This is a genomic window from Peptoniphilus sp., from assembly GCF_034090345.1.
In the GTDB taxonomy this organism is placed as follows: Bacteria; Bacillota; Clostridia; order Tissierellales; family Peptoniphilaceae; genus Peptoniphilus.
The window spans coordinates 1-41,043 of sequence record NZ_JAXDSS010000007.1 but is presented as its reverse complement, the minus strand read 5'-3'; the positions used below and the strand labels follow the sequence as shown (position 1 = coordinate 41,043).

Here is a 41,043-nt window from a genome sequence, read left to right as displayed (position 1 = left end):
TAAATCTAAATCACTTTCAGCCAAATCACCTTTATAAGTTAAATAACAATCGACTTGCAAAGATTTAGCTGTGAGTTTATCATTGGTAGGGAATTTTTCAGAATACTGCTCTATTATACTTTGGTCAATGGGCTTTATTGTGTAGACAGCTTTAAAATTTTCATTTTCTCCCTCGAATGTATAATAAGGTTCATAGTCATTTCTAATATTGTACTCAGAATATGATAAATATTCGGGAGACTTTCTAAGTGCAGCTACTGTTTCTTTATTATCTTTTTTTTCAGCACAAGCTGTCAAAAATAGCAATAGCATTAAAACAATTAGTATTTTTTTCATACATACCTCCAAAAAGGCTCTGTATTAAATCTATTAAAAGATAAAACAGAGCCTTGAACATAATTTAATTTACCTTTAAGTCTATGTCAAAATTAAATTCCGGCATTGTCTTAGATTGAGCGTTTATTTTTATAACGGATGATTCATTTACTTTAGAAGAAAATGATTCGGGTATTAACATATCTTTTGAGATAGCTTCTTTGCCGGTTAGAATTTTAACTAGAGTTTCTTTAGATAATTCACTAGTAGAAGCTTCAAATACATCAGTAAGAGAAGTTTTAAATGAAACATCTGTTATATCGGGGAGTTCTCCCAATGAATCTCCAGTATATGTAAGATATATATTTACTTTATATACAGGATTTTGTTCCATGATTTTTTGAAGTTCATCAGAGTTTGTACCGGCGTGTTCATCAGCTAAAGATTTTAAATATTCTTCGGTTACAGGAGTTACGATAGCTCTTGCTTCAAAGTTTTCGTTTTGTCCTGTGTATGAATATAGAATTTCTTCTTCATTGTTAATTTTTTTATCAGTTTCTTGGGCGCTTTTATTTTCAGATGCAGTTGTAGTGTCTTTAGAATTATTTTTTGGTTCATTCTTTGCACAAGCACTGAGTAGAACGAGTGCAATAAGTAATAAGCTTAGTTTTTTCATAGAATACCTCCTTATTTATCTTATTTTTATTATACCACATAATTAAAATCTAAAACTTTGACAATATTTAATAGTTAGTAAAGAGATAATTACAATAAAATAATAAATAAGGTTTACTATTTAAGCTCTTAATCCTATAATCAAAGTAGGAGGGATAAGTTTGAAATTTAATATCACAAAAGAAGTATTTATAAAAAAACTCTTTGCAATTTTGATAGGAAATTTATTTTGCGCAATGGCTTTTGTGTTGTTGTTGCGACCTAATCAACTAATATCCGGAGGGGTTACAGGGTTATCAGCTCTTTTAGATTTATATCTCCCAATTCCAATAGGTTTGATTTTATTTTTATTAAATTTACCTCCTATGATACTTGGGATTATGTATTTGGATATGAAATTTATGTTTTTTTCGACTATATCGATATTTTTGATATCTTTTTATGTAGGAGTTTTAGACTCTATAACAGCATCAGGATTTATAATCACCAAAGATGTTTTACTATCTTGTATATTTGGGGGAGTCCTAAATGGAATTGGAATGGGAATTACACTGAGAAATGGATGCTCAACGGGTGGACTTGATATAATTGGGGCAATAATAAAAAAGAAGTACAGTATTTCTGTAGGTAATGTATTAATGATAATAAACTTTTTTATAATAATGTTATCGTCTTTTATATATTCTTTAGACAGGGCACTTTATACACTTGTTGCATTATTTATCGCATATAGGGTGATGGATAAAATCCATTTAGGAGTCGGAAAGCAAAAGCAAGTATTTATAATAAGTGAACATGATGAAAAAATTGTAAATAGTATTTATAGCAATATGAATAGAGGGATGACATATATTTACGGAGAAGGGGCATATAGTCATAATAAATTTAAGATAATATATATGATATGTACTCCGATTGAAGTAGTAAAGGTTAAATCGATAATAAATAAAATAGATAAAGGAGCATTTGTTGCGGTTAGTGATACCTCGGATATTCAAGGTCATGGTTTTAGATATATAGAAATTTAGTACCATTTAAGTGGTACTTTTTTTGTAATATTTTTCAATTTATTACGTATTCATTATTATAAGCTAATAAGGAGGGAATGAATGACGGATTCAGAAAGTTTTAAAGATATAGATTCTGAACAATTATATGAAATATATTTTGATAGAATTTATAAATTTGTTTCTCATCGTATTTTAAATAAAGAGGATGCGGAAGATTTGTCAGCAGAAGTATTTATGCGGCTAAGTGAAAAATTAAATAGTTATGATTCAACTAAAGGGACTTTGGATACTTGGGTTTTTAGGATAACTAGAAATATGATAACTGATTATTATAGAAAATCTAATGTTAAAGAAACGTGTTCCATATATGATTTTGCAAATTTTATTAAGTTTGAAAAGCGTGTTGAAGACAGTATAGAAAAGCAAGAAGAGTATGAATATTTAGAGAAGGCAGTTCGAACTCTATCGGATAAAGAACAGGAAATTATTTCAATGAAGTTTGGGGCTGGACTTGGCAATAAAGAGATTTCAGAATTAATGGATATAGGATATTCAAATGTAACTGTTATATTACACAGAGCTATTAAGAAAATTAGAAAGAGACTGGAGGAATATTATGGAGAATGACAGTAGCAGACTGGATAAAGAAATAGATTATGATATTATAGATGAATTTGACCAAAAAGACTTAGAAATTATCACAGAAATTATTGGAATGTATAAACCGTCAGAAGAAACAAAGAAAAGAGTTAAGAAACTTATCAGAAAGAAAAAGTTAAAGAAGAAAACAGAAATATTAAAGTATATTTCCGCTGTAACGGTGATATTATTTTTAATGCCATTTACTCATACGGGAAAGAGTTTAGTTAAAATAATGAAGCATACTGGAGGTAATATAGAAAAAATAAAAGTTTTAATAAATAAGCAAAAAATAAAAAGACATGAATTTAATTTAATTGAAAGTAATATTCAATTACAGAGAAAAGAAAATATAGCTGAGATTAAAGAAGAATTAAATTTTGAGCCGGTGGTGTTAGGTAAAAAATATAAACATATTATGTCTGAAATGGATGAAAATGGGAAATCGAATTATTTATATTCTTTTTATAAGTTGGATGGGAAACCGGTTAGAATTTTCCAAAGATTATTGAATCAATATGAAGGAAGAGTGTATTATTCTGGGAAAATGGAAAAAAAAATAATAGATGGAGTGAATGTAAATTATATAGAAAATGTTGGATTTGAGTATGAAAAAGAAGGAGTAGTAATTGGAGTTGACTATGAAGGAGGCAGCTATAAAGAATATGTTAGAATTTTTAGAGATTTGAGAAGACTTAAATGATGTTTTAAATGGCAAAGTTTAAGATTTAGATGTTGGGTTTTATTTTCTGCTAATGGGGTAAATCTAATAATAAAAAGGGGGAATCACAATGAAGATTTTAGTGCCTATAGACGGTTCAAAAATATCTAAAAAATCAGTTTATGTAGCAAAAGATATAGGTAAGAAGTATGATGCAGATCTGGTTGTACTTACAGTAATTCCGGAGACCAGCATATTTGAACAATACCCTACAAATTTCCCATATACTTTAGAAATAGAAAGAGCTAACACAGAAAGAGCAGAGTTAGTTTTATCAGATGTTGAAAATGAACTTTCTGACTATCCTAAGAAAATTGAAACTTTTTACACAAGTGGGAATCCCGCACAACAAATTACAAAGTTTGCAGAAGAACACGATATAGATTTAATAGTAATGGGGAACAGAGGATTAGGTGCTTTTTCAAGAACTGTGTTAGGTTCAGTTTCAAATAAAGTAATAAATAGTTCAAAAGTTTCAGTTTTGGTCGTAAAAGGAGACATATAAGAGGGAGCACATGCTCCCTCTTAAAATGCTCAAAAGTTGAAAATATAAGTGCTTTAGCATATAATTTATATATTATAAAAGACAGAAAAAGTCTTGTTTTTTGGAACAGGGGGACAAAAATGGAAAAGGGAAAATATTATTTAACAACGCCAATATACTATCCTTCAGATAATCTACACATAGGGCATACTTATTGTACAGTGGCGGCAGACAGCATAAAGAGATATAAAAAGTTACAAGGATATGATGTGTTCTTTACAACAGGCACTGATGAGCATGGACAAAAAATTGAAGAAAAGGCTAGAGAAGTCGGACTTGAGCCTAAAGAATATGTGGACAATATAATTGTATCTATAAAAGCTCTTTGGGAAAAATTAGAGATAGAATATGATTCATTTATAAGATCGACAGATGAACAACACGAAAAGAACGTACAAAAGATATTTAAAGAACTATATGATAAGGGAGAAATCTACAAGTCTGAATATGAAGGATATTACTGTACACCATGTGAGTCATTTTGGACAGAATCTCAATTAGGAGAAGGGCACACTTGCCCTGACTGTGGTAGACCTACAAATGTTCAAAAAGAAGAATCATATTTCTTTAGATTGTCAAAATATAGAGATCGACTTTTAAAATATTATGAAGATCACCCTGATTTCATTGAACCTGAATCGAGAAAGAATGAGATGATAAAAAACTTCTTAGAAAATTTAGAAGATTTATCAGTTTCAAGGTCAACTTTTGATTGGGGAGTTAAAGTTCCATTTGATGAAAAGCACGTTGTGTATGTTTGGATAGATGCGCTTTCTTGCTACTTATCTGCAATAGGATATGGAGCAGATGATGAAAAATTCAATTCTTTCTGGCCGGCAGATGTACACTTGGTAGGTAAAGAAATTACGAGATTCCACACTATAATTTGGCCGGCAATTTTAATGGCATTGGATTTACCGCTTCCTAAAAAAGTTTTTGGTCATGGATGGATATTATTCGACAACGATAAGATGAGCAAATCTAAGGGGAATATAATCTATCCGGAACCAATTATAGACTTATATGGAATAGATGCTCTTAAATATTTCTTGCTTAGAGAATTTAGCTTTGGAGCAGACGGTTCATTTAATAGAGAAAAATTCATAAGAAGATTAAATTCAGACCTTGCAAATGACCTTGGCAACTTAGTATCTCGTACAATATCAATGATTGAAAAGTACAATGATGGATATATACCAGAAGCTATAGAATTTGAAAAAGTTGATGAAGACTTGAAAAAAATAGCAATAGGAACTGCTGATAAGGTAGACGAAGCTATGGAACACTTCCAATTCTCAGTTGCGCTTGAAGAAATTTGGAACCTTATAAGACGTTCAAATAAATATGTAGATGAAACAACACCATGGATATTGGCAAAAGATGAAGACAAGAGAAAGAGACTTGATACAGTACTTTACAATTTAGCAGAATCGCTAAGAGTTGTGTCAGTATTGATTTCACCATTTCTTTCAAAAACTTCAATCTCAATCAGAAAATCGCTTAAAATTAAAGATGAGATTTCATGGGAAGATGCTAAGACTTGGGGACTTTGCGTTGCAGGTGAAAAAGTTAAGAATTTAGGAGTTCTTTTCCCAAGACTTGATGTTGAAAAAGAACTTGAAAGACTTAACACAGCAAACCAAGAGTTGATAGACCAAAGAGCGGCAGAGAAGAAAGCTTGGGCTGGAGAAGCTGAAGAAGTAGCAGGAAAGCCGGAAATCACTCTTGATGACTTTGATAAATTAGAAATCAAAGTAGCTTTAATAGAATCAGTAGAAGATCATCCAAATGCAGATAGACTTTATCTTTTGAATTTAAAATTAGGCGAAGAAAAAAGAGTTGTAGTTTCAAATATAAAGAGTAAATTCAGTAAGGAATATCTAACTGGAAAGAAAATACTTGTTATAACTAACTTAAAGCCACATAACTTCAGAGGAGTTTTTTCAGAAGGTATGATTTTAGCGGCTGAAGATGAAAAAGGAAATATATCTTTAGCTACTATACACGAAGATTTACCGGACGGGAGCGTGATTTGTTAATGGGAATTATAGATTCTCATGCACACTTAGATAGTGAAAGATTTGATTACGATAGAGATATCGTAATTTCAAATCTTGAAGAAAATGGAGTTGAAAGAGTTTATAACATAGGGGCAGATTTAGAATCTTCAATAGTCTCTGTTGAACTCGCATCAATATACGAAAATTTGAGAGCAGTTATTGGGGTGCATCCTCATTCTGCTGATGAATATAATGACGAAGTAGAAAATAAGCTAATAGAACTTGCCAAAAATGAAAATGTAAAGGCAATAGGTGAAATAGGATTAGATTATTACTATGACTATTCACCTAGAGATACTCAAAGAGAAGTGTTTATAAGACAGATTGAACTGGCTCATAAGTTGAACTTGCCGATAGTAGTTCACACAAGAGATGCAGTGCAAGAAACTTTTGATATTATAAAAGCAGCTAAGGAAGAGCATCCCGATTTAAAATTTTTAATACATTGTTTTACACAGTCTGTTGAGATGATGAGAGAATATATAAAGTTGGGTTGCTATATAGCACTTGGGGGAACTGTAACTTTTAAAAATTCTGTCCACCCTAAAGAAGTTGCAAAAGAAGTGCCTTTGGAGATGTTGGTCTTAGAAACTGACTCGCCTTATCTTGCACCAACACCTATGAGAGGCAAGAGGAACGAGCCGATGTTTATAAAACATACTGCAAAAGAAATAGCTAAGATAAGAGGAATGAAGGTTCAAGAAATTATAGATATAACTGCTGAAAATGCAAAGAGGTTTTACAATGATTAAAGAAGTGATAGTTGTAGAAGGCAGAGATGATATCACAGCTGTAAAAGGTGCATTGGAATGCGATGTAATTCAAACTCATGGATTTGGATACGGCAGAAGGCTCATAAATCAATTAAAGGATATTCAAAAGAAGAGGGGACTAATAGTTTTCACAGACCCTGACTATATGGGAAAGAAGATAAGAAATGACATATCTTCACAGGTTAAAGGTGTAAAACACGCATTTTTATCACAGTCGAAAGCCACTAAGAGAGATAATATAGGAATTGAAAATGCCAAAGCTGAAGATATAAGAACAGCGATAATGAATGCGCGCCCTGATTTTGAAGAAAAGACGAATTTATTTAATGAGGCTATGTTGATGAGATATGGGTTGACTGGAAGAACTGATTCAAAAAGCAAGAGAGAAATTGTTGGAGATGTTTTAAAAATAGGACACGGTAATGCAAAACAAATGGTCAATAAACTCAATGGTTTTAAAATAACCATAGAAGAATTTGAAAACGCCATAAAATCAGCAGAAGAAATACTGAAAAAGTAGGTTTAAATGGAAAGACTTTATAAACCACATAGAGTGGTAGAAATATTAGATAGATATGGGTTTAAATTTTCTAAATCTTTAGGCCAAAATTTTTTGATAGATGGAAATATTGTCAGAAAAATTGTGGATGTAGCTGAAGTTGAGGGGAAGAATGTACTCGAAATAGGACCTGGACTCGGAACTCTTACAGAAGAATTGGCAATGAGAGCTAAAAAAGTTTTGGCTATAGAAATAGATAAAAAGCTAATTCCGGTTCATGAAGAAACTTTGAAATTAGATAATGTAAAAGTTATCTATGACGATTTTTTAAAATTGGATTTAAAAATATTAGAAGAAGAGTTTGAAGGTGAAAGTTTTGTAGTTGTTTCAAATTTACCTTATTATGTAACAACTCCTATTTTGACAAGAATTATAGAGCAGACAAGAGCTGAATCTATAACAGTAATGGTACAGAAAGAAGTTGCAAGAAGATTTTCAGCAAAGCCTTCAACAAAAGACTATGGTTCTCTATCAGTTTTTGTGCAATTTTATTCTGATGTAAAATATGAATTTGACGTACCAAGTACAGTGTTTATGCCAAGACCAAGAGTTGATTCTGGCGTAGTTAGATTTAAATTAAAAGATGATTTGGCAGTTGTAGATAGAGAAAAACTATTTAAAATTGTCAAGGCATCTTTTTCAAAGAGAAGAAAAACTATCATAAATTCTTTATCTACTTATGGATTTGATATATGTAAAGACATAATAGAAAATGTTTTAAAAATATCTAATATAGATTCTAAGAGAAGAGCAGAAACTTTGACACCGGAAGAATTTATAGTTTTAACTATAAATTTTCCCAAAATTTGAGGTGATAAAATGAGTGTAGAACAAGAGATTAAAGAATTTTCAGAACATACTGAACTAATTAATAAAATTTCAATTATCTTTAAATCTATGGGAGATCCAACTCGAATAAAAATACTTTACGCACTGTCAAAAGGACCAATGAATGTTACTCAAATTTCAAACGTACTTCAGATGAGTCAATCTTCGATATCTCATCAACTTGCAGTTTTGAGGAGCCATAATATAATAAGAGTTGAGAGAGTTGCAAGAAATGCTATTTATTCATTAGATGATGAACATATACAGTGTATATTTAAAGATGGATTGGTACACGCAAAACATAGATTAGGTTGATTAATAAATAAAGATAAGGGTATAATTCAAAGAGATTAAGGGGGAATTAAAAAATGGAAAAGATTACAGTTTATACTTCAAATACATGTCCGTATTGCACAATGGCAAAGGATTATTTAAAAGAAAAAGGAATTGAATTTGAAGAGAAAAATGTTCAAAACGATGCACAAGCAAGAAGTGAATTAATGGAAAAGGGGTATTCAGGAGTTCCTGTAATAGTTGTAGGAACTGAAGAAATTGTAGGCTTTGATAAAGCAAGACTTGACACCTTAATTGGAAAATAATTAAAAAGATTAAAGGCTCTGTAAATATACAGGGCCTCTTTTCATCATGTGTAATATTATAATGTACAAAGATAAATTATGATTAATCTATATCTCTATTTACCAAATCGTTGTAAGTTTCTCTTCTTACAACGAGTCTGTGTGTTCCATTTTCTGTAAACACTACGGCCGGTCTTTGAAGTGAATTGTAATTGCTTGACATACTATGGCCATAAGCACCTGTAGAAAGCACAAGAATTAAATCACCACGGTTTAGTTTTGGAAGCTCAATTTCTCTAATCAATATATCACCTGATTCACAACATTTTCCAACAATTCTAACATCTTCATGAGTTTCTGATTTAGAATTTGTAAGAGCAGTATATTTTGCATTGTATAGTGCCGGTCTTATATTGTCTGTCATACCACCATCAACGGTAACATATTTTCTCATATTAGGTATTTCTTTAATATTTCCAACAGTATAAAGGGTATATCCAGAATCTCCTACAATACTTCTTCCAGGTTCAATGGTTATATGTGGGCGAGTTGAATTTTGATATAGAGAGTCTATTTTTTTCATAATAGGCTCTAAAAAGTAAGAGTATGGTTTTCTTATTTCATCAGTATAAGTTATCCCAAATCCACCACCAATATTTAAATCATGTAGGGGCGAACCGGTAATTTTTTCTGTTTCTTTGATCAATTCGCTAACTGCATCAATTGCTTTTAAGTAAACTTCATTTTCAAAAAGTTGAGAACCTAAGTGGAAATGGTAGCCTAAGAATTTTATATTTTCATCTGAATTAGCAATTTTTACATATTCTAAAACATCAGTTAGATTAAAGCCGAATTTTGAATCCGCATTTGCTGTTTGGATATACTCATGAGTGTGCGCATCAACTCCAGGAGTAATTCTAAAAAGTACATTAACAGTTTTGTTTAGATTTTTTGCATATTTTGAAATTATTGATAATTCATCGGCTCCATCTATTATAAATTTACCGACGTTATTTTCTATTGCAAATGAAATTTCTTCTTCGAGTTTGTTATTACCATTGAATTCAATTTTTTCAGGTGGAAAATCTGCGTTAAGCGCGATTGCTATTTCTCCGCCACTGACAACGTCTAAATTCAATCCTTCATCTTTAATAAATTTTGCCATTGCGGTTGTCAAAAATGCTTTTGCAGCATAAGCGACACTTGTATTTTCATATTTATTTAAGAAATCTTTTTTTATCTCGCCAATTCTATCTCTCATGCCATTTACTGAATATATATACAGTGGAGTTCCATAAGTTTTCTTTAGCGTTTCAATACTTATTCCATCTATTTCTATTGAATTTTTTATCTTTAACATTTTGTTTCCCCTTTTAAAAAAAGGAGGGTTATCCTCCTTATTTTAGTATTCCAAATTTATAGTTATGTTCTTTAAAATAATCTATTACATCTTGTAGTGAATCAACGCTCAATTGTTTGTTTGTTGCATCGTGCATAAGTACAACAGCTACATCTGTGTGCAAATTTTGGTTCAAAGTTTTATCTAAGGTTTCAAGTATGCCTGAGTTTGTAGTAGGCCTTGTCTTTTTAGGTTCAGCATCTCCTGTCATACAATTCCAGTCAAGCCATTCTACATTCATTGCAGAGATTACACTGTCTGCTTCAGAGGTGTTTTGCCAAGACATATGACCGCCTGGGTATCTCCATGGGACACTGTGGAAATTATCTCCAAAAACTTTTTGGAGTCTTGCCAAAGTTAGTTGAGTTTCTTCTTTAATTTTTGCCGGATCAGCAACTCTTCCAGGATATAAAATATCATAATTGTGATAGAAAGAGTGAGTTCCTATTGCATTACCGTTATATATTGTCTTTCTTAATACAGGATAAGTTTTCTCTGTAATTCTACTTCCAACGACAAAGAACGTTCCGTGTACATTGTTTTTCTTTAAAGTATTTAAAACTTGTGGTGTAATCGAAGTATTAGGGCCATCATCAAAGGTTAAAAATACAAGTTTATCTTTTCCGGTGTATTTCTTTTCTCCTCTTATATAGGATCTAATTTCTGCCGTATCATATGCATAATTATTTGCCTGTACCAAATGGTTTTCGCCGGGCATAAGTTCTTTTTTCATAAACTCAAATTCATCATAAACAGCATTTAAGCTATCTTTAAAATTATTATAGTTTGGCATATGTGTTCTGACAGCACCTATTGAATCGCGATATGCTTTATCTAAAAACCAATTGAATGAAATTTCTTTAGAGGTATCTTTTTTGAAACTTCCAAGTATTGCTGAAAATATTTGTATTACTATAAAAAGTAGGACAAGTACACCTACGTAAAAAATCATTCTTCTGCGACGCATTTTTTGGCGTCTTTTTTTTCGCTTTAACTCTCTTTTATGATCTGATGTTCTAAATTTTTCTTCGCTCATAATATCTTTTATCCTCCATTTAAAAGAATATAACAATAGGGAATATTTTTCAAGGTATCATACTTGAAACATAAAATAAATTATTAATGTCATAATGAATTTTGAAGACAAAAATATGAAAAATTATATACTATATATAATTAAATGAGGGGGTAGTAACAGAAAAACAGCTAAACATATAGGAGAAGCTCTTAATACAATAAATAACACTATAAATAAAGGCGCTACAAAATAAAAGAAAATCAATAGAAACTTTGTCAAAAAAACAAATAGAGAGAATAATAGTATCGATAAATAATTATCATGGAAAGATACTAAATTTTAGCACGTCTTACGAGGAATTTATAAAAGAAATAAAGGTATAAAAAATTTTCCCCTAGTTAAATAGGGGAAGACTTAAGAAAGTAACATAGTTTTCTATGATTAAGTAAGGTGGATAACTTATTGTTGCAATTAGATATTTAAAATTTTTGATAAAGTTCAAAATCATTCCAAAAAGCTTCCTTTTTAGCCATTTTTTGCTCCGCTTTTTTTTCTTTAGCTGCTATAGAATTCAAAAGGGCTGTAACAATAGTTATAACAGGTATAAGGTTATCAGAGAAAGAAAGAATTTCATTGTTTATTAATAAAGGAATGGTTGTATATTTAACCAGAGGAGATGTAATTGAATCTGTAATACAAATTGTTTTAACTCCTCTATTATATGCATATCTATGAATATTTAAAGTACTTTTTAAATAACGAGGCAAACTTAAAGATATAAGGACATCTTTGGATGTAATTTCAGATATATCATCAAAATCTCTGTTGATGCCATCTATAATATAAACATTATTTCTGATCCATTTTAAACTCAAACCCAAAAAGTATGTAACAGAATATGAACTTCGTGAACCCACAAGATAGACTTTTTTTGCAGTAGAAATTATATCAACTATTTCATCAAATGTATTAGGATTAATATTATCTATTAGCCATTGAATATCGTCTTTACCTTTTTGCAATACATCATAGAGAATTTGAGTCTGGTTACCTTTTTTTTCAGTTAAATTATGTAGCCTTTGAGTCATGGTTATTTTTTCTCTCAAAAAATTTTGTAAATCATTCTGCATGTCAGAATAACCTTTATATTGAATAAAATTGGCAAATCTTACAACACTAGATTCACTGACTCCACATTTATAGGCAAGTTCTGTTGAAGTGTAAAAAACAGTCTTGTCAAAATTTTCAAGAATAAAATCTCCAATTTTTAATTGTGTTTTACTAAAGTTTTCTTTAAAATAATTTATTCTTTGTAATATATTCAAGTTTTCAAAATTTATTGAATTCCGCATAAAATCCCCCTTTTATCTATACATTATACAAGTAAAAACAGATAATATCAATTATTATATGAATAAATAAATTCTTATATAAATAAAAGAAGAATAATATTCTTCAAAATTAATAAAATGACTTGACTTAATCCGAATTTAAATATAAACTTAGAGTGTAAAATACTTGCAAGTATTAAAGGGAGGTAATAGAAGATAAAGTTTTAAAACTAAATAGGAGGAATTAAAATGACTGAAGAAGTTAATAAAAGAAAAATTCCATCATATGTAAAAATATTTATTGGACTAGTATTAGGAGTAATAGTAGGTCTGATTTTAAATAAGATGGGTGGAGAAGATATTCCTTTTATAGCTAAAAAAGTAATACCTTTTATGCAATTTTTAGGTGACTTTTTTATAAAAGCTATAAAGATGGTTTTAGTACCATTGGTATTTTTTAGTATTTTAAATGCAGCTATTTCATTGGGAGATATAAATGCTTTAAAAAGTATAGGATTAAAAACGATTCTATGGTTTTTATTAAGCTCAGCTTTTGCTGCTGGCGTGGGTTTAATTTTTGTAAATATTATTAAACCGGGAATAGGAATAACTTTAGGTTCAGTTGAAAATGCAATGGCTACAGAAGCTACATTACCAGGTCCTTATGAAATAATTTTAGGATTACTTCCTATCAATCCCATTAAGTCATTAGCTGATGGAGATATGATGCCTATTATAGTATTTGCTTTAATTCTTGGATTTGCGATTATTTATTTAGAAGAAAGCAGAACAAAAGAATTAATAAATATCATATCTGTTATAACCGATGCTATGTTAACAATGATTGGGTGGATAGTAAAAATAATTCCATTTGGGGTATTTGGTTTGATGAGTGTTACAATGATAAAATTTGGAACATCCATATTTGGGCCAGTGTTTAAGTTCATCATCACAGATTATATTTCAGCCTTGACAGTAACTTTAATTTTTTACCCAATAGTACTAATCGTACTTGGGAAAGTAAAACCTTTGCCTTTTTTCAAAAAAGCTTTCGAACCATGGCTAATAGCTTTTAGCACATGTACATCCTCAGCAGCATTACCTGTGTCAATGAGGGTGGCGCCTGAAAAATTAGGTGTTGATGATAAAGTTTCAAACTTTGTATTGCCTTTAGGAGCAACAGCAAATATGAATGGAACAAACATATACTTCGCATGTATAGTGGTATTTGCAGCTCAGTTATATGGTATTGAATTAAGTGTGGGACAACAAATTTTTATTGTACTTCAAGGTACATTATTGAGTGTAGGGTGTGCAGCAACACCTCAAATAGGTTTAATAATCAGTATTTCACTTTTAACTCAAATGGGGCTTCCTTTAGAGGCTACTGCACTGGTAGCCGGTATTTATAGGATAATAGATCAAATTCATACAGCAACTAATTCTTTAGGGGATTTAGTAACCTCTGTAATAATAGCAAAAAGTGAAAATAAATTAAATACGGATGATTATTATAATATGAGTTTATAAAGAGGAGAGAATTATGGATAACAGAATTATAGAATGCTTTGAAAGAGCTTATTATTTATTAGATAAATGTATGGGAGTAAAAAAAGGGGAAGAAGTTTTAATAGTAACAGATCCTCAAACTGATACCAGAATGGTTGATGCATTGATGGGAGCGGCCAATACACTTGGAGCGGAATGCGGTGTATATATGATGCCTATAAGAGGTAAAGACAAAGCTACTATTTTTCCTAAGTCATTAGAACTTGGAATGGAAAAGTGTGATGTGTTTATTGGAATGACAACTTCATCAGGAGCTGCTATCTATAATAATAGATTAAAAGAATTAATAAACGAAAAAAAATTAAGGGAATGTTCTATTTGCTTAAGAGGAATAGATAATTTTACTCGTGGAGGAGCGCTTGCTGATTATGAAAAAATATATGCCAACGGAGAAAAGCTACAGGCTGTGTGGAGAGGAAAAAAATTTGCTCATATAACAACTCCTGCAGGAACTGATTTAAAAATGGAAATGAATGATATGGAACCAATAATTGAATGTGGCATAGCTAGAAAGCCTGGAGATGCTATGGCATGGTCGGATGGAGAAGTATCTTTAGGACCAGTTATTGGAACTACAGAAGGAATTTTAGTCATAGATGGACCGATTTGTTATTATGGGAATCCATCAGAACCTGTAAGATTGAAAGTTGAGGGTGGTAAAATAGTTGAAGTTATTGATGGAGATCCAAAAATAGTAAGAGAAATTAGAAAACAAATTGATACTATTCCTGGAAGTGATAATATAGCAGAAATTGGAATAGGGTTAAATCCTGAAAGTTTATTCAATGGAGATTTTGAAGAAGAAAAGAAAGCTTTAGGAACTTGTCATATTGCAATGGGGAATGGCTATTATTATGGTCAACCTGCAACTTCTACAGTTCATATAGACATGGTTCAATACAATCCTACTATAATATTTGATGGAGAACTTATTGTAGATAATGGGAAGGTTTTATGTGTGGAAAATTAATATTTATTTAAAATAAATTGCACAAAGTAAAATAGATATCAATATAATCAATAGGTAATAAAAACATATCTTATTAAAAGGGAATATACTAATTGATGTTCCCTTTTAATGTATAATTTAAGAAAACATTTGCGTAGCGAAAAGGGGGTTTTTATGCCAAGAAAATTAAAAATAGCTCAAGGACAATTTGCATTGATTAATAATACAGAGCAAAATTTTAATTTAATGAAAAAATTTATTGAAGAGGCTGGAGCAAAAGAGTGTGATTTAATTACATTACCGGAATGTGCATATACAGGATATTCATTAACGGCTCTTGAATTACAAAAATTAGCGGAGACAAAAAATGATTTTTTGTGTCGGAAATGAAAAAATTAGCAAAAGAAAATAAAATTCATATATACGCAGGCTATCCTGAATTAGATGAAATAGTAGCTGGAAGAATTTATAATTAAGCTATATTTATAGATGACGAAGGAAATATACTGGCAAATATGAGGAAAGTATATTTATGGGGGGATGAGAAATTAAAGTATAGAGCAGGGGAGAAATATCCTGTAGTAAGTACTAAATTTGGCAAAGTAGGATTACAAATTTGCTATGATATGGAATTGCCAGAACCTTCAAGAATACAAGCCTTAAAAGGAGCAGAGATCATATTAAATGTTTCCTATTGGTCAATGCCTGCAAGAACAAGATGGTTTATAGATATGCGAGGAAATGCTTTATTTAATGTTTTATTTATGTCGGGAACTAATGCAGTAAAAGATAATTTATGCGGCAGTTCTATGATAGTAGGACCGGATGGAGAAATAATAAATAGGGCATCTGAAACAGAACAAGAATTGTTAATAACAGAAATTGATTTAGATTATGTAGTAGAAATGAGATCAAAATTTCCGTATTTAAATGATTTTAAAGAAGATACATTTACTATGGAAGCTCTAAATAAATATTGAGGTGAAATATGGAAAATAGAAATACTCAATACGAAGAAGGGGCTCTAAAGATTCAAAAACTTACTTCAGCAGAAGTTATTTTTCAAGTTGTAGGTTGCGGCATAGGTTCGGGAGCGCTTGGGACTGCTTATGCTGCAAGAAAAGGTGGTTTTCCGGTAATAGCTATATGGTTGTTATTATCTGGTTTATTAACTTTATTTTCTATGTATTACGCTGCTGAAGCTACATTAAGAACAAGAAAAATGATTCAGTTACCTGGACTTGCTGAAAAATATGTTGGTCCGGCAGCAAGAGTTTTAATATTTTTGGCAGTGGTGAAAAATTCATTTTCATGTTTAATAGCCTACTTTAATGGAAGTGGAAGTATAATATCTAAATTAATAGGAGTACCGCAAATTGTTGGAACTTTTATATTTTTAATTCCATCATCAATAGTTGTATACATTGGATTAAAAGCTGTAGGAGTTGCAGGAAAATATATGTCATATCTAATGATAGTTTTAATCCTGGTTTTAATAAGTGCAAGTTTTGTAAGTCAAAATGCAGAGTTATCAAGACTGTTTGAATCTAATTGGGACTATGCAATTCCTATTTTCAACGTTGCGGCTTTTAGTTATATCGGACAATATTTAGTTCCGGACTTAGCCAGAGGGTTAGCACATGACCCCAAAAAACTTGCTCCTTCACTTTTGTTAGGGCAAATAATAGTGGCAATATTATTGATTTTGATCCCTTTGGGAACTTTCTTAGTTTCTCCGTCTAATAATATAGAACAAGTAGCAACTATAACATGGGGAAAGGCAATAGGAAATTGGGCATTTGTGAGTGCAACTTATTTGCATTGATGGCAATATTTACATCTTTTACTCCAATAACACAGACATTAATATCAAATATAGTGGACTTTTTTCATTTCAAAAGTGATTCAGATCCTAAGACGAGAATAATGTTGATGATAATCTGCCTAGGTATACTACTATTTTTAACCGTTACAGGTATGGTAGGATTTGTTGATGCAATATATTTTTCCGGAACTTTTGCAGCAGCAATTATGGCTATTTTACCAATATTTATGGTTAATAGTGCTAGAAAAAATGGAGAGATTAAACCGGAGTGGAGTGCAGGTAAATTAGCATCTAAACCGGTACAAGCAACTATAATAATAGTTTATGGGGGGACTGTAATATACCATATACTAGGAACTATAGGATTACTTCCTGCAGGATGGTAAGAAAATATTAAAATTTAATTTATAATGTTATTATACTTTGTATTATAACTAAAAATTTATTTTGATAGGAGATTTTATGACAAGAAATTTTAAAATTGCACAAGGGCAATTTAAATTATTCAATAAAGAAACCGAAAAAAATTTGGGAAAAATTAAAGAACTCACTATCAGAGCGAGTAATAAAAATTGTAAGCTGATAATGTTTCCTGAATATTCATATACAGGTTATATAGGTTCAAAAATAGAATTACAGAAAATAGCAGAAACTAAAAATGATTTTTTTGTATCAGAAATGAGACGTTTAGCAAGAGAAAATAAAATTTATATATATGCAGGTTATCCGGAATTAGATGAAATAATTCCTGGTAAGATATACAATTCTGCTATATTTGTAAATGATGAAGGAAATATTATAAGTAATATGAGAAAAGTCTATTTGTGGAGAAAAGAAAAAAACATCTATTGTTCCGGAGATAAATTTCCTGTAGTAAAAACTAAATTTGGCAATGTAGGCTTGCAGATTTGTTATGATATAGAATTTCCAGAACCTTCGAGAATACAAATGCTTAAAGGAGCTGAAATAATATTGAATATATCTTATTGGTCAATGAAAGCAAAAGATAGATGGTATTTAGATCTACAAGGGAATGCTCTTTATAACTTGATATTTATTGCCGGAGTTAATGCAATAGATGAAAATTTATGCGGCAGTTCAATGATTGTAGGCCCGGATGGTTCAATTGTAAATAAGGCATCTGAAACAGAGGAAGAACTTCTAATAACGGAAGTAGATTTAGATTATGTCATTGAAATGAGAGCTAATTTACCATATATTAATGATTTTAAGAAAGAAACTTTTAATATGGACGCTGTAAATAAATATTAAGGGGATGTTGTAAAAGTCTTAAAATCAAAAAAAGATAAAGAAACTAATAATGGGATCTAAAGATGCGGATGTTATATCAGATACATTAAGAAATATTCATATCTGTTTTAAGACTGTGTAAAATTTTGTGTATGGAACCCTCCTGATTAGAATAGACAAAAACTAATTAGGAGGGAATTTATGCCGAGTGAGACCGGAATTAAGAGGTGTCAAAATAGCGAAAATGTTAATTGAAGAATATCAACCGTAAAATGTACAAGATATTAAACAAGCATTAAAAGAATTTTTGGCAACTACAATTGTGTGTAAGTTCTTGGAAGAATAATTGTTAAGAACTATCCACATATTTCAAATATCCGGTAGGTATAAGAAAGTTAATATATACGCCATGGAAAACTTCAATAGACAACTAAAAAAGCAATCAATAATAAAGCTATATTTCCAAACTATTATACCTCGTAAAAAGCTTGGATTTAGGTTGATACACAAAATTATTTACAGATTTATATTTTTCTATTTTTTATAACAGCATTATATATGAGATGAAGTATTTCATCTGCACTTATATTTTGATTTTGAAAAGATTCATTTTTATCATATATGCCTTTTGATTTAGCTATATAATAATATGCTAAATATTCTTTTTCTATGCTATCATAATCCTTAAAAATTGTTTTATCCCAAATTTCAGTTGCATTTTTAAAGTCATTAATACCTTTAAAGTTTAGAATCCATTTTATTGCATTTTTATAAGTTAAGCTGTTTTCTAAGTCACTTTCTTTTAAGTCTTCATATTGAGATGGAATAAATGAGTAATCGATGTATTTTGTTGCTCCGGAGTCTATTGATTCCATAAACGTTATAAATTCTTTGATTGTAATGCTTTTTTGTAAATCTTTTAAATTGTAAAATCCAATACCAAGGTCCGTTAACATGGTTATTTCATCTTTATATTTTGATTTTTCCGAATTTTCATAATTTATTTCTGGATTTTGAATTTCATCACCAACGATTGAGATAGGTGTACCATCACTTGCTCTTAAAATAGGAGTACCATCTTTATATGAGTAAATTAAAGTTGGTTTACTTCCAACATATCTATAACTTAAACTAAAATCATTCATAGCAAATTCTTTAGCTTTTTCTAAATTTATGATATTAGATTTAGAAGGGAATTTAGCGTTTGAGAAATTAGTTTTATAATAGAAAATTTTTTTACTTGAATTATCCACTAAAATAGTAATTCCTTCAGAGTAAACAGCAATATTATTTTCGATTCTAGGATATAAAATGGTGGTTGTTCCGTTAGAAGTTGAAGTAACAGGGTTATTTTCATCTATATTTTTAGCGTGTTTAAAATTCTTTAGAAATTTAGAAGCTAAATTAATTGCTTCTTTTTCTGAAAGTTTAGAATCATTATCAGCATTCATTGTATACTCATTAAAGGATAATAGACTTAGGTCTTTTGCATCAATGCTTACACTAAAAGATCTTATAGAACTATCTTTAGGCGTAGAATAGTAGAAAAGATAGTAGTATTTTTTATTTTTATCCAGCATAAGTTGTTTGGAATCAAGCTTTAAATCTTTAGTATCAAAGTTTTTTTCTATGAAAGATTGAACTTCTTTTTCAGATCTTAAATTTTTAATTTTCTCAATTTCAGTTATCTCAATATCGCTTAACTCTGAAGCAGCATCGGTTTTTGATGATTCTTTAGGAGCAGTAGTATAAATTGTTATTGGATTAGCGGTTGTAGCATCTAAAGGCTTTGTATCTAATAAGTGAGTATAGACAAGCGTACCGATTTGATTTTTTTCATCTCCGGTAACTAAATAAGAAAGCCTTAAAGGATTTGTATTTTCGACGTTTGAAAATATATTTTTCTTTGGAAGCGCCTTTTCAAGTTTTGGAAAGTTCTCATCTTTAAATTTTGCACTTGAATTTGTTCTATCGAAAGAATATACAGACTTATTATTAAAAAGCACATCTACAGTTATGTTGTCATTAGAGACGATAGTATCATTTACATACCTATTAAAATACAAAGTAGAGATTCCATTTTTTGCATAGGTTTGCATGCTACTTAGTCTATATTGTTTAACTAGCTTAGAGTCTAATTTATTCATAAAATCTGTTGCTATTTTTATAGTTTCTTCTTTTGTTAAAAATTCAAATTCATCATTATTATCAGAATAATTTACATGGTATCTGAATATATTTCCCGATACGTCTGTGCTGACATTGTATTGTGTATCATTATTTTTCCAATGATAGTCTAATGTTTTAAAAGAGCCACCATCGTCATAAGAATTTTCTGATGTAGTTATATTGAATTCAGTGGCATCTGTTATCCCAAAAATCTTTTTTATTTTTAGAATTTCTTTTGAGTTAGGTGTTGCATAAATGTAATTTGTAAATAAGAGTACTATTAATAATGAACTGATTATTTTTTTCATATCTTCCCTCCTTGGATTGAGTATATCATTTTTTTCAGAACTATGCTATAATACACGCGACAAGCGATTGGAGGAATAGAATGATTTCAGTAAATAATGTCAGTGTAATTTTCCCGGATAAAAAACTATTTGATGATGTGAACCTATCTTTCACACCTGGGAATTGTTATGGAATAATTGGAGCAAACGGAGCAGGAAAGTCAACATTTTTAAAAATACTTTCCGGAGAAAAAGAACCATCAACTGGGAATGTGTCAATAGATAAAGAATCCAGAATGAGTAAACTAAACCAAGACCACTACGCTTTTGAAGATGAGGTAGTTATTGATACAGTGGTAATGGGAAATAAAAAACTTTATGACATAGGTAAAGAGAAAGATGCCATTTATATGAAAGAAGATTTTTCAGACGAGGATGGTATAAGAGCCGGAGAACTTGAAGCCGAATTTGCAGAGATGGGAGGCTATGAAGCAGAGTCGGAAGCAGCTTCTCTTTTACAGGGACTCGGGATTACAACAGATAAACACAGTTTAAAAATGAGCGAACTTATTGAGGCGGATAAGGTTAAAGTATTACTTGCACAAGCTCTTTTTGGGAATCCTGATATTTTGCTTTTGGACGAGCCCACTAACGGTATTGATTTAAGAGCGATAATGTGGCTTGAAGATTTCTTATCTAATTTTAATGGGGTTGTCATCGTAGTTTCTCACGATAGATACTTCTTAAATAATGTGTGTACACATATGGTTGATATAGACTTTGGTAGAATTCAAGTTACGGTTGGTAACTATGATTTTTGGTATGAATCTTCTCAACTTGCTCAAAAAATGGCTAAGGAACAAAATAGAAAGAAAGAAGATAAGATTAAAGAACTTCAAGAATTTATTGCAAGGTTTTCAGCTAATAAATCCAAATCTCGTCAAGCAACTTCAAGGAAGAAGCTTCTTGACAAGATAACTTTGGACGATATAAAACCATCAAGCCGTAGATATCCTTTTGTTGGGTTTGATTTAACTCGTGAAGTTGGAAACGAAATATTAAATATAGACAATTTAACTTTAAAAGAAGGGGATAAGATACTTCTTGACAACATGAGTATGAGAGTTAATAAGGGTGATAAAATAGGTTTTATAGGAAATGAAATTGCAATAACAAAGTTCTTTGAAGCGATAGAGGCAAAAACTGATTATGAAGGTCAAATTGAGTGGGGACAAACTATAACTCACACATATTTTCCTAAAGATAATACAGAATACTTCGAGAACTCAGAACTTAACCTTATAGATTGGATGAGACAGTTCTCAGAAGAACAATCAGAAATATATTTAAGAGGATTTTTAGGTAAGATGCTATTCTCCGGAGATGAAGTGCTTAAAAAAGCAAATGTACTTTCTGGAGGAGAAAAAGTTAGAATGATGTTTTCAAGAATGATGATAAGGCCTGCTAACTTATTAATTTTTGACCAACCTACCAACCATCTTGATCTTGAAAGTATTGAAGCTGTAAACAATGGACTCATAAACTTTAAATCTAATATATTATTTACATCATTAGACCATCAATTTATCTCATCTGTTGCAAATAGAATAGTTGAAATATTTGATGATGGAACATACAGAGATGTCCCTATGACTTACGATGAATATATAGAAAAATACGTTGTAGCAGAAAAATAGAATTAGAAAGAAGACTCGTAAAAAATGAGTCTTCTTTTAAATTTCAGATTTTAAATTATCAATTATTTTTTCAATTTGGACTATTCCGTTTTCAACTTGTGACAATGACTCATTTATTTTTGTCTGAACTAAATAATCTGCAATAATACCATCGAAAAAATAATCTGCAAATGTGAGAAATGAATCGGGAATTATATTGATTCCAATTATATCATTTACATCAGCAAGTTCAGATTTTAAATTTTGAACAGCATAGCGAGTTTTTCTAAGTTCTTCTTCAGCATCATTAATTTTGCTATGTTTTATAAATGTACTTATCATTCCACCTCCAAACATATCAAAATATCCCCAATTTTTAGCACTTTTAAATAAATCTCTCGCACTGTATAAGTGAGATAAAACTTTTTCTGAAGCTTCAATAGCTTCTTTTATTTCCTTTTCTCTATTGTAATTATCCATAGACAACTCCTTTTTTTATAAATAATACAAAGATAGTTAATTTTAAAGATTGATAAGTTTGCTTGCAACTTCAAAGTAGATTAAAAGTGCAACAGTATCTACTATTGTAGTAATTATAGGACCCGCCATAACTGTAGGGTCGATTTTAAATTTATCAGCTATAAGCGGAAGCATACCACCAATAACTTTTGATATCATAACAGTAATTAAAAGGGTAATAGAAACTGTAAGCATGACTTGTGTTGAAACAGAATCCATAAAGAAAATTCTCAGGATATTTATAAATACAAGAGCAATACCAACATAAAATCCAATTTTCAATTCTTTTAACATGACTTTTAAAATAGTATGATAATCCACTTCTCCAATATATAAAGCACGTATAACGGTTGTAGAAGCTTGGCTCCCTGCATTTCCACCACTATCCATAAGCATAGGGATATATGCTGCCAATACCACACTGGTAGCTAATGTACTTTCATATCTTTTGATTATAAAACCGGTCATAGTTGCAGTTATGAGGCAAATAATAAGCCAAGTTATTCTATTTTTAGCAATTTTTAAATTTGAAACTTCCATGTAAGAATCATCATCTATATCAGTTATACCGTGAATATTTGAAATGTCTTCATTGTACTCATCAACCATGACATCAATAGCCCATTCGGCAGGAACTGTTCCGATTAACCTATTTTCTGAATCAACTACTGGTATTTCAGATAGATCATATCTGAAAGCCAATTTGGCAACAATTTCTTGATCATCATAAGCGCTGACAGTTTTATTGATAGGATGTAAAATAAATTCAACATTTTTTTCCACATTTCTAAGAAGATCTGCCAAATAAACAAACCCCTTTAGCTTTAAAGAATTATCAGTAATCCAGATTTGTTCAAGTTTATTTGCATCCAAATCAGAAGTGACCACTTTATTAAGTATATCTTTAATGCTGCGAGAAATTTTTGCAGACATGAAGTTAACAGACATTATAGATCCGACACTTTCATCAGGATATCCTAAAAGCTCATTTATAATTGGTCTACGACCTTCTTCGATAAAGTGGTTCATAAGTTTTCCAACCATGTTTGCAGGTAATTCTTGAAGAGTATCAACCAATTCATCTTCATCCAACTCTTTAATGAGTTCCATTATATTTTCTCTTGATAGAGTTTTTATAATGTCGACTTTTTTAGAACTACTTAGCAAAGCAAAAGTATCAGCTAATAAATCTTTGTTGAGAAGCTTTATTCTTATAGCTATTTCATACGGAGATAGAATTTCGAAAATTTCAGCTAAATCAACAGGGTCCATTAAATTAATAGATTTTTGTAATTCCTTAATTTCATCAATATCATATTTTTCTCTGTTCATAAAACCTCCTTTAATTTAAAAATATAAAATTATCACTTTTTAGGTGTTAAAATATTTTGCAGTTGAAGATTCATGAAATCAGATTTTAACTTAATAAAAAACTGTGCATAAAAAAGAAATCATGTAACTGCAATAAATATTTTTATCCGACCTATCACAACTATCCATGATTTCACCTCCATTAATGATATTTATAACCTACTACAAATAATAGAGGTTTGTCAACTAATGTAGTAGGTTAACTATTATATTAATTTATAAAATTTTAGATGTTAAAGAATTATTCAAATTTTGCAGATTCTAACAATTTTATTAAAGCTTGATATACATATTCAGCAGAAGAAATACTAAAAGATTCACTAGGGGAATGGAAGTCTTTAGCATTTGGCCCTATTGAAATAATATCAGTAAAGCCTTTTTCAGCAAAGAATCCGCACTCAAGACCGGCATGAACAGCTTCTATTCGAGGTTTATTTCCACTCAATTCGGAATAAGTTTGGCATATTAAATCTCTCAAATCAGACTCTTTTTGATATTTCCAAGCGAAGTATTTTCCCCAAATATCATATTTTAAATTAAACTGTTGAGCTAGTATTTCTAACAAGTCAGTAATTCTAGTTAACTTTGAATTGTAGTTTGAACGGATATCTACAATGACAACCAGAGTGTCATCTTTGATATAAATTTCTCCAAGGTTTGAAGAAGTGTCTACTATGTGTTTGAAGATACTACTCATTTCAAATACACCGTTTGGAACAGTAAGAGAGTATTTAATCAAATCTTCAAAAGAATTATCATCAATGTAATTTCCATCAGATGCACATTCGCTGAACTTAATATCGAGCTCATGGAAATTTACATATTCATCTTTAATAATAGTCAAAAATTCAGAAATTTTTTGTTTAATGTTTTCAAGTTGTCTCTCATCAAATAAAATTATGCTTCTAGCAGTTCTGGGAATTGCCAATCTATAACTACCCCCGGAAACGTAATTTAATTTTACATCGTATTTTCTAAGTTCTTTTAAAAGTCTAAATAGCAAAATATTTGCATTACCTCTACCGTTGCCTATATCTTCACCTGAGTGACCCCCCATAAGTCCTGACAAGACAATTTCAAAAGACTTTAAGTTTTTACTTGGAATTAAATTAAATTTGTGAGTTGCAGTAAAGGTTATTCCACCGGCTGATGCACATAAAATTGATGAATCATCACAGTGGTCTATGTTTATTAGTTTTTTAGCACTTAATATAGAAGGGTCTAAATTTTCAACACCACTAAAATCTTCTTCCTCGGCAGTCGTAAATATTGCTTCAAGTTTAGGATGTTTTAAGTTTTTATCTGAAAGAATAGAAAGTATTAACGACATTCCAAGACCGTCATCAGCGCCGAGAGTTGTCATACCATGAGTTGAAACCGTATCACCGTCAATAAAATATTTAATTGGGTCAGTTAGAAAATCATGTTCGACATCTTCAGCTTTTTCACAAACCATATCTGAATGTGATTGCAAGGCGATAGGTTGGTAATTTTCATAGCCGACTGAAGCCGGTTTTTTTATTATTACATTGTTGAATTCATCGCACATTACATCAAGTTGATGCTTATTTGCCCAATTCACGAGATATTCGGCAATTTTTTCTTCGTGATGACTTGGGCGAGGTATTTTTGTTATTAGGTCGAATTCTTCTAAAAATTTCATAATTACTCCTTAATTGTAAGTTCTAATAAAGTTTTCAAGAATGATAAAAACTTTTCTGAGTGCTCTACTAAGCTTATATTTTTATCAACTACTATGTCATATAGATAACTGGAATGTATCCTAACTACAGTGTGAATAAGAAAGTTTAGTTTTTCTCTACTGATATTGTATTTTTCACAAAAGACTTTTGTAACTTCATAGTCTCTGTTTAAAATAGAACCATTTTTAATCATATTTAGGACATCTATATCATCAAAACCATCTAAAGATTCAGGATAAATCTCATAGTATTTTGAAAGAATTGAATGTAGATTTTTTGAATAGACACCATAGAAAATATTGAAGTACACGTCAGGTTTTGAGAATGAATATTTGTTAAACACTTCATAAACTTTAATATACCTTTGTAGCGGGTCTCTTATATTTTTAGTTTGTTCCTTTAATTCAATTATATATTCTTTTAAATAATCTATTGAAGAATATATTAAAAGTTCATCTAAATTTTGGAAATAGTTATACATTGTAGCACTATTGTATCCGGAAACATCAGCAATTTTCCTAATTGTTATATTGTCCAATCCATATTCATCGATTAGTTCTTTTGCAGAAGTTATAAATACATCCATAACTCTTTTTTCACGAATAGAAATTTTCATCAGTTCACCTCATTAATACTTGACAAAGTAAGATATTCTAATCATAATTATATTATAATCATGATTAGAAATCAAGGAGGCGTAAAAATGGAAAATAAGAAACAACGTAAGTTCAAATTTAAAGCTCCGGATGCATTAGCTCTAATAGCTATATTAGTGATAGTAGCGGCAATTTCGACTTACATTTTACCAACAGGACAATTCGACAGAATAGTGGATCCTGTAAGCGAAAGTGAAATAGTTGACCCAAATAGTTTTCATTCTATTGAAAAAAGTCCGGTTTCTATTGCTGATGTTTTGCAATCAATACCAAGAGGACTCAATGAGTCTGCAGAAATTATTAACTTTTTATTTATAATAGGAGGTACTTTTGGAGTATTAAAGGGGACAGGAGCCTTAGATGCACTTTTAAAATTTGCTTTAATAAAATTAAAAGGACGAGAAAGAATGGTCATACCGGTAGTGTTGATGTTTTGGGGATTGGGAGGAGCTATAATTGGGAATTTTGAAGAGTGTTTAGCGTTTTTGCCTCTGCAAATAACTCTCTGTTTAGCTTTGGGATTTGACTCAATAACAGGTGTAGCACTCGGAATGTTGGGTGTAGGTGTAGGATACATAGGAGCAATTTTAAATCCATTCACTGTTGCAACTGCACAAAAAATAGCTAATGTTGAAATGTTCAGTGGTATGCATATGAGGGTAGTAGCTTTTACGCTATTAATACTTGCCACAATAATATATGTATACATTTATGCAGGAAAGATATTAAAAGATCCTACAAAGAGTTTGGTATATGAAAGTGATAAGAACAGTCCATATAGAGAAGCTGATTTGTTAAGTGAAGATGTAGAATTTACAACAAGACATAAATTTGCAATAGCAACTTTTATACTTGGAATTGTATTCTTAGTATATGGTGTTATAACTTATGGATTTTATTTGACAGAAATAGCCGGAGTATTTATGGCAGTTACTGTAATATGCGGGTTTGCAGGTGGACTTACTATAAATGAAATGGTAGATAATTTTGTAAAAGGCGCAGGGAATCTTTTATATCCGGCATTATGCGTTGGATTTGCAAGAGCTATAACAGTAATTATGCAAGACGGTAATATATTAGATGTAATAGTTTATTACATGTCTAGATTAGTAGTAGGTCTTCCTTTACAATTGAGTGCAATAGGAATGTTTATACTACAATCAATTATAAATGTGTTTATTCCATCAGGAACGGGGCAAGCAGTTGTAAGTATGCCTATAATGACTCCGCTTGCAGACGTAATAGGACTCACACGACAAACAGCAGTATTGGCATTTCAATTTGGAGATGGTATAACAAACTTAGTAACACCTACAGCAGGAGATTTAATGGCAGCTCTTGCAATAGGGGGAATTTCCTATGGAAAATGGATGAAATGGATATGGAAGTTGTTACTTGTATGGTACTTAATTTGTAGTGGAGTATTAGTTGTAGCAACTATGATAGGATATGTATAAACCTTGAATAATAAAGTATTGAACAACGGAATAGCCCATGCCATTTTATCGGCTATTATATTTGGGCTCATGCCATTATTTACTCAGTTACTATATAAAATGGGAGCCAATTCTGTAAGTTCAGCATTTTACAGAATGGTTCCCGCAACCATAGTGTTATACTTCTTTATAAAGTTTAAAGAAAAAAAAGATTTAAAAATTAATAAAGATGAAGCTAAAGGTTTATGTCTTGCAGCTCTTGGATTTTCACTAACTAGCATAACACTGTTTTCGTCATATGAATATATAAATTCAGGAGCTGCAACAACTATTCACTTTGCATATCCAATAGTTATTTTTATTGCGGTGAATTTCATAAAGAAATACAGACCAAAAGCGACAGAAGTAATATGCGTTGTGCTTGTTGCTATGGGAATTATTCTAATAATGAATATGGATTCTTCTAATGAACTGAATTTAAAAGGCGTTTTCTTTGCTGTTTTATCAGCGCTGACATATTCATTTTATTCGATTTATTTGGAAATGAAGAATTTAATTAAAATAGGCCCGACAAAGTTGTTATTCTATTTAAATTTATTTTCAGTTATAGTAGTAATTATATATAGCTTGATAACAAAAACTGAAATTTATCTTGGATTTAAAGGGATAGAATGGATTCTTCCAATTATATATTCCTTCATAATAACATTTGGGGCAGCATTTTTATATCAAAGTGCAATAGTGAAAATAGGCGCTGATAAGACGTCTATATTGAGTACGCTTGAGCCTATAACAAGTTTAATAGTAGGTATAGTGGTATTAAAAGAGGAAATAGTATTGGCACAAATAATAGGCGTTGTGTTAATATTGGTTGCAACGACAAAGCTTGTAAACCGAAAATAAGTATATAAAGTAAGATGGCACTACATTTTAAAGACATCTTTTTAGGAAATGAATAGTCAAAAAAACATCATTTTTAAATCCACGTTAGTATAAACTCTTCAAGTCATGTTGATATAAATTTAAGATAGGAGTAGTTATGTTAAAAAAAATTATTTCGGTTATGTTTTTAGTTATATTTTTTAATACAAATGTAGAGTCGAAGGTTATCAACGTAACGGTTCCAAAATATAATGTAACTGTTAATAGTGTAGTTATGGATAAAGAAAAAAATAAGTATCCACCGCTTTCATATAATGGGATAACTTATTTTCCTATGACTTATGATAATGCAATGGCATTAGGTATTTTAATTAATTGGAATAATGCAGAAAGAACTTTATATCTTGATAGGGGAGCTGGATTTGGGAATATCCCGATAAAGCCTTTTGATAGTGAAAAGGAAAATGGAAAATTGTATTCGGTTAAAACAATTCCTTTTGATGTGGTGATAAATGGGAAGAAAATTGATAAAAAGGAATTAAAAAAGTATCCACTATTTGTATTTAGAGATATTACTTATCTACCAATGACATGGAGTATATTTCACGATGAATTAGACTATGATGTTAGTTTTAATCATAAGGATGGACTTGTGATGAAAGCAGCATTACGTCATATGTCATTTCCAACGACTGGGATGGAAGAAATAGTTTTTGATGGGGGACGTGTATCTTATACTTCACAAGAACCATTGGCTAACTATAGTATTATAATTTCTGGGGAAAATGGTGAACTTAATTTAGGTAAAGAAATTAGAAGCAAATATTTCAAAAACTTTAGAAATTTTCAACCACCGGGAGTTTTAGGGCATTATCTTTTAAATCCTGACAAGAGAGTAGAAACCAAACCTTATGTAAAGGGATATATTTTATATATGCCATTTGGGTATGCATCAGATTTCAATGTCAGCTCAGATGGCGGAACACTTACATTAAATTCAAATAAAGTACGTAATGTGATTTTAAAATACAATGTAAATACGGGAGCTTTTATTGGAGAAGATGAAGTTGATAAGGATACGGTAAATAAAATATATAAAAATTAAAATGAGATAAAAAAGTAAGCTTATAATTATTTGCTTACTTTTTTGATTGAAGATAAAAATAATTAGCTCTCCACTTGGGAGAGCTTAAAAATATAAAATTAATTCAAATAAATTTATTAGAATAATTTTGCAACTGCGTTTTTAACTAATTCTTCGTCAGCTACATAAGGAATAGTGATGTGTCCGTCTTCGTGTTTTTGGTTGAATTCGATAGAAGTTGACATAGCATTTTCATTTCTTGCCCAGTTTCTTCTAGCAACTCCACCCATAACGTCCCAAGAAAGTGATAGTTTGATTATTTCATCAACTCTTTCTGAACCGTCAAGAACAAGTCCGAATCCACCGTTAACACTCTTACCGATACCAACTCCACCCCCATTGTGAAGAGCTATTAAACTCATACCACGAGCTGCGTTTCCTGCAAAACATTGAGCAGCCATGTCATAGCATACGTTGGAACCGTCTTTAATGTTAGAAGTTTCTCTGAATGGAGAGTCAGTACCACTTACATCATGGTGGTCACGACCCATCATAACAGGACCGATTTTTCCTTCTCTTACAAGTTTGTTGAATGCAAGAGCGATGTTAACTCTTCCTTCTTCGTCTTGGTATAGAATTCTTGCTTCAGTACCGACAACTAATTGGTTCTTTTCAGCATCTTTAATCCAGTTGTAGTTATCTCTATCTTGGTATCTTCTTGTTGGGTCGATAGCTTCCATAGCAGCTCTATCAGTAGCAACTAAGTCTTCGTGTTTACCTGATAGACATACCCATCTGAAAGGTCCGTATCCATAGTCAAATAGAAGAGGTCCCATTATATCTTCTACATAACTTGGCCAAATAAATCCGTCTTTATCGTCAACGCCATTCTTAGAAATTTCTTTAACACCGGCGTCAAAAATTGATTTCATAAATGAGTTACCATAATCGAAGAAGTAAGTTCCCTTAGCTACAAGAGCTTTGATAACTTCGTAGTGAGCCTTTAGTGTATCATCAACCATTTCTTTGAATTTATCGTGTTCTTCAGCAAGCATTCTTGTTCTTTCTTCAAAGCTTATTCCAACCGGACAGTATCCACCGTCATATACGTTGTGACAAGAAGTTTGGTCAGAAAGAAGGTCAATGTGAATATTGTTGTCATTCATGTAGTGTAGCAAGTCTACAATGTTTCCATGATAAGCAATACTCATAGCTTCTTTTTTATCTAAATATTCTTTAGCTATAGCACAAGCTTCTTCTGGAGTTTCAGCAAGTTTAGAAATCCATCCTTGTTCAAGTCTTGTTTCAATTCTTGAAATATCAACTTCAGCTACAATAGCTACTGCATTAGCGATTTCTCCGGCTTTACCTTGAGCTCCACTCATTCCCCCAAGACCACTAGTTACAAACAGTTTTCCTGAAAGATCATCTTCTGCCTTAAGACCTAATTTAAGTCTTCCTGCGTTAAGAATAGTGTTGAAAGTTCCGTGAACGATTCCTTGAGGTCCGATGTACATCCAACCACCGGCAGTCATTTGTCCGTAGTTTGTTACTCCCATTTGTTCAGCAACTTCCCAATCTTCATGGTTGTCATAAAGACCAACCAAAAGACCGTTAGTTATGATAACTCTTGGAGAGTTTTTGCGAGATTTGAAAAGCCCTAATGGGTGACCACTTTCCATAACTAATGTTTGTTCATCAGTCATTTCCTCTAAGTATTTCATAATTAGTCTGTATTGCATCCAATCGTGACATACAGAACCGGTTTCTCCATAAGTTACTAATTCGTATGGATAAAGAGCAACTGCAAAGTCTAAGTTATTGTCAATCATAACTTGCATTGCTTTACCTTCTAAACAATTTCCTTTATATTCATCAATTGGCTTTCCGTAAAGTCTTCCTTCTGGTCTAAATCTGTATCCATAGATTCTTCCTCTTGTCTTAAGTTCTTCTAAGAATTCAGGAACAAGTTCTTCGTGGAATTTTTCAGGGATATATCTTAGAGCATTTTTTAAAGCTATTTCAGTTTGAGCTTGAGTAAGTCTAAATCCTCTGTCCGGTGCACGACGAATACCTTCTTCGAACTTAGGCATTTCTGGAAGTTCATCGAATTCTAATTTAATTTTCATTGATTCTGCTATTTGTTTATTATTTATCATGTTGCCTCCTCATAATTAATTATTTAACTTTTTATATATCATAAATCGTATCCGTCTTAAAAAAGTCAATTAATTAGACGTAACATAATTTACTTTTTTTTAAAATATGGGTATATTTTAAATTGAAAAGTCTAGGATTTGACACTAATTAGATTAAATTAGACTAAAGTAGATACAGTTAATAGATGAAAAATAGGAGGAATTATGGCAGCGAATAGAGTTTTATATAATTTAAACGAAGTTTTTTGTCCGAATGATTTAGGACGTCCACTAAGAGGCGCTGAAATGAATGAGGCTAAAATTTTAAAGAATGCATACATTGCAATAAAAGATGGAAAAATTTTAAAGGTTGGAGAAGGGGAAGTTCCTGAAGATTTAATAGATGATTCAACAGAGATGGTTAATTTAGAAGGTAAAATTGCAACGCCTGGTCTAATTGATTGTCATACACATCTTGTATATGGTGGAAGCCGTGAACACGAATTTTCTAAAAAATTAAACGGTATGAGTTATCTTGATATACTAGCAGAAGGTGGTGGAATTCTTTCAACACAAAAGGCTACAAGAGAAGCAAGTTTTGAAGAATTATATGATAAGACAGAAAAGTTAGCAAATCATATGATGTATCATGGAGTAACTACAATAGAAGCTAAGAGTGGATATGGACTTTATTGGGATACGGAAAAAAGACAAATGGAAGTTGTAAAAAAATTAGATGAAAATCTTCCGGTAGATTTTATTTCAACTTTTATGGCAGCACATGCTATACCTGAAGAATGTAAGGAAAATCCGGATGAGTTTATAGATCAAGTAATTGACATGCTACCAAAAGTTAAGGAAGAAAACTTAGCTGAATTTGTGGATATATTCTGCGAAAAGGGAGTATTTAATGCAGCACAATCAAGAAAATTGCTTACTGCAGCAAAAGAGCAAGGATTTAAAACGAGAATTCACGCGGATGAAATAGAATCAATAGGTGGTTCAAGCGTGGCAGCTGAAGTAAAGACTGTAAGTGCGGAACACTTGATGATGATAACTGATGAAGATATTAAGAAGCTTGCTGAAGCTAATGTAATAGGGAACTTATTACCGGCCACAACTTTTTCTTTAATAGAAGACACTTATGCGCCGGCTAAAAAAATGCTTGAAGCGGGTATGGCAATAACTCTTACTACAGACTCTAATCCAGGCTCTTGTCCAACGGCAAACTTACAATTTGCAATGCAATTAGGTTGCCTATATATGAGACTTACACCTGTGGAAGTATTTAATGCTGTAACAATCAACGCTGCATATTCAGTGGCAAGGGGGGATAGTATAGGTTCATTTGACGAAGGTAAAAAAGCTGATATAACTGTTTTTGATGCAAAGAACTTAGACTATACTATGTACTTCTTTGCAACTAACTTAGTTTCTCAAGTATACAAGAATGGTGAGTTGGTAGTAAAAGATAGACAACTTGTTAAATAACAAAATTTAAATATGATTTATTATGGTGGGCAGAATTTGCTCATCATTTTTTTATAGTTAAAATCAAATTTGAAATTAACGATAAATTAACATAAAGTTTTTAAAATTAACGGTAACAAACAATGAATGTTAGAGGGTGGAAATATGAGTAATATGTTAGTTTATATCAATGAAAATAATATTTATATACAAGAGGGAGAAAAAACAAGGAAGTTAATTTCATTGGAAGAATATAATTTTGAATTACAAAAACGAAGGAATGAATTAAATGAAAAATATAAGACTGTAAATGTAGATAACTATCTTTATTTATGGAATTTTATTTTATTTAATAATTTAAGTAATTATTTAATTGATACTTATAAAAATAGTGAATCAAGTACAATACTATTTGAAGAGAAACTTAGAAGAGAAGGTAAACAAATTATAAAATTAATGGGGACGATAGAAATTCAAGATATTTTAGGGAATATAATAATTTGCATGATAAATTCTGAAGATTATTTGCAAGGAGACATAAAGATTGATTATACTAGTGAAGTACCTAGGGAAAGTAAAAAGGTGTTAAATTTAGATTTGAATTACATATTTAATTACACACCAAATAGTTTAAAAGAGATTATAGAGAAATTAAAAGTTGATTTAGTTGCATTTAAATATTTTGGAAAATCTCAAGTTAATAAAAATGGAAAATTTATATTACCAATTTATGTTGATGAAGAAACACTTAATAAGAAAGGTATAGATTATAGTGAATATTTAATAAACTGGGCATCACTTGCTTATTTAAAGATGTTGACTAAAATACATGACTTCTTTTTAGATTATTATAAATATGATGGGAAAGAAGGTTTAGTTAATGATGACATAATGTTGGCGTTAATTTATTTAACAGATTATGAAGTAAAAGATTACCCAACAGGTTTACAAAAATCAATAGAAGTTGGCAGGTCAACAAAGGGAAAGTGCTACTTTATAGATTCGATTGTAGTGCCTATGGCTATAGAACAAGATTTGGCTATAGTATTTCAAGCGAAAGATGTATATTGCGTAGTTACTAAAACATTGAGATTGCTCCAATAAGATTAGGAGGTTACATGATAGATTGTAATTTTTTTGGGTTGCCAATTATATACGAGGATGGAGAAGCAATAATTCTTCCGATGAGCAAAGTCAGTGCATTATTATACTATGTATTGATTAAAAAAGCAGTTAGTAGAGAAGAACTAAGTGGGATGTTTTGGGCAGATTCTAGTGAACATAAAGCTAGAACAAGTCTTAGAAATGCACTACATAAAATAAGACATCTGTTTAAGAATGAAATATTAGTGTCTAAAAATAAATCTATCATTACAGTTAACGAGGGTTTGGATATTAAAATTGACACTGAAATATTTGAAAAAGACCCTATGAATAATATTGATAAATATAGAGGAGAATTTTTAAAAGGGTTTTATTTAAAAGATGTGATTGACTTTGAAAACTGGATGTTTGAGCTAAGAGAGTTTTATAGTGAAACTTTTATTGATGTAATTCTCAAAAAGATGGAACAAGACTTTAAGCATGAAAGGTATGAAGAGCTAGAACAAAGTTCAAGAAAATTATTAAAACTTGATAAGTACAATGAAGAGGCATATTTGTATTTATTTAAATCTTATCAAGTGAATGAGAGAATTGACAAGATAATAAATAGTTATTATGAATTGCAAGATTTATTAGAAAGTGATTTAGGGGTTCAACCAAATGAGGAAATAACAAAAATATATAGAGGTGCTTTGAGTTTTATAAATAAGGCAAAATCTAAAAATTTAGATAGTGACAAGATTTTTTTTGGAAGAAATTATGACAAAGAAATAATCCAAAAACAATTAAATTCTTTTAAAAGTGGAGAAGATTTTAAATCTATACTACTTAGCGGAGAAGCAGGAATAGGAAAGAGTTTTTTAAAGAAAGAGATAATTAATTCAAATAAAGATATCAAATTCTTTGAAGCAGATTGCTTGAAGGTTGAACAGACATTTTCTTATTCTCCTTGGATAAAGATAATTTCATTAATTGAAAATGAGTTTAATATTAATAATATAGAGAGACCTTTACTATGGACAGATTTAATAAATAACTTTTTCTTCTTAGGCAAAAATAGTTATCAACCTAAAGCTAAGATTTTAGAAAGCAAAGAAAAATTTAGTACTAATTTAGTATATAGTGCCATCGTAAATGGGATTAACAAGTTATCAGAAGATAGGAAAATTGTAATATCCATAGAAGATATTCATTGGGCTGATAGATTGAGTTTAAAACTTTTGACAAACTTATTATTAAAAAAGAATAAGAATATATTTTTACTGTTGACTAAATCTAATGAATATACGATTTGTGAAGAAGATATTATTATAACGTTAAAAGATATAAATAAATTGGAGTATATAGAGTTAGGAAGATTTACGAGAAAAGAGGTCGAAATAATATGTAAGAAAATGATAGATGCAAAAATTGAAGAATCTGAAATTGATGATATATATTTTAAATCTAAAGGGAATGCATTCTTTTTGAGCGAGTATATTCAATTATATAGCAGTAAACAAAAGAAAGTTTTAGAGGATTCTAAAATACAAGCTATACTTTTTGAAAAGTTTTCTATGCTTAAAGAAAAAGAGAGGAAAGTATTAGAAATAGCGTCTGTACTATATGAAAATATAAATGTAGAATTGATCTTTAAGGCTTTAAATCTAAATGCTTTTGAGGTTATAGACTGTATAAATTCTCTAATAAAATTGAATATATTAGAACAAAGAGAAGAAAATGGAATAACTCAAATTAGCTTTACTTATTCAGCATATAAGGACTATGTATACAACAGCATAAATGATTATTCTAGGGAAATTATGCATAATGAAATAGGTCAAATGTTAGAAAAAGATTTAGTCACAGGGAATAATACTATAAAGACTTATCTGAGACTTAAATATCATTTTGAAAGAGCCAAAAATCAAATCAAGAAATTAAAGTATGAAGTGTATATTTTAGCATATTATTTAAATTTTAATCATGAAATATTTCCGAGCTTAAATGATTGTGAATTGAGTAAACAGGTTAAATTATATATAGATAACTCTAAAGTTACAGAATTAATGGAGCGAATAGAGATAGATATATCTGAGGTAAAGATAAAAGAAAATAGCAAAGAAGAACTAAAAGACATTTTAGGATTTGAGTTACTTTTCTTATATTGTAAAGGGAGATATTTTATAAGAGAAGGGAATTATAATAGCGGCGTGAAGATAATGAATAGGGTTATTCAATTTGCCGAGTCTATGAAAAATTATAAGATTGCTTTAAATGGGCATAAACAAATGGCTATATACTCAATACAAATAATAAATCAAGAATTGATGTTAAAGCATGTAGTTGCGGGAATCGAGGTTTCAAAAGCTGTAGGTGATAATTTAGAACTTGGAATATTCTATAGACTATATGGGGTTTATTATATGAATAACGGGGAGTTTGAAAAGGCTGAAGAATTATTTTTAAAATCAATTGACACATTTGAGTATGAAGGGATTTTAGAAGGGACTAACTCAATTAGCACAGCTGCGAATTATAATTATATTGGAGAAATAAGAAGTGCTCAAGGTAAATTAGAAGAGGCAATGCAGTATTTTCAAAAATCAATTAATCTGTGTGAGAAAACAGAAGCTTCTTGTTTGTCAATTTTTTATATAAATGCAGGTAAAACTTTGTTTTTGCAAGGTGAAGTCTTTGCAATGAAAGAGTTATTTTATAAGGCGGAAAGCATAATAAAGAGATTTGATTCATATTGGAAGAAACCGGTTCTAGAAGCTTATTTGGCTCTTGTAAATTTTTTAGATGAAAAATTTAAAGAATCTTCTGAACTTCTAAAAAGCGCTTTACAAGAAGTTAAGACAATAAATAATTCAAGGGATATTGGTTATGTTTATTTTATACAAACTATAATAGGATACATAATAAAAAGAGATGAAGTCGGGTTCGATGATGATATGAAGAAAATATTAACTGAACCATATGATATATACTATTATAATGCAATAAAATATTTGGATAAGTACAGAGATACAGCGGAAGTAGAATACTTAAAGACAAATATTAAATTTGAATGAGGAGAAAAAAATGGACTGTTATCTATTAGTGGATTTTGGTAGTACGTTTACAAAGCTGACATTAGTATCGAAAGATAGGCAAGATATAATCGCTAAATCCAAGTCTTATACAACGGTAGAAACATCAGTAATCGAAGGCTATGAAAAAGCTGAATCTGAAATGTTAAAATCTTTAAAGTGTAAGGAGGATATAAATATTATAAAAACACTTTGTTGTTCATCGGCTGGAGGAGGGCTTAAAATTGTAACAATAGGCATAACTCCAAGTTATACTGTAGAGGCCACTAAAAGAGTTGTTATGGGAGCAGGTGGAAGAATAATTGAGAGTTTTAGCTACTATATAACAGATAAAGATGTAGAAACTATAAAGAAAACAGACTATGATATCATTTTATTATCTGGTGGAACAGAGGGTGGAAATCAATCATATATTTTAGCGAATGCTAAAAAATTAGCAGAGCATATGATAGAAAAGCCGATAGTGGTAGCAGGCAACTCCAATGCACGAAATGAAATAAAAAAAATATTTAAAAACTATGGCATAAAAGCGGTTTATACAGAAAATATAATGCCTGATACAGACAAAATAAATCCATATGCTGCCAAAGAAGTAATTAGAGAAATATTTATGAATTTGATAACAAAAGCAAATGGAATGAATGAAGTTGCCAGACATGTAGGAGAGATACTAATGCCTACTCCAACTGCTGTGTTAAATGCTGCAGCACTTTTGTCAAAGGGAACCGAAAAAACAAAAGGACTTGGAGAATTAATTATTGTAGATGTAGGAGGTGCAACTACAGATGTACACTCTATTTCAAATCCGATTATAGATACTTCTTATAAACAAGAGGGCCTCGAAGAAATGGTAGAAAAGAGAACTGTTGAAGGGGATCTTGGGATGAGATATTCTTCAATAGGAGTTTACCAATCAGGAAGTAAGATTTTAAAAGAAAAAGTTAATGCAAAAGAGAAATGTATTAAAAGATTTAAGCAGACTTCATTTATACCGGAAGATGAAGAGGAGAGAGAATTTGATGAATTACTCGCTTCTGAGTGCGTTGAGATAGCTGTGAAAAGGCATGCCGGGACTATTAGACAAGGATATTTGAACGGACAAAATGTGTACATTCAAAATGGAAAAGATTTGAGAAATATAAAATATATAGTTGGAACGGGAGGAGTTATAATAAATTCTGTGAACTATAGAAAAATAATTTCATCATGTATTAAAAATGAAAGCAAAAGATTAATTCCAAAGAGATCAAAAATACTATTAGATAGAGAATATATCTTATCTGCTATGGGGTTACTTAGTACAGAAGATAGTGAACTTGCGTTAAATATAATGATTAAAAATATTAATTGATAAAAATTCATTAACATATTAGGGATAGAGTAGATAATGGCTAAAAATAAAGCCGTTATCTACTTTTATATTTTAAAAGCGTTATTTATTTTTTTTGAAAAAGTTGAAAAAATATTTGAAAATAAAATCTGCATAAACGCTATATTAACGATATGCTCATATAATTAGGTTACAAGCTAAAGCAAAGCTATAAAATAATTATTTAAACTTAAGGAGGATATACAAATGAACGGAGAACATGGATTATATTACAGAGAGAACCCTGAAATACTTTACAAAGTAACAGCTCAAGGAGGCGGATTAAAGGATACTGACACTTTAAGATGTAAGGGGTGGAGACAAGAAACCATACTTAGAATGTTAGAATTTAATATGGAAAATGCTGAAATTCCGGAACTACTTGTTATCTATGGTGGCAATGGTAAGGGAGCAAGAAACTGGGAGTCTTATTGGGCAATCGTTGATGCACTGAAGAACTTAGAAGACGATGAAACATTAGTCGTTCAATCAGGTATGCCTGTTGCAATATTCAAGACACATAAAGAAGCTCCAACAGTAGTAATGGCAACTACAAATATTATGCAAGCTACTTGGGAAAGGTTCTATGATTTACAAGATAAGAACTTAACTATATTTGCTCAATATACAGCAGCTCCATGGGAATACATAGGTACACAAGGAGTTATTGAAGGAACATTTGAAACTCTATCCGCAATAGCTATTAAAGCTTTTAATGATGACTTATCAGGAAAAATTTATATGACAGCCGGTGTTGGAGGCATGGGAACAAATCAAACATGGGCTATGAAGATGCATGGCGGAGTTTGCTTGATAGTAGATGCTAATAAGAAAACTCTTGAAAAGAGAATTGAAAAAGATTACCTTGATGTAATTGCTCCATCAATGGAAGAAGCTATTAAAATGGCAAAAGACTATGCTGCGAGAAAAGAACCAATCTCAATTGGATTTGTAGGAAATGCTGCAGATGCATACGAAGAAGTTTTAAAGAGTGATTTCAGACCTGATATCTGTTCAGAAATGTGTCCGTGCCATGACCCTATTTCTTATATCCCGTCAGGATACACTCCGGAAGAAGCTGACCAACTTAGAATTGATGACAGAGAAAAATATCTTGAATTAGCAAGAGAAACTATGAAACGTCAATTAGCAGCTATGATTGCATTAAAGGCAGATGGAGTAGAAGTATTTGAGTATGGTACATCCATTAGAAAAGAATGTATGGATGCAGGCTTCCCAAGAGAAGAAGCTATGAAGATTGAAGGATTCGTAGCAGCATATTTAAGACCTCTATTCTGCGAAGGAAGAGGACCTTTCAGATGGACTTGTCTATCTCGTGACCCGGAAGATTTAAAAGTTACTGATGATATAGCACTTGAAATTTGCAAAGGTGACAAACTTGTTGAAAGATGGATTACACTTGCAAGAAAGAATTTACCAATCGAAGGCATGCCGGCGAGAGTATGTTATATGGGATTTGGCGAAAGAAAGAGATTTGGACTTGCAATTAACCAAGCTATTAGAGAAGGAAGAATTAAAGGGACGGTTGCTTTTTCAAGAGATAATTTGGACTCTGGTTCAATAGTTAATCCGACATTCGAATCGGAAAATATGCCGGATGGTGGAGATTATATCTCTGACTGGCCATATCTAAACGGTCTACTAAATTGTGCAGCAGGATGTGATTTAATCGCTATTCAAAGTAATTACTCAATGGGTGAAGCGGTTCACACTGGTGTTACTATGATAGCTGATGGTACTGAAGAAGCTGACGGAAGACTTGCAGCAGCTCTTACAGTTGACTCCGGTATAGGAGTAATACGTCATGCACAAGCCGGATATGAAACAGCTAAAGATGTTGCAAATGGAAAAGGCAAATATACTACAGACTCAATTAAAGTACCACTATGGTGGAAACCGGCTGACCAAGTAACATTTGGACCGGAAGGGATGTACAGATAATTTTGATTTAAAACATATAGAGTAGATTGATATTTTCAATCTGCTCTTTAATCCTATTAATAAAAGGAAAGATAATAATGAAAGAAAGATTTATTGATA

Annotated in this window: 37 protein-coding genes; 26 read left to right on the top strand and 11 right to left on the bottom strand. The window is 30.9% G+C overall.

The window, feature by feature from the left end; all coding sequences use genetic code 11:
* Positions 1 to 336 (bottom strand): hypothetical protein (locus SOR77_RS00430; RefSeq protein WP_320635245.1); only part of this gene is annotated, 336 nt, incomplete at its 3' end.
* 64 nt (positions 337 to 400) lie between these two features.
* Positions 401 to 991, bottom strand: coding sequence for a hypothetical protein (locus SOR77_RS00425; RefSeq protein WP_320635244.1), 591 nt, complete (start codon positions 989 to 991; stop codon positions 401 to 403).
* A gap of 160 nt (positions 992 to 1,151) precedes the next feature.
* Between SOR77_RS00425 and SOR77_RS00420 the strand changes: the two genes are divergently transcribed.
* The 10 genes from SOR77_RS00420 (at position 1,152) to SOR77_RS00375 (ending at position 8,723) form a co-directional block, all read left to right on the top strand.
* Positions 1,152 to 2,018 (top strand): YitT family protein, encoded by an 867-nt coding sequence (locus SOR77_RS00420; RefSeq protein WP_320635243.1) that lies wholly within the window; start codon positions 1,152 to 1,154, stop codon positions 2,016 to 2,018.
* An 81-nt stretch (positions 2,019 to 2,099) separates the two neighbouring features.
* On the top strand, positions 2,100 to 2,627 hold the full coding sequence (locus SOR77_RS00415) for a sigma-70 family RNA polymerase sigma factor (protein WP_320635242.1): 528 nt from the start codon (positions 2,100 to 2,102) through the stop codon (positions 2,625 to 2,627).
* Complete coding sequence (locus tag SOR77_RS00410) at positions 2,617 to 3,342, top strand: hypothetical protein (protein ID WP_320635241.1); 726 nt, start codon at positions 2,617 to 2,619, stop codon at positions 3,340 to 3,342. Before SOR77_RS00415 ends, SOR77_RS00410 begins: the two co-directional genes overlap by 11 nt.
* 88 nt (positions 3,343 to 3,430) lie before the next feature.
* Complete coding sequence (locus tag SOR77_RS00405) at positions 3,431 to 3,865, top strand: universal stress protein (protein WP_004821956.1); 435 nt, start codon at positions 3,431 to 3,433, stop codon at positions 3,863 to 3,865.
* 119 nt (positions 3,866 to 3,984) lie between these two features.
* Positions 3,985 to 5,943: a methionine--tRNA ligase gene (gene metG / locus SOR77_RS00400; protein ID WP_320635240.1), complete on the top strand. Its 1,959-nt coding sequence runs from the start codon at positions 3,985 to 3,987 to the stop codon at positions 5,941 to 5,943.
* A gap of 5 nt (positions 5,944 to 5,948) precedes the next feature.
* Positions 5,949 to 6,716 (top strand): TatD family hydrolase, encoded by a 768-nt coding sequence (locus SOR77_RS00395; RefSeq protein WP_320635246.1) that lies wholly within the window; start codon positions 5,949 to 5,951, stop codon positions 6,714 to 6,716.
* A complete protein-coding gene (gene rnmV / locus SOR77_RS00390; RefSeq protein ID WP_320635239.1) occupies positions 6,709 to 7,257 on the top strand; it encodes a ribonuclease M5 in 549 nt (182 codons plus the stop codon). The genes SOR77_RS00395 and rnmV overlap by 8 nt, the downstream gene beginning before the upstream one ends.
* 6 nt (positions 7,258 to 7,263) lie before the next feature.
* Positions 7,264 to 8,106 carry a 16S rRNA (adenine(1518)-N(6)/adenine(1519)-N(6))-dimethyltransferase RsmA gene (gene rsmA / locus SOR77_RS00385; protein WP_004821965.1) on the top strand — a complete coding sequence of 281 codons (843 nt, stop codon included), beginning with the start codon at positions 7,264 to 7,266 and terminating at the stop codon, positions 8,104 to 8,106.
* 9 nt (positions 8,107 to 8,115) lie between these two features.
* Positions 8,116 to 8,439 carry a metalloregulator ArsR/SmtB family transcription factor gene (locus SOR77_RS00380; protein ID WP_320635238.1) on the top strand — a complete coding sequence of 108 codons (324 nt, stop codon included), beginning with the start codon at positions 8,116 to 8,118 and terminating at the stop codon, positions 8,437 to 8,439.
* Between the two features lie 53 nt (positions 8,440 to 8,492).
* Complete coding sequence (locus SOR77_RS00375; protein WP_040552788.1) at positions 8,493 to 8,723, top strand: glutaredoxin family protein; 231 nt, start codon at positions 8,493 to 8,495, stop codon at positions 8,721 to 8,723.
* Between the two features lie 82 nt (positions 8,724 to 8,805).
* On the opposite strand, the gene lysA is transcribed toward SOR77_RS00375, so the two are convergent.
* The 3 genes from lysA to SOR77_RS00360 all read right to left on the bottom strand — a co-directional run bounded on the left by lysA (position 8,806) and on the right by SOR77_RS00360 (position 12,444).
* Entirely contained in the window at positions 8,806 to 10,062 is a 1,257-nt protein-coding gene (gene lysA, locus SOR77_RS00370; protein ID WP_320635237.1) for a diaminopimelate decarboxylase, read from the bottom strand.
* A gap of 37 nt (positions 10,063 to 10,099) precedes the next feature.
* Positions 10,100 to 11,137 (bottom strand): polysaccharide deacetylase family protein, encoded by a 1,038-nt coding sequence (locus SOR77_RS00365; protein ID WP_320635236.1) that lies wholly within the window; start codon positions 11,135 to 11,137, stop codon positions 10,100 to 10,102.
* A 461-nt stretch (positions 11,138 to 11,598) separates the two neighbouring features.
* Positions 11,599 to 12,444, bottom strand: coding sequence for a MurR/RpiR family transcriptional regulator (locus tag SOR77_RS00360; RefSeq protein ID WP_172463311.1), 846 nt, complete (start codon positions 12,442 to 12,444; stop codon positions 11,599 to 11,601).
* A gap of 255 nt (positions 12,445 to 12,699) precedes the next feature.
* Between SOR77_RS00360 and SOR77_RS00355 the strand changes: the two genes are divergently transcribed.
* The 7 genes from SOR77_RS00355 (at position 12,700) to SOR77_RS00325 (ending at position 18,065) form a co-directional block, all read left to right on the top strand.
* Positions 12,700 to 13,980 carry a dicarboxylate/amino acid:cation symporter gene (locus tag SOR77_RS00355; RefSeq protein ID WP_115311972.1) on the top strand — a complete coding sequence of 427 codons (1,281 nt, stop codon included), beginning with the start codon at positions 12,700 to 12,702 and terminating at the stop codon, positions 13,978 to 13,980.
* A 13-nt stretch (positions 13,981 to 13,993) separates the two neighbouring features.
* Positions 13,994 to 14,989 carry an aminopeptidase gene (locus SOR77_RS00350; protein ID WP_218563699.1) on the top strand — a complete coding sequence of 332 codons (996 nt, stop codon included), beginning with the start codon at positions 13,994 to 13,996 and terminating at the stop codon, positions 14,987 to 14,989.
* Positions 14,990 to 15,142: 153 nt separating this feature from the next.
* Positions 15,143 to 15,358 carry a nitrilase-related carbon-nitrogen hydrolase gene (locus tag SOR77_RS00345; RefSeq protein WP_320635235.1) on the top strand — a complete coding sequence of 72 codons (216 nt, stop codon included), beginning with the start codon at positions 15,143 to 15,145 and terminating at the stop codon, positions 15,356 to 15,358.
* Between the two features lie 125 nt (positions 15,359 to 15,483).
* On the top strand, positions 15,484 to 15,948 hold the full coding sequence (locus SOR77_RS00340) for a nitrilase-related carbon-nitrogen hydrolase (protein ID WP_320635234.1): 465 nt from the start codon (positions 15,484 to 15,486) through the stop codon (positions 15,946 to 15,948).
* 8 nt (positions 15,949 to 15,956) lie between these two features.
* Positions 15,957 to 16,793, top strand: coding sequence for an aromatic amino acid transport family protein (locus SOR77_RS00335; RefSeq protein ID WP_320635233.1), 837 nt, complete (start codon positions 15,957 to 15,959; stop codon positions 16,791 to 16,793).
* Positions 16,793 to 17,179: an aromatic amino acid transport family protein gene (locus SOR77_RS00330; protein WP_320635232.1), complete on the top strand. Its 387-nt coding sequence runs from the start codon at positions 16,793 to 16,795 to the stop codon at positions 17,177 to 17,179. The genes SOR77_RS00335 and SOR77_RS00330 overlap by 1 nt, the downstream gene beginning before the upstream one ends.
* 76 nt (positions 17,180 to 17,255) lie before the next feature.
* Positions 17,256 to 18,065 carry a carbon-nitrogen hydrolase family protein gene (locus tag SOR77_RS00325; RefSeq protein WP_320635231.1) on the top strand — a complete coding sequence of 270 codons (810 nt, stop codon included), beginning with the start codon at positions 17,256 to 17,258 and terminating at the stop codon, positions 18,063 to 18,065.
* 503 nt (positions 18,066 to 18,568) lie between these two features.
* On the opposite strand, the gene SOR77_RS00320 is transcribed toward SOR77_RS00325, so the two are convergent.
* On the bottom strand, positions 18,569 to 20,521 hold the full coding sequence (locus SOR77_RS00320) for a YcdB/YcdC domain-containing protein (protein ID WP_320635230.1): 1,953 nt from the start codon (positions 20,519 to 20,521) through the stop codon (positions 18,569 to 18,571).
* 80 nt (positions 20,522 to 20,601) lie between these two features.
* Here SOR77_RS00320 and SOR77_RS00315 point away from each other — a divergent pair, with 80 nt between their 5' ends.
* Positions 20,602 to 22,197, top strand: coding sequence for an ABC-F family ATP-binding cassette domain-containing protein (locus tag SOR77_RS00315; RefSeq protein ID WP_320635229.1), 1,596 nt, complete (start codon positions 20,602 to 20,604; stop codon positions 22,195 to 22,197).
* A 36-nt stretch (positions 22,198 to 22,233) separates the two neighbouring features.
* On the opposite strand, the gene SOR77_RS00310 is transcribed toward SOR77_RS00315, so the two are convergent.
* The 4 genes from SOR77_RS00310 to SOR77_RS00295 form a co-directional block, all read right to left on the bottom strand.
* Positions 22,234 to 22,656, bottom strand: coding sequence for a hypothetical protein (locus SOR77_RS00310; protein WP_320635228.1), 423 nt, complete (start codon positions 22,654 to 22,656; stop codon positions 22,234 to 22,236).
* Between the two features lie 42 nt (positions 22,657 to 22,698).
* Positions 22,699 to 24,027 (bottom strand): magnesium transporter, encoded by a 1,329-nt coding sequence (gene mgtE, locus SOR77_RS00305; protein WP_320635227.1) that lies wholly within the window; start codon positions 24,025 to 24,027, stop codon positions 22,699 to 22,701.
* 280 nt (positions 24,028 to 24,307) lie between these two features.
* Positions 24,308 to 25,729: a beta-Ala-His dipeptidase gene (gene pepD / locus SOR77_RS00300; protein ID WP_320635226.1), complete on the bottom strand. Its 1,422-nt coding sequence runs from the start codon at positions 25,727 to 25,729 to the stop codon at positions 24,308 to 24,310.
* A gap of 2 nt (positions 25,730 to 25,731) precedes the next feature.
* Entirely contained in the window at positions 25,732 to 26,385 is a 654-nt protein-coding gene (locus tag SOR77_RS00295; RefSeq protein ID WP_320635225.1) for a TetR/AcrR family transcriptional regulator, read from the bottom strand.
* 87 nt (positions 26,386 to 26,472) lie between these two features.
* Here SOR77_RS00295 and SOR77_RS00290 point away from each other — a divergent pair, with 87 nt between their 5' ends.
* The 3 genes from SOR77_RS00290 (at position 26,473) to SOR77_RS00280 (ending at position 29,848) form a co-directional block, all read left to right on the top strand.
* Positions 26,473 to 27,882 (top strand): YfcC family protein, encoded by a 1,410-nt coding sequence (locus SOR77_RS00290; RefSeq protein ID WP_320635224.1) that lies wholly within the window; start codon positions 26,473 to 26,475, stop codon positions 27,880 to 27,882.
* A gap of 3 nt (positions 27,883 to 27,885) precedes the next feature.
* Positions 27,886 to 28,764, top strand: a complete 879-nt coding sequence (locus SOR77_RS00285) for a DMT family transporter (protein ID WP_320635223.1) — start codon at positions 27,886 to 27,888, stop codon at positions 28,762 to 28,764.
* 136 nt (positions 28,765 to 28,900) lie between these two features.
* Positions 28,901 to 29,848, top strand: coding sequence for a hypothetical protein (locus SOR77_RS00280; RefSeq protein WP_320635222.1), 948 nt, complete (start codon positions 28,901 to 28,903; stop codon positions 29,846 to 29,848).
* A gap of 116 nt (positions 29,849 to 29,964) precedes the next feature.
* On the opposite strand, the gene SOR77_RS00275 is transcribed toward SOR77_RS00280, so the two are convergent.
* Entirely contained in the window at positions 29,965 to 31,986 is a 2,022-nt protein-coding gene (locus SOR77_RS00275) for a urocanate hydratase (protein ID WP_320635221.1), read from the bottom strand.
* A gap of 204 nt (positions 31,987 to 32,190) precedes the next feature.
* On the opposite strand from SOR77_RS00275, the gene hutI reads away from it, so the two are divergent.
* The 5 genes from hutI to SOR77_RS00250 all read left to right on the top strand — a co-directional run bounded on the left by hutI (position 32,191) and on the right by SOR77_RS00250 (position 40,944).
* Entirely contained in the window at positions 32,191 to 33,456 is a 1,266-nt protein-coding gene (hutI, locus tag SOR77_RS00270) for an imidazolonepropionase (protein WP_320635220.1), read from the top strand.
* Between the two features lie 144 nt (positions 33,457 to 33,600).
* Complete coding sequence (locus tag SOR77_RS00265) at positions 33,601 to 34,539, top strand: hypothetical protein (RefSeq protein WP_320635219.1); 939 nt, start codon at positions 33,601 to 33,603, stop codon at positions 34,537 to 34,539.
* 14 nt (positions 34,540 to 34,553) lie between these two features.
* Positions 34,554 to 37,595, top strand: a complete 3,042-nt coding sequence (locus SOR77_RS00260; protein ID WP_320635218.1) for an AAA family ATPase — start codon at positions 34,554 to 34,556, stop codon at positions 37,593 to 37,595.
* Positions 37,596 to 37,605: 10 nt separating this feature from the next.
* Positions 37,606 to 38,964 carry a methylaspartate mutase accessory protein GlmL gene (gene glmL / locus SOR77_RS00255; RefSeq protein WP_320635217.1) on the top strand — a complete coding sequence of 453 codons (1,359 nt, stop codon included), beginning with the start codon at positions 37,606 to 37,608 and terminating at the stop codon, positions 38,962 to 38,964.
* 225 nt (positions 38,965 to 39,189) lie between these two features.
* Entirely contained in the window at positions 39,190 to 40,944 is a 1,755-nt protein-coding gene (locus SOR77_RS00250) for a urocanate hydratase (protein WP_320635216.1), read from the top strand.
* The last annotated feature ends 99 nt before the right edge of the window (positions 40,945 to 41,043 follow it).

Coding starts and splice junctions, on each gene's coding strand:
- SOR77_RS00425 (WP_320635244.1), bottom strand. CDS start 991: ATGAAAAAACTAAGCTTATTACTTATTGCACTCGTTCTACTCAGTGCT.
- metG (WP_320635240.1), top strand. CDS start 3,985: ATGGAAAAGGGAAAATATTATTTAACAACGCCAATATACTATCCTTCA.
- SOR77_RS00355 (WP_115311972.1), top strand. CDS start 12,700: ATGACTGAAGAAGTTAATAAAAGAAAAATTCCATCATATGTAAAAATA.
- SOR77_RS00325 (WP_320635231.1), top strand. CDS start 17,256: ATGACAAGAAATTTTAAAATTGCACAAGGGCAATTTAAATTATTCAAT.
- hutI (WP_320635220.1), top strand. CDS start 32,191: ATGGCAGCGAATAGAGTTTTATATAATTTAAACGAAGTTTTTTGTCCG.
- mgtE (WP_320635227.1), bottom strand. CDS start 24,027: ATGAACAGAGAAAAATATGATATTGATGAAATTAAGGAATTACAAAAA.
- SOR77_RS00375 (WP_040552788.1), top strand. CDS start 8,493: ATGGAAAAGATTACAGTTTATACTTCAAATACATGTCCGTATTGCACA.
- SOR77_RS00330 (WP_320635232.1), top strand. CDS start 16,793: ATGGCAATATTTACATCTTTTACTCCAATAACACAGACATTAATATCA.
- SOR77_RS00345 (WP_320635235.1), top strand. CDS start 15,143: ATGCCAAGAAAATTAAAAATAGCTCAAGGACAATTTGCATTGATTAAT.
- glmL (WP_320635217.1), top strand. CDS start 37,606: ATGGACTGTTATCTATTAGTGGATTTTGGTAGTACGTTTACAAAGCTG.
- SOR77_RS00280 (WP_320635222.1), top strand. CDS start 28,901: ATGTTAAAAAAAATTATTTCGGTTATGTTTTTAGTTATATTTTTTAAT.
- SOR77_RS00405 (WP_004821956.1), top strand. CDS start 3,431: ATGAAGATTTTAGTGCCTATAGACGGTTCAAAAATATCTAAAAAATCA.
- SOR77_RS00310 (WP_320635228.1), bottom strand. CDS start 22,656: ATGGATAATTACAATAGAGAAAAGGAAATAAAAGAAGCTATTGAAGCT.
- SOR77_RS00275 (WP_320635221.1), bottom strand. CDS start 31,986: ATGATAAATAATAAACAAATAGCAGAATCAATGAAAATTAAATTAGAA.
- SOR77_RS00320 (WP_320635230.1), bottom strand. CDS start 20,521: ATGAAAAAAATAATCAGTTCATTATTAATAGTACTCTTATTTACAAAT.
- SOR77_RS00410 (WP_320635241.1), top strand. CDS start 2,617: ATGGAGAATGACAGTAGCAGACTGGATAAAGAAATAGATTATGATATT.
- rsmA (WP_004821965.1), top strand. CDS start 7,264: ATGGAAAGACTTTATAAACCACATAGAGTGGTAGAAATATTAGATAGA.
- SOR77_RS00380 (WP_320635238.1), top strand. CDS start 8,116: ATGAGTGTAGAACAAGAGATTAAAGAATTTTCAGAACATACTGAACTA.
- SOR77_RS00295 (WP_320635225.1), bottom strand. CDS start 26,385: ATGAAAATTTCTATTCGTGAAAAAAGAGTTATGGATGTATTTATAACT.
- SOR77_RS00415 (WP_320635242.1), top strand. CDS start 2,100: ATGACGGATTCAGAAAGTTTTAAAGATATAGATTCTGAACAATTATAT.
- SOR77_RS00290 (WP_320635224.1), top strand. CDS start 26,473: ATGGAAAATAAGAAACAACGTAAGTTCAAATTTAAAGCTCCGGATGCA.
- pepD (WP_320635226.1), bottom strand. CDS start 25,729: ATGAAATTTTTAGAAGAATTCGACCTAATAACAAAAATACCTCGCCCA.
- SOR77_RS00335 (WP_320635233.1), top strand. CDS start 15,957: ATGGAAAATAGAAATACTCAATACGAAGAAGGGGCTCTAAAGATTCAA.
- SOR77_RS00250 (WP_320635216.1), top strand. CDS start 39,190: ATGAACGGAGAACATGGATTATATTACAGAGAGAACCCTGAAATACTT.
- SOR77_RS00365 (WP_320635236.1), bottom strand. CDS start 11,137: ATGAGCGAAGAAAAATTTAGAACATCAGATCATAAAAGAGAGTTAAAG.
- SOR77_RS00265 (WP_320635219.1), top strand. CDS start 33,601: ATGAGTAATATGTTAGTTTATATCAATGAAAATAATATTTATATACAA.
- rnmV (WP_320635239.1), top strand. CDS start 6,709: ATGATTAAAGAAGTGATAGTTGTAGAAGGCAGAGATGATATCACAGCT.
- lysA (WP_320635237.1), bottom strand. CDS start 10,062: ATGTTAAAGATAAAAAATTCAATAGAAATAGATGGAATAAGTATTGAA.
- SOR77_RS00340 (WP_320635234.1), top strand. CDS start 15,484: ATGAGGAAAGTATATTTATGGGGGGATGAGAAATTAAAGTATAGAGCA.
- SOR77_RS00315 (WP_320635229.1), top strand. CDS start 20,602: ATGATTTCAGTAAATAATGTCAGTGTAATTTTCCCGGATAAAAAACTA.
- SOR77_RS00260 (WP_320635218.1), top strand. CDS start 34,554: ATGATAGATTGTAATTTTTTTGGGTTGCCAATTATATACGAGGATGGA.
- SOR77_RS00350 (WP_218563699.1), top strand. CDS start 13,994: ATGGATAACAGAATTATAGAATGCTTTGAAAGAGCTTATTATTTATTA.